49 protein-coding genes, 1 tRNA gene and 1 pseudogene (2 of these 51 running past the window's edge) are annotated in these 57671 nt (G+C 60.3%); 37 read left to right on the top strand and 14 right to left on the bottom strand.

The window, feature by feature from the left end; all coding sequences use genetic code 11:
- The 4 genes and pseudogenes from EPO61_05645 to EPO61_05630 form a co-directional block, all read right to left on the bottom strand.
- Positions 1-23: the 5' end (the start) of an FAD-dependent oxidoreductase gene (locus EPO61_05645; protein ID TAJ09540.1), read on the bottom strand. It extends 1195 nt beyond the left edge of the window; only the first 23 of its 1218 coding nucleotides appear in the window; its start codon is at positions 21-23; the stop codon falls past the left edge of the window.
- Positions 24-507: 484 nt separating this feature from the next.
- A pseudogene (locus EPO61_05640) lies at positions 508-594 on the bottom strand (hypothetical protein).
- A gap of 43 nt (positions 595-637) precedes the next feature.
- Positions 638-1000 carry a cytochrome c gene (locus EPO61_05635; GenBank protein TAJ09539.1) on the bottom strand — a complete coding sequence of 121 codons (363 nt, stop codon included), beginning with the start codon at positions 998-1000 and terminating at the stop codon, positions 638-640.
- A 202-nt stretch (positions 1001-1202) separates the two neighbouring features.
- Positions 1203-1754, bottom strand: a complete 552-nt coding sequence (locus tag EPO61_05630; protein TAJ09538.1) for a hypothetical protein — start codon at positions 1752-1754, stop codon at positions 1203-1205.
- A 332-nt stretch (positions 1755-2086) separates the two neighbouring features.
- Between EPO61_05630 and EPO61_05625 the strand changes: the two genes are divergently transcribed.
- The gene (locus EPO61_05625) at positions 2087-3292 is read left to right on the top strand and encodes a cation:proton antiporter (protein ID TAJ09537.1); all 1206 of its coding nucleotides are present in this window, start codon (positions 2087-2089) and stop codon (positions 3290-3292) included.
- A 112-nt stretch (positions 3293-3404) separates the two neighbouring features.
- Here the strand turns inward: EPO61_05625 and EPO61_05620 are convergent, their stop codons facing one another.
- Both EPO61_05620 and EPO61_05615 read right to left on the bottom strand, forming a co-directional pair.
- A complete protein-coding gene (locus EPO61_05620) occupies positions 3405-5069 on the bottom strand; it encodes a patatin-like phospholipase family protein (protein ID TAJ09536.1) in 1665 nt (554 codons plus the stop codon).
- Positions 5070-5130: 61 nt separating this feature from the next.
- Positions 5131-5301, bottom strand: a complete 171-nt coding sequence (locus EPO61_05615; protein TAJ09535.1) for a type II toxin-antitoxin system HicB family antitoxin — start codon at positions 5299-5301, stop codon at positions 5131-5133.
- A 588-nt stretch (positions 5302-5889) separates the two neighbouring features.
- Here EPO61_05615 and EPO61_05610 point away from each other — a divergent pair.
- Positions 5890-6822 carry a hypothetical protein gene (locus tag EPO61_05610; GenBank protein TAJ09534.1) on the top strand — a complete coding sequence of 311 codons (933 nt, stop codon included), beginning with the start codon at positions 5890-5892 and terminating at the stop codon, positions 6820-6822.
- A gap of 216 nt (positions 6823-7038) precedes the next feature.
- Here the strand turns inward: EPO61_05610 and EPO61_05605 are convergent, their stop codons facing one another.
- On the bottom strand, positions 7039-7674 hold the full coding sequence (locus EPO61_05605; protein ID TAJ09687.1) for a methyltransferase domain-containing protein: 636 nt from the start codon (positions 7672-7674) through the stop codon (positions 7039-7041).
- 395 nt (positions 7675-8069) lie between these two features.
- Here EPO61_05605 and EPO61_05600 point away from each other — a divergent pair, with 395 nt between their 5' ends.
- The 3 genes from EPO61_05600 to EPO61_05590 all read left to right on the top strand — a co-directional run bounded on the left by EPO61_05600 (position 8070) and on the right by EPO61_05590 (position 12547).
- On the top strand, positions 8070-8813 hold the full coding sequence (locus tag EPO61_05600; protein TAJ09533.1) for a carbonic anhydrase: 744 nt from the start codon (positions 8070-8072) through the stop codon (positions 8811-8813).
- A gap of 798 nt (positions 8814-9611) precedes the next feature.
- Positions 9612-10739: a hypothetical protein gene (locus EPO61_05595; GenBank protein ID TAJ09532.1), complete on the top strand. Its 1128-nt coding sequence runs from the start codon at positions 9612-9614 to the stop codon at positions 10737-10739.
- Positions 10736-12547, top strand: coding sequence for a DUF4135 domain-containing protein (locus EPO61_05590; protein ID TAJ09531.1), 1812 nt, complete (start codon positions 10736-10738; stop codon positions 12545-12547). Before EPO61_05595 ends, EPO61_05590 begins: the two co-directional genes overlap by 4 nt.
- A 318-nt stretch (positions 12548-12865) precedes the next feature.
- Here the strand turns inward: EPO61_05590 and EPO61_05585 are convergent, their stop codons facing one another.
- The 4 genes from EPO61_05585 to EPO61_05570 form a co-directional block, all read right to left on the bottom strand.
- A complete protein-coding gene (locus EPO61_05585) occupies positions 12866-14368 on the bottom strand; it encodes an HD domain-containing protein (GenBank protein TAJ09530.1) in 1503 nt (500 codons plus the stop codon).
- A 219-nt stretch (positions 14369-14587) separates the two neighbouring features.
- On the bottom strand, positions 14588-15949 hold the full coding sequence (locus EPO61_05580; protein TAJ09529.1) for an NUDIX domain-containing protein: 1362 nt from the start codon (positions 15947-15949) through the stop codon (positions 14588-14590).
- A 590-nt stretch (positions 15950-16539) separates the two neighbouring features.
- On the bottom strand, positions 16540-17796 hold the full coding sequence (locus tag EPO61_05575) for an adenosylhomocysteinase (GenBank protein ID TAJ09528.1): 1257 nt from the start codon (positions 17794-17796) through the stop codon (positions 16540-16542).
- Between the two features lie 150 nt (positions 17797-17946).
- A complete protein-coding gene (locus EPO61_05570) occupies positions 17947-19098 on the bottom strand; it encodes a methionine adenosyltransferase (GenBank protein TAJ09527.1) in 1152 nt (383 codons plus the stop codon).
- Between the two features lie 434 nt (positions 19099-19532).
- On the opposite strand from EPO61_05570, the gene EPO61_05565 reads away from it, so the two are divergent.
- The 6 genes from EPO61_05565 to EPO61_05540 all read left to right on the top strand — a co-directional run bounded on the left by EPO61_05565 (position 19533) and on the right by EPO61_05540 (position 25419).
- Entirely contained in the window at positions 19533-20978 is a 1446-nt protein-coding gene (locus EPO61_05565; GenBank protein ID TAJ09526.1) for a cytochrome c biogenesis protein ResB, read from the top strand.
- A gap of 38 nt (positions 20979-21016) precedes the next feature.
- On the top strand, positions 21017-21925 hold the full coding sequence (gene ccsB, locus EPO61_05560; GenBank protein TAJ09525.1) for a c-type cytochrome biogenesis protein CcsB: 909 nt from the start codon (positions 21017-21019) through the stop codon (positions 21923-21925).
- A 236-nt stretch (positions 21926-22161) separates the two neighbouring features.
- Entirely contained in the window at positions 22162-22656 is a 495-nt protein-coding gene (locus tag EPO61_05555; GenBank protein TAJ09686.1) for a TlpA family protein disulfide reductase, read from the top strand.
- Between the two features lie 28 nt (positions 22657-22684).
- Complete coding sequence (locus EPO61_05550; GenBank protein ID TAJ09524.1) at positions 22685-23227, top strand: TlpA family protein disulfide reductase; 543 nt, start codon at positions 22685-22687, stop codon at positions 23225-23227.
- Positions 23228-23245: 18 nt separating this feature from the next.
- Positions 23246-23992, top strand: coding sequence for a cytochrome c biogenesis protein CcdA (locus EPO61_05545; protein TAJ09523.1), 747 nt, complete (start codon positions 23246-23248; stop codon positions 23990-23992).
- Positions 23993-24156: 164 nt separating this feature from the next.
- Positions 24157-25419: a geranylgeranyl reductase family protein gene (locus EPO61_05540; GenBank protein TAJ09522.1), complete on the top strand. Its 1263-nt coding sequence runs from the start codon at positions 24157-24159 to the stop codon at positions 25417-25419.
- A 122-nt stretch (positions 25420-25541) separates the two neighbouring features.
- Here EPO61_05540 and bamD read toward each other — a convergent pair whose 3' ends face one another.
- Positions 25542-26489 (bottom strand): outer membrane protein assembly factor BamD, encoded by a 948-nt coding sequence (gene bamD / locus EPO61_05535; protein ID TAJ09521.1) that lies wholly within the window; start codon positions 26487-26489, stop codon positions 25542-25544.
- A gap of 211 nt (positions 26490-26700) precedes the next feature.
- Here bamD and fabH point away from each other — a divergent pair, with 211 nt between their 5' ends.
- The 4 genes from fabH (at position 26701) to EPO61_05515 (ending at position 29821) form a co-directional block, all read left to right on the top strand.
- Positions 26701-27693 (top strand): beta-ketoacyl-ACP synthase III, encoded by a 993-nt coding sequence (gene fabH, locus EPO61_05530; GenBank protein ID TAJ09520.1) that lies wholly within the window; start codon positions 26701-26703, stop codon positions 27691-27693.
- 53 nt (positions 27694-27746) lie between these two features.
- Entirely contained in the window at positions 27747-28082 is a 336-nt protein-coding gene (locus EPO61_05525) for a hypothetical protein (GenBank protein ID TAJ09519.1), read from the top strand.
- A gap of 10 nt (positions 28083-28092) precedes the next feature.
- Positions 28093-28710 (top strand): DUF47 domain-containing protein, encoded by a 618-nt coding sequence (locus EPO61_05520; GenBank protein TAJ09518.1) that lies wholly within the window; start codon positions 28093-28095, stop codon positions 28708-28710.
- 118 nt (positions 28711-28828) lie between these two features.
- Positions 28829-29821, top strand: a complete 993-nt coding sequence (locus tag EPO61_05515; protein ID TAJ09517.1) for an inorganic phosphate transporter — start codon at positions 28829-28831, stop codon at positions 29819-29821.
- Here the strand turns inward: EPO61_05515 and EPO61_05510 are convergent.
- Complete coding sequence (locus EPO61_05510; GenBank protein TAJ09516.1) at positions 29794-31287, bottom strand: HAMP domain-containing histidine kinase; 1494 nt, start codon at positions 31285-31287, stop codon at positions 29794-29796. The genes EPO61_05515 and EPO61_05510 overlap by 28 nt on opposite strands.
- A 103-nt stretch (positions 31288-31390) precedes the next feature.
- Positions 31391-32086, bottom strand: a complete 696-nt coding sequence (locus EPO61_05505; GenBank protein ID TAJ09515.1) for a response regulator transcription factor — start codon at positions 32084-32086, stop codon at positions 31391-31393.
- 379 nt (positions 32087-32465) lie between these two features.
- Between EPO61_05505 and EPO61_05500 the strand changes: the two genes are divergently transcribed.
- The 22 genes from EPO61_05500 to EPO61_05395 form a co-directional block, all read left to right on the top strand.
- The gene (locus EPO61_05500) at positions 32466-33416 is read left to right on the top strand and encodes a 4-hydroxy-3-methylbut-2-enyl diphosphate reductase (GenBank protein TAJ09514.1); all 951 of its coding nucleotides are present in this window, start codon (positions 32466-32468) and stop codon (positions 33414-33416) included.
- A 191-nt stretch (positions 33417-33607) separates the two neighbouring features.
- Entirely contained in the window at positions 33608-37291 is a 3684-nt protein-coding gene (gene smc, locus EPO61_05495) for a chromosome segregation protein SMC (protein TAJ09513.1), read from the top strand.
- 179 nt (positions 37292-37470) lie between these two features.
- On the top strand, positions 37471-39645 hold the full coding sequence (gene shc, locus EPO61_05490; protein TAJ09512.1) for a squalene--hopene cyclase: 2175 nt from the start codon (positions 37471-37473) through the stop codon (positions 39643-39645).
- Between the two features lie 21 nt (positions 39646-39666).
- The gene (locus EPO61_05485) at positions 39667-40449 is read left to right on the top strand and encodes a hypothetical protein (GenBank protein ID TAJ09511.1); all 783 of its coding nucleotides are present in this window, start codon (positions 39667-39669) and stop codon (positions 40447-40449) included.
- A 42-nt stretch (positions 40450-40491) separates the two neighbouring features.
- Positions 40492-41265: an ABC transporter permease gene (locus EPO61_05480; GenBank protein ID TAJ09510.1), complete on the top strand. Its 774-nt coding sequence runs from the start codon at positions 40492-40494 to the stop codon at positions 41263-41265.
- A 76-nt stretch (positions 41266-41341) separates the two neighbouring features.
- Positions 41342-42100 (top strand): ABC transporter ATP-binding protein, encoded by a 759-nt coding sequence (locus EPO61_05475; GenBank protein TAJ09509.1) that lies wholly within the window; start codon positions 41342-41344, stop codon positions 42098-42100.
- Between the two features lie 2 nt (positions 42101-42102).
- On the top strand, positions 42103-42546 hold the full coding sequence (mlaD, locus tag EPO61_05470; protein TAJ09508.1) for an outer membrane lipid asymmetry maintenance protein MlaD: 444 nt from the start codon (positions 42103-42105) through the stop codon (positions 42544-42546).
- A gap of 119 nt (positions 42547-42665) precedes the next feature.
- Positions 42666-43262 carry an ABC transporter substrate-binding protein gene (locus EPO61_05465; GenBank protein ID TAJ09685.1) on the top strand — a complete coding sequence of 199 codons (597 nt, stop codon included), beginning with the start codon at positions 42666-42668 and terminating at the stop codon, positions 43260-43262.
- Positions 43263-43448: 186 nt separating this feature from the next.
- Positions 43449-44513 carry a DUF3187 family protein gene (locus tag EPO61_05460; protein TAJ09507.1) on the top strand — a complete coding sequence of 355 codons (1065 nt, stop codon included), beginning with the start codon at positions 43449-43451 and terminating at the stop codon, positions 44511-44513.
- Between the two features lie 181 nt (positions 44514-44694).
- Complete coding sequence (gene dxs / locus EPO61_05455) at positions 44695-46587, top strand: 1-deoxy-D-xylulose-5-phosphate synthase (protein ID TAJ09506.1); 1893 nt, start codon at positions 44695-44697, stop codon at positions 46585-46587.
- Between the two features lie 16 nt (positions 46588-46603).
- A complete protein-coding gene (locus tag EPO61_05450; GenBank protein TAJ09505.1) occupies positions 46604-47821 on the top strand; it encodes a flavodoxin-dependent (E)-4-hydroxy-3-methylbut-2-enyl-diphosphate synthase in 1218 nt (405 codons plus the stop codon).
- A gap of 98 nt (positions 47822-47919) precedes the next feature.
- Positions 47920-47995 (top strand) — tRNA-Cys (locus EPO61_05445).
- A 177-nt stretch (positions 47996-48172) separates the two neighbouring features.
- Positions 48173-49189, top strand: a complete 1017-nt coding sequence (gene hpnH, locus EPO61_05440; protein ID TAJ09504.1) for an adenosyl-hopene transferase HpnH — start codon at positions 48173-48175, stop codon at positions 49187-49189.
- Between the two features lie 44 nt (positions 49190-49233).
- Complete coding sequence (locus EPO61_05435; GenBank protein TAJ09503.1) at positions 49234-49623, top strand: hypothetical protein; 390 nt, start codon at positions 49234-49236, stop codon at positions 49621-49623.
- Between the two features lie 246 nt (positions 49624-49869).
- Positions 49870-50442, top strand: coding sequence for a hypothetical protein (locus tag EPO61_05430; GenBank protein ID TAJ09502.1), 573 nt, complete (start codon positions 49870-49872; stop codon positions 50440-50442).
- Positions 50443-50651: 209 nt separating this feature from the next.
- The gene (locus tag EPO61_05425; GenBank protein TAJ09501.1) at positions 50652-51260 is read left to right on the top strand and encodes a cytochrome c; all 609 of its coding nucleotides are present in this window, start codon (positions 50652-50654) and stop codon (positions 51258-51260) included.
- A 33-nt stretch (positions 51261-51293) separates the two neighbouring features.
- Complete coding sequence (locus EPO61_05420) at positions 51294-53015, top strand: hypothetical protein (protein TAJ09500.1); 1722 nt, start codon at positions 51294-51296, stop codon at positions 53013-53015.
- Between the two features lie 40 nt (positions 53016-53055).
- Positions 53056-53880 carry a c-type cytochrome gene (locus EPO61_05415; protein TAJ09499.1) on the top strand — a complete coding sequence of 275 codons (825 nt, stop codon included), beginning with the start codon at positions 53056-53058 and terminating at the stop codon, positions 53878-53880.
- A gap of 1 nt (position 53881) precedes the next feature.
- Positions 53882-54820, top strand: a complete 939-nt coding sequence (locus EPO61_05410) for a ubiquinol-cytochrome c reductase iron-sulfur subunit (protein TAJ09498.1) — start codon at positions 53882-53884, stop codon at positions 54818-54820.
- On the top strand, positions 54820-55914 hold the full coding sequence (locus tag EPO61_05405) for a cytochrome bc complex cytochrome b subunit (protein TAJ09497.1): 1095 nt from the start codon (positions 54820-54822) through the stop codon (positions 55912-55914). The genes EPO61_05410 and EPO61_05405 overlap by 1 nt, the downstream gene beginning before the upstream one ends.
- Before the next feature lie 29 nt (positions 55915-55943).
- Positions 55944-56864, top strand: coding sequence for a hypothetical protein (locus EPO61_05400; protein ID TAJ09496.1), 921 nt, complete (start codon positions 55944-55946; stop codon positions 56862-56864).
- A gap of 26 nt (positions 56865-56890) precedes the next feature.
- On the top strand, positions 56891-57671 hold the beginning of the coding sequence (locus EPO61_05395; GenBank protein TAJ09495.1) for a hypothetical protein. It continues 1070 nt past the right edge of the window; 781 of the gene's 1851 nt are visible here — the first part of the coding sequence; its start codon is at positions 56891-56893; its stop codon lies off the right edge, out of view.

Here is a 57671-nt window from a genome sequence, read left to right as displayed (position 1 = left end):
CAGCGTGTGGTGAGCATCTCCATAGCCTGCCTCCCGGCGTACAGGTGCGATGCGGTCTTGGGCTTTCGGCGCTCCTTATGCCTGCACGAACGTGGTTACTTTGCGCCTGGTCCGTTCCCTGAGGGAGCAGTCCCGAAGGGTGTCGGCAAGGTGCTCCAGATCCGGAATGCCGTAGAGCGTCACGGTAGGAAAGTTGGGATCGGACGACCGCAGGTGCAGCAAGCAATGGCCGACCAGCCTCATGCTCAGCGGCTTCTGAAGATCGAAGTGGTCGATGCGGAACAGTTCGATCGTGTCCTTGGTCTTGGACAGCAGGCCCTTTTCCACGCGGATGCGCTGGGTCGTGATTTGATAGGTGGTGGCGCGGCTGTTCGGCCAGCACCAGAGGTAAGCCAGGCCGAGCGTGAGGAAGACCAGGACCCATTGCCCGACCCTGTAGATCACCCTGGGATGGCCGGTAAAGAGCTGCCGTTCCTGCTCCGCCTCGCGCGCCGCCGCGAACGCGGCCAGGTCTGTGCCGCAGAACCGGCACTTGATGGCGGCGGCCTTGATCGTTTCCGCGCAGACCGGACAGACCTTCGTGTCGTCGCTCATGCCATCGCCTCGCCGTCACATCGAGGGGCGCCCGGGACGTGCGTCAGTCGATAATGTGGGGGGCGGTGGCGCGGATGTACGCGACCACGTCCCGAATCAGGGCATCGCTCAACGTGTCGTCCCAACGGTGCATGTCCGTATACAGTTGTCCCTGCTTGATCGCGATGGTCAGCTCGAAGTCGGTTTTTTCACGGGAGCGCTTGTCGAGGAAGTTTGCGGGGGGGCGCACGAGATTGGCTGCATCCGGGCCGTGCCCGTCCAGCGCCGCTCCGTGGCAGCGCACGCAATTGCGCGCATAGATGGCCTGGCCGTTTCTGGCATCTCCCTTGGGTGCCTGTTCACCGGCCCAGGTATTGGCCGCGAGCAGAGCCGCCATGATGCAACCGAACGGCAGGAGCCATTTCATCGCCAACCTCCTGTGCAGGTGCGCCGGCGCGCTCTCGCGCCGGACAGGCTGAAACTCCGGCGGATTATAGCAGAATCGGAGAAAGGTCACGCTATGCAAGGGGGGCGCGCGTCGTCTTTTCCGGCCCGTTCCATGAAACCCTCACGGTCTCTTCGCCCTTCACGGGACGGTGCGGGCAGCAACGCCTGCCCCCATCGTTGGGCTAAAAAAATGGGTGAGGGGCTGCTCCAAAAGCCTGGGTCTTGGGAGCTCGCCCGCGATGCCCGCGCACGCGCCAGGTTCCGCCTTCATTGACCATGTAGTGCGTTTCTCCATACCAGCTGTCGATATTCACCTGTTCCCCGGTCTCTTTCGAGAGGGCCCACAGGCTCCCCGTACAGGTGACCTCGACACTCTGCGGCTCACCCGGGACGGTGATAAAGCGGGAGAGAATGTGGTTGCTTCGGAATTCCCGATGCTGCTGCAGGAGTTCGTCCCAGACCTTTCGTAGCTCTTGTTTCGTCAATCCGTGATAGCTGTAGCCGTCAGAATAAAGATCCATTAACTGGTCCAGTTGGCCTGCCTGAAGGGCCGTCTCCGCACGGTTGAACGCAGCCAGGATGCCGGCGGCAGTGGCGTTGTCGACCTTCACCTCGGCCCAGCTATCCACCATGATTCCGCCTCGATGCATGAGCGGGGGGATCGTACAGCCATACAGTCCTAACAGCAGTCCCATGGCGACAACGCGAGCAGTGATCGAGGACAGCAAGCGCATGACTCTCTCCTTGTTGGTGTGGTTCCCGCGTAGGACGTGACAAGTTTCGGAAATGATGGGCTCGCCAGGAGCAACAATCAAGGAAATAGTAAGGAAGGAATCAGCGGGCGCGCGAGGGGGGAAAGGAGGGCAACTGTCACCGTGGTTGAATCGGGCGAACCGGTTCCCGTATAGTGGGTGCACACAGGGGATGGAGTCCCCCGGATAACCGCCTTGGCCAGGCTGATGACTCCTACGCTGCCGACGATCGGAGCGGGGGAGTTGTCACCTATGACGTGACAACCGCTGCCAGGCGGTTTTTTTGTGCCCTCAACGGAACGGAGGACTCCTGTATGGAACACATCTTTTTTGCCGCGTCCCTGTGGCTTGCCATTGCCATTCTTTCCGCCCTCCTCGCCAATCGGCTCCGCCTCTCGATCGCATTGGTGGAAATCTGCGCCGGCGTGGCGTTTGCCTACATTGCCGGGTGGCTTGAGCTCGGGGACGTGCTGGGCGCCCAGTCCGACTGGGTGCGATTTCTCGCCTCTGCCGGCGCCGTCGTGCTGACTTTCCTGGCCGGCGCCGAACTGGACCCCAACGTCCTGCGATCCAAATTGGCCGAGGTCAATACCGTGGGGCTCGTCGGGTTTCTTGCGCCGTTTTTCGGGTGCGCCGCGCTCGCGTTCTATGGGCTGGGATGGAGCGCCGATGCGAGTTGGTTGTGCGGGGTGGCGCTCTCGACCACCTCGATGGCGGTGGTCTACGCGGTCATGCTCGAAACCGGCTTCAACAAGACGGAGTTCGGGAAGGGCGTTCTCGGGGCCTGCTTCGTCAACGACCTGGCCACGGTGATCGTGCTCGGCCTGCTGTTCGCGCCCTTCACCTATAAAACCCTCGTGTTCGTCGCGGTCAGCGCCGTGGTCCTGATGTCGCTGCCGGCCGTGACCGGATGGCTCACGCAGCAGTACGCTCATCGTACGGCCGCCATCAGGACGAAGTGGGTGGTGCTGGTGCTTTTCGGATTGGGCACGCTGGCCCTGTGGTCGGGCAGCGAAGCCGTGCTGCCGGCCTATTTGGTCGGCATGGCGCTGGCCGGCAACGCCGCGCGAGATGTCCAGTGGATTTACCGGCTCCGGACCCTCACCATCGGATTCCTCACCCCGTTCTATTTCATTCGGGCGGGGACGCTCGTTTCCTTGCCGGCCTTGCTGACGGCCCCGGCGGTCTTTCTCGCGCTCCTGGGGGGCAAGGTGGCGACGAAAATCTTCGGGCTCTATCCCGTGATCGGCCTGTTCAGGCAGGAGCGCAAGGAACGCTGGTACTACACGCTGCTGATGTCGACCGGATTGACCTTCGGCACCATCTCGGCGCTCTATGGGTTTTCCCACGGCATCGTCACGCAGGAACAGTACTCTTTCCTGGTCGCGGCCGTGATCGCCAGCGCCGTGGTACCCACCGCCATCGCAGGCCTGGCATTCGTCCCGTCGCACCTTTTGCCGGAGGCAACTCGGGCGGGTCAACCGGTCCGGCCGCTGAACAGTTTCGGCGACGAAGGCTAGGCGAATGCGTGCAGGGCGGGGGAAGGGGTGCCAGTCGCCATCGGCGGGCCGTCAGAGGTAGGAGTCTCAAGAAAAAACTTCCGACCGCTTTTAATTTTCAGGGTCTTGTCTCTCACCGCGCTGCCGCGCTTGAGGCAGCCGCCTGCCATTCTGCGAGGGCCGGGACGAGCTTGCCGTGAACCAAGAGGTACGCAACCAGATCCAGGGTATGTTGTGCGTCTTCGTCGAGTGCAAAGTCGGTCTTGATCTCGCTGATACGCCGCTGCAACTGCCGGTATGTCTCCGCGGGCCACGTTTCCTGTCCTTCCTCGAGTCCGCTTGGAATGCCGCTCTGCCTAAACAGCTCCAACAGACGGGCCTTGCCCGGATCGGAGCGGTCCTTGTAGCGAGCCCAGATCGTGTAATAGGCATCATGGACGTGGCGTAGCCGCAATCCGATGATGAGGGGGCGTACGCGCAGCTGGCCGGACAGCATCAGGTCCTGCCAGGACGTGCGCGGGTCGGGCGCGCCGGACGGTGGCACCGTCAGGCGCAGTCTATAGTTCGGAATGAGATCGTCGAAGATGACGCCGCTGGATTCTAGAAACTGAAAGACCGCGTCTTCATGATGGTCAATGGCGGCATCCACGGAGTTTCGGCCTTGCCCCAGATAAGTATCGCGTGAGGCATAGGTCTCTTCGATGCCTTGCAGCTGAAATTTCGTGCCTGTACCCATGGCGTCGATCGACGCGTCGATATAGATGGCGAGGGCAAGATTGGTCGACGGCGTCTGCTCGATCTCGATTTTCATTTGGGTGAGCAGCGTGAGCAGCCCGGAATTGTCCGATAATCCGCCGTCCGCAAGGAACAAGCGCTGTCCCTGGAAGGCGATCTTGTTGCCGAAGTGGTGCACGGCGAGGTTCGGATAAATGAAGGGGAACGCGGACGACGCATAGACCGCATCGGCGATCTTCACGCCTCCCGGGTCGACACGGGCGAACACAAGATCGTTCTCGCTGGTAATGGCCTGCGGAGCGTTCAATTGGTTCGTCCACATTTTCGGCTGATAGTAGCCCGTGTCGATGAAATGTCTGGAGAAGACGAATCGGACCCGATTGCCGACGTCGAACGCATTGAGGTAGAGAACTGGCCGTTGCGGGAGCTCGCCGAGAGTCCGGCCATCGTACAGATGGTCGTCATAGTCTTCCCTTGCGAGGTTCCCGCGATTGAAGTCGGTGAAGAGTGTTCTCCCCCACGAGAGGGGATTGAGCAAACCCTGGAAGTACCATTGGCGCCGGCGATAGTTCAGCCTCATGCGGTCGAGGTACTCGTCCCAGGGCTGTGCCTGGGGCCGGGCGAGCAGCTCATCGCGATGCGCGACGAAATAGGCAGCCGAGAGCGCCCCCCCGGACACGGCCGATACGAAGTCAATCTGACTCAGGAGGTCCGAGGGATGGTCGCCCTTGCCTGCCGGAGGCAGCGTCAATTCCGCCCGCTGTATCTCGCGCAGTATGGCGGCTGTGAGATAAGCCGCGCGGCTGCCTCCTCCGGAACAGGCAAGGCCGATGGAGAGCGGTCGTGGCGTTGCAACGACAAAGGGGAACGGGTCTTGCCGCGTGAGCGGGAAGGTGCCGGCTGATTCGCCGATGGGGCCGTATGGCCCGCCCGACCCGAGCCAACTGCAGCCGGCCAGCGCTATCGCAACCGCCAGGGCCGCACTCACACAGCCCCGCACGAGCAAAGGACCGCGTGAAGTCGGATCGCCTGGGACATCCGTCGCCATCGGTGGGCGTCTCACAAAACTCTGAATGTCCCCATTGTTTTCTGAACTTTCTAAAGGTCTTCTGGCGTGAGTCCGCTCAGTTTTTATGAGAGTCGGCCAAGACAAGAAGAGCTAGATCTTGAGCGGCTGCCGATGCCTCTTGCCGCGTCGTGCCGTAGGCCATGACACCAGGCAGATCGGTCACCTCGGCGATCCAGCGTCCGTCTTCTTCCTGCTCCAGCTCGATTTGAAAGTGCGTCTGACCCATGGGGAGGGCTCCTTCTCAACCACCGTCCGTCCACGCACAACAGGGTAGTCCCGGCAAGCCCAAAAAACAAGCAACGAGCGGGTCGCGATGGTCGTCGTTCGTCTCTCGTGACGCATGGTTCGTCGGCGGGCCGTCGGGCTTCATCGGAAACCGCGCCTGCCGCCTGTTCTCTCTCCGACACCGATTGTTCCTCCAAACGGGTGACGCACTGCCACTTGGTACATGAGAGCCTCCTGCCCTGTGTAGTGAAGCCCACAACGTTGTAGGCGATTGCCTTCAACGTTGTCCTGAGTCATCGCTCTGAAGTCGAAAACCTGTCACGCTTTCAATCAGTTCAGTGAGGCAGGTTGCCTGTGTGATTGGCACAAGCATTGCTAAGTTTCTAGGATGAACAGGTGCGTCTTCTCACAGCACGCTCCGCAGAGCCTCGGAGTCGGAACAGTGCGAAGACCATAAATCTGACGATGGGGCATCCTCGCGCGCCGGTTTCTCGCCACGATCGCGCGTGCGTGGCCGGCCTCGGCGTCCGGTCTTACCGGCAGGGAAGAGACGATCGCGTCACGGCAAGCCATTCATCGAGGTGCGGGTATGGACAAATTCTGGAAAAACTTAAGCGCGATGTTCAAGGAAACCGCAACCATCGTCTACCATATCGCCGTCCTGGCGTTGAGCGCCGGCGTGGCTCTGTCGCTCCCGGATGTGGCCGGATTCTTCTCCACGGATTTTCCCCAGTACTGGTCCATTGTCGAGCATGATCAGATCGCCCTCATCGTGCTGGAAGTGGCCGTGGCGATCATGTTCATTTCATGCCTGAACTATCTGTGCCGCAGCATTGAGGACCGGAAGCTTGCCGACATGGCCGCGGACGCGGGCTTCGCCTATTTTTTCCCGAGGCACCGGACCTTCGCGCAGCGGCGAATCAGGAGGTTGAAGAAACGGCACGGCCTGGCGAGAAACGTCATGGTCATCGGGTCGACGGGAGACCGGACGTTCGTGAACCCCAAGGGGGATCTGCATGAGGTGCTCAAACATTGCCTGGAGGCCAAAATCATGCTGCTCAACCCCTACAGCGAGGCCGCGCGGGTGCGCGCCCGGGCGATTCTCGAGCCGGACATTACCGCCGAGAGTTTCCACGAGCAGGTCGGCAGGACAATCGGGTTCCTGAAGCAGTTGAAAGCGGCGCAAAAGTCGGTCCGGCTCAAGCTCTATACGGACCCGCCCCATGTCAAACTGGCCATCCTGGGCGATCACATCTGGCTCCAGCATTACCACGTGAGTTGCGACGTGCACGTGATGCCGGAATACGTCTTCCGGCACGATCACAACGACCATGGGTTGTACACGATGTTTTATCAGTACTTCATCAAACGGTGGGAAAGCCCCGAAATCCCCGAATACGATCTGGGGACGGACGAGTTGGTCTACACAGAAAGCAACGGCATCGTCATTCGTCGGGAGCCGTTCGGAGCGGAAGCCGGAGCCGCGGCCGGCCGGGACCCCCTGGAAGCCATGCAAGCCTGAACCGCCGGCCAGGGGATTCCGCGGGACGATCGGCCCCCTGTCCAAGCGGTGGAGGCGTAGCGTATCGCCGGTCGCCTAGGTCCCAGAGGTTCGGACCGAACCGAAGCCGGGCACAGGGACTAAGGCAATCCGATCCGATCACCCGCCGCCCTCGGCGTGCGGCTCACATTATTCTGAATGTCCGTTGTTTCTCGCAGAAGCAGAGAGCGCCTCTCGTCATGTCCCTTTCGTGGCCATGGCCGTCATCAAGCCCCACAGCCAGTTGATTTTGTAGCGGTCGATATCCACCCGGGCGTAACCGGCCTCTCTCAGCAGGCGCGCGCACTCCCGCTCGCGGTACACCTTGACGTGCGCGCGGCTGAACAGCCGCAGATACAGGTCGCACGCACGGCATGTCAGGTAATCGTCGCACCAGTCGGTGATGACAAGGCGGCCTCCCGGACGCAAGACCCGGTTCATTTCGCGCAGCGCCGTGAGGGGCTGCCGAATGTAGTGGAACATGTTGCAGGAGACGACGACGTCGAACTGCCCCTCCTCGAAAGGCAGACGCTCGGCCAACCCCTCCCGAAGATCGACAGCCGCCGGAAGTCTGCGGCGGGCAACCGCCAGCATCTCCGGCGCAGGATCGACGCCGGACAACTGTGCCGAAGGATGCGAGCGCGAGAGACGGGAGAGCAACGCTCCGGTGCCGCAGCCGACATCGAGCACCCGGTCGGCGGGCCGCAAGCCGAGCCGCGCTATCGTCTCACGAGTCGTCGCCTCCACATAGAATGACCATTTCGTGTCGTAGTCGGGCGCGAGGCGGGCATACTTCTCGGCGGCGGGAAGCTGTGATGATTGGCGATGGGGCATGGTCATGGCCGCTGCGCGCGAGAAGAAGCGGCGAGGATGCGTTGTCAGTGGCGGGATTAGAGCAGAAACAGCGAGACCCTGCAAGGGCAAGGGGTGGAGTTCAGCGGCCGCGCGAGGGTGGGGGCAGGGCGTCGGCTATCTCTCGTGAAGCGTCGTTCGTTGGCGGGAGTCAGGGGCGGAGGCGATCCGATCATCCGCCATCGGCGGGCCGTCAGTCTTCGGCAGAAATGGTTCCTGACACCGGCTACTTCCCACTATCGCCAGCCGATAGATATTCCTCCTCTCAATCGGTATATTAGTCACGGTATTTCCGGCTCTAGACATGTTGTCGCCAGACGTGGGGGCGCTTCCTGCCCTGGCAGTAGGCGGCCGGTCCTGACAGCAAGGAGGTTCCTATGAGTGATCGCCATGAGTCGTCCCGCCGTGAGTTTCTCTATCGAGCCTCTCTCACGGCCTTGGGGGTCGCCCTGAGCTCGAGTCTGACGTCCTGTAGTTCGGGCCCGCCCTTCAGGACCGAGGAATCCACCGATCCCGCCAAGGCGCTCCAAGCCTTGATGGATGGAAACAGGCGTTTCATGGAAGCCAAGCTGATGCCGCATGACTGGAACCTGGAACGCCGCAATGCGGTGGTGACCGGCGAACAGCCGTTTGCCTCGGTGCTCTGCTGTTCCGATCCACGGGTCCCGCCCGAAGTCGTATTCGATCAGGGCTTAAACGATTTGTTCATTGTCCGAGGCGCCGGCCATACGGTGACCGACCAGGTTCTCGGGAGCCTGGAGTACAGCATCACCGGCCTCAAGCCTCCCGTTCGGCTGATCGTCGTGCTGGGGCATCAGGATTGCGGGGCCATCAAGGCCGCGATCAAAGAAGTGTTCAACAATGTCACGCCGCCGGGCAACCTCGCGAGCCTGACCAAGGCCATTAGACCGGCGGTTGAATTGGTGCGGGAGCTGCCGGAAGATCGGCGGCTGCCCGAGGCCGCCAAGCACAACGTGCTCCTCGTGGTGCGCCAGTTGAGAGAGGACAAGTACCTCGGGCCGCTCTTGAAAGACAAGAAGGTCCATGTCGTCGGCGGGATCTATCAGATGGAAACGCCCATCGAATCGGGCCGAGTGGAGTTCTTCACGGCCACGCCCTAATTGTGTGTTGGCGCGGGCGCGGACGGAGGCGTCTCAGCAACGGAGAACGTCCCCCTGTTCTTTCACACGTCGGCCTCGACGGGGTTGTTGAACGAGGCCTCCCCGACCTGTCGGTCAGCTGAGGAAGAAGTAGTAGGCGCCACCGGCGATCAGGAGCAGGGCCACGGCCGCCATCATCTTCTCGTGCCCGCACGGGCCCTCTTGCGCCTTGCAGGCTTGCATCGAACACATGACCGACATGACGTCCCTCCTTGCTCAGGGTGGGCCGAACGAAAGGCCTGTGCAGTCCCAATGATACGCCCCCTGCCGGACTTGTCAACGCCCATGCGCGCGGGATCGTGCGAGGGTGGGGCAGGGCGTCGTTTGTCGGCGGGAATCAGTGGTGGGGGCGATCCGATCATCCGTCGCCTTCGTCGGGCCGTCAGAGTTCAGCGGAAATGTACTCCGACCTCAATTTCCTTCACGAGACTGCGATCTCTTCAAAAGAGATCATTCCATTGGGGGCGATCTATTCAGCCCCACGACACCTCTCTTAACAACTCGAGGCCATCAGCGCGATGACGCCGAAAAAATGGATTGACTGAGTGGGGATCATTCGCTGTACACTTGTACCGGCACTCGTCGCTAATCCCTAAACCAATGGGAGGTGAGAGTATGGCAATGAAGAAGGAAGTCAAAGTCAAGGTGCGCACCAAGAAGAGCTCCATGAAGAAAAGCCTGCCTGCGATGGGCACCGACTGCTTCGATAGTTGCAAGGGACAGTGCACAAGGGGCACTCCCTGCAGTAGCGGCTAAATCATGGCATCCCTGCCGCCGGCGCGCTCAGGCGGTCCATTGTGTTGGGCCGTCCGGGTCGGAGAGAGCCTCCTGCGCCGGGCGGTTCGGGAAGGCGCCGGGCTGTGTTGGCCCATTCGCGACCGCAGGGATCAAATCCGGCTCCGACGCCCGTGGGACGTTTACTCAGGTTCCGCGGGCGTCGGTCTTTTTCTGGGGTTGTTGGGCAGGGCGACCGGCGAGCGCAGGTTCCAGGAAGCGGGGGAGCGCGCGCTGAAGCGCTCATTGTCTCGTGGGCTCAAGGCCGGGGAACCGCAGGGGCTGGCGGGGCTGTCCGGCATCGGGCAGGCGCTTCTCATCCTGGGTCTGGCGGACCAAGCCCGCGCCATCGGGGACCGAGTGGCTCCGCTTCGGGACGGGGAGGTCTGCGACCTGCTGTATGGAAGCGCCGGAATCGGGACCTTCCTGTTGTCCCTGCACCGACGGACCGGGAAGCGCCGGTACCTTCGCGCCGCGCTCCTTCGCGGGGATGCCCTGTTGCAAGCCGGGCCGCCCTGGCCGCTCAACGGTTCCCACTACACGGGCTATAGCCACGGCGCGGCCGGCATCGGGGAATTCTTTCTACGCCTTTACGCGGAAAGCGGCGATGAACGCTTCCTGAACGGGGCTCGGGTGTGTCTTCGGCTGGTAACCCGCCATTCGGTCCGCCGCGGCGCAAGACTCGACACCATCTATAAACCGGATGACCCGCGTGTGATCCGCCACTGGTGCCATGGCTCCCCCGGGATACTCCTCTTCGAGATGGCCGGGGCCGAGATCCTCAAGAGTCACTCCTGGCTCAAACGGGCCCGCCAGCGCGCCTTCGCCACGCTGGATTCCGTCCGCAACAGCCGGCTCGCGCCCTTATGCTACTGCCATGGCTTGGCCGGAAACCTGGACATGCTTCTGGAATTCGGATGGCGGGACAAGGCGCTGAGCCTGGCCCAAGATAAGATCCTGCCCAGAGCCTTGCCGGACAGGGCCGGGCTCTCGTTTCCCTGGCAGGCAGGGTCCTGGCCGGCACCAGGGTTTTTCCTCGGCGATGCCGGCATCGGTTTTTTCTTCCTTCGACTGGCTCGCCCCGAGACACCGTTGTTCTACAGGCTTGTGTGAACAGACGCACTGCGGCCATGGTCCTATCTTCGGTGCGCAGGGCCCTGGAGCGGGGGGACCTGGCCGCGGGCCGTCTGTTGCCGCCGATCGTCGAGCGCCGGCGCGGCAGCAGCGCCATCCTCGGCTATCCGGGCGGTCGCCTCGGTCGGCCGGTGGTGGAGAACGCCTTCCTGCTTCCCGCGGCAGCCCCTTGGCGCGAGGCGTTTTCCCGTCTGGAGGAGTTCGCATCCCGGCATGGGGAATGGTATAGGCTGCTCCGGCCTGAAAATGGCCGTGTGCATGGAGTCTGCCTGCGCGCCGTGTATGGAGTATCGGTCCTGGGCCATGAGGCGCGGTCAGGCCCTGTGGCCCGGTTGCTTGTGCGCAAACACCTGCGGGCGCTGGACCTCCTGCTGAGGCGGCTTAAGACGGACCTCGGGGGCCCGGCCCGGGTCCGTGATATCGAGGTCCTGCCCGGAGACCCTCACCGTGAGGGCCAGCACACGGTGCGCGTTGTCCTGCGGGACGGTCCGGCATTCGTGTACAAGGCTCGGTCTGTGGAGGCCGAGGGGCTCCTCTTTGGCAAGGGTGGCGATTCCCTGGCCGAACTGGCCAATCAATTCCTGGCCCGAGAGGGGCGGCCGGAACGTCTGCCCCTGCTCGATGTCCGCCGCGGCTCGGGGCGATTTGGGCGGCACTACGGATACATCGGCTGGGTGGACGCCGCTCCCCACCTTCGACCCATGCGGCGCGGGCCGTTTCAGGTCCGGGCGATCCGCGTCACAGGGCCCGCGGCGCGCAGACTCTGGCGGGACGCCGGTCTTCTGGCCGCGTTCGCTCACTGGGCCGGGATTGCAGACCTGCACCAGGATAACCTGGTGGTCGGCCTCGGCCATGACGGGGTCTTACGCTACCATCCGGTGGATGCGGAATTCTTCGGGGTCGAGCTCGATGATCTGGAGTCCACCTTGTTGCTCCGCGCTTCAATCAGACAGGGCGCGCAGAGTCACCTCCACGCGGGCTTCGAATACGAGTGCCAGCCCTGCGGCCGCGAAGCCGATCAGTGGGGTTTCTATCTCGTCCGTGGGTCCTGGCGCCTGCAGAGGATTCAGCGCGGCGTCCCGGAGGTCTATGCCTCCCTGGTCTTCGACGGCCGGAACCGGATCGGATATCGCCCGTATCTCGCGGACTTCTTGTCCGGCCTGCTGTCCGGCTGCGACCTCATCTCGCGGCACCATGATGCCTTCCGGGCATTGCTTCGCCGCGGCTCGCGGAACTGCTACCTACGCCATATCGTCCGTGCCACGCGCGTCTATTGGGACGAGCTGCGGCCGAGGCTCGCGGGCCCGGCACGCCCCGGGGGCAGGCCCAGGCTGCGGCCTTCCGAGGTGAGGCAGTTGGAACATCTGGATATACCCTATTTCGTCCGCCGGGGCCTCAGCCGGGCCGTGTACTACTACGACCCTTACCCCCGCCGCCTGCGCAGGGCCGGCCCCCTGCCAGTCATCGCGCGTGCGACAGCCGGACTCAGGCCGCTGCGGCCCGAGCATTTCCCGCTCCTGCTCCAAGACGCGCTGGACCATGTGCTGCCGGCCAGGGCTCCGGTCCAGGTCGAGGCAGACGGGCTCAGCCTGCGGCGAAGGCGGGGTTCGCACAAGACCCATTTCGAAGGGAAGGTTCGCGACGGCGTGTGGAGCGTCCGTCTGGACAGCCGGCGAGGAGTGGCCGGAGTGACAGTCTATCCCCTGGGCGAAGCCGAGCGGCGCGAACACCAGGCGGTAGGCTGCAAGCCGGGCCGCGCCATTGCGCGCGAACAGAAGAACCGGTGAGGGTGCGTTGTCAGTGGCGGGAATAGAGCGGAACCAGCGAGGCCCTGCAAGCGGTGGGGTTCAGCAGTTGCGCAGGGGTGGACGGGGCGTCGGCCCTGCGAAGAGCGTATGGCCGATGGCCGAAAGATAAGAGCCTATGGCTGATGGCATATGGCAAATGGCTGAAAGAGAAGAGCTTATAGCTGATAGCGTATGGCCAGAGGTTCGGAACAGAACGAATCGGGGAGCGGGGGCGGTCCGATCCTCCGCCCTCGTCGGGCCGTCAGGACTTAACGAACGTAATTCCTGCCCCGGTGCTTCTCTAGCAATATTCTTTGTTTATAAAAGCAAGGCCTTGGCCTCTTTCACGTAAGGCTCTTTGCAGTAAACCCGATAGGTGATTTCTAGCTCGGGCAGGTAGTGAGCTACGGAAGAAACGTCCTTAAGCTCGTGGACCATATAATGCCCGAGAGAGGGATGTTTCTTTAGTACCTTCAAATAGTAGTTTGGCTTGTGTAGTTTAGGCCCTTTGTTTGGGAATACATCTTCGGTGAAACGAATTCCTTTTGCTTGGAGACGTCCCTGAAAATCCCTCCACCGCGTTTCTGCTTCTTTTGCCGTTGATGGGGATGGAGCATTAGTACTGCCACGGTCCTCATAGGCGCGTTTAAAGAGCTTACGCTCCGTAAACAGTTTGTGTGCGATTTCTTTCACCTTTCCTGCGCCGTGATCAGCTGTTTCCTGCTGCAGCAGATCTACAAATTTATGGTCATTGAACCCAGCGAAAGTCGCCAGTAGTGCATCTAGAGAATGGCATCCATCATACCAAGACCACTTTGCACTAACGAGGCGGCCGCGAATCTTTTCAAGCATGGCGTTACATGCTCTGTTTGTCTTGTGGCAATAGATTTGACCATGCATTTGATAACGTGAAAGTAGCAGATCTTCCAATGCGCCCAAGCCGCTATTTCGTACGGCTAGGTGAAGTTCCCCGGTGTCTGAAAGGGCGTAGGTGCACATGGACTTTAGAATTCTATCAGGATCATACAAGCCGTAGTTGACGCCGCACATACGTGAGTCTCTTAAGAGGTAATCCATCCTGTCTGCGTCAAGATCACTCGATATAATCTCGTGCAGCAAGGAGTGCGTTTTATAGGTAGTGGCTTGAAAGTAGTCAGAGGGCGGTATTCGATCATCTATAATTGCGCAAATGTCCAGGATCATCCGTTCTGTGGAAATGCCATGGTGCCTAAGGGTTGGATCAATATCAGAGAGAACTTTGGCGGCAACTATGCATGACATTATTTCGTGAGAGATTGATGTGGTCGATTTTGTTTCAAGGCTGAGCCGTGCGTGGATATGTTTGTATCCAGGTATGTCTGTCCAGCGAAGTACCTCTTCGACAGAAGGGAAGAATCTGTCAAAGAGGTGGCTAAGTGGGCCATGCCCAATATCATGAAATAGTGCTGACGCCAGAAGTGCGACCTTAAAATAGTGGTCGCTTCTTAACTGCTGTATCGATTGCTTGATTAGGGGATCATCTAAACGAAAAGGATCTTGATAAGTTTTGCGAGAGTTGCCAGCTTCGAGGATTTTATCTTGGTTCCTAATAATGTGCTCAAATAGTTTTCCCGACAGGCTCATTACTCCTAGGCTATGGTCAAACCTTGTGTGGTTTGCTGATGGAAAAACTAGGTATAGGAGGGAGTTTTGCCTAAGGCCGTGAAGGCGCTGAAACAGCGGGTGGTCAATTATTGCTTTTTCAATAGGACCAAAAGTTATTCCACCATGTATGGGGTCTTGTATCGTCCAGCCAAAGAATTCGTAATTTGGAAGAATCATCTAAAGCTCCACTCTTGCAATGGTGGGAATAGGGGTATGTCTCTCAGCGGTTGACCGCTAGGGTAGGCCTTTCTATTAAATCAAGCAAGGTAGGTCCTAAGCGATTTCTCTTGGCAGTGGTTGTGCTTCTGGCCAAAGCAAAGCCTGAAGAAGGGGCGGGGTTGTCAGAGGTGTGTGTCTCAAGAAAAGACTCCCGTCCCCTTGCCTCTCTCATTTTTGTCATTCAAACAATCGGAGAGGAAATGCGCTAGGATCTGAAACGATGAATTCGCGGACAATTTCCTGTGACCACACCTCCTCAACCTTGCCCCCTGAGATATCCCGAACAAGGTTATTAACGCTAACAAAACGACCACTGAGTGAGTTGCCTCGGCGTTCGAAAAACTCTGCGTTACTTAATGCAACAGCCACATCGTCAGTATCGGCTCTCCACTCATAGACAATGGCCGCGTGCTTGGACGTGCGCTCGCCTTTTCTCACATATACGCTCCCCAGGAGCTTCAGTTTGTCTGGTTCAATGCTCAAGCACAATTCTTCCTGAATTTCTCGCACGGCGCATCTGAGAATCGCTTCTTTGCTAGTACCATCCTCGCTGCGAACATGGCCTCCAGCCCATATTACTAATTTCTCGTGGAGCGGATTGGTGTAGCTTGCTTCTCGCCTTCGAAGTTGCAGTATGTCGCCTGTCCGATTTCGTACGATCACCACGGGAATGGCCTGCACTAAATTGGCATCCTTCTCGACCTCTTCGCGCGGTTGGAAGCGCCCAAACTCCTGAAAGCATTTGAGCACTTTGGATGTCTCTAGAGTTTTGAGGCACACTTTACGGCTAAAGGCTGACGCAATCTTTACTTTAGGGATGCAAAGAATATCTTCACGCAATTGTTCTTCAATAACGTCAAGTGCGATATCGGCGACGTGTTCTGCAGTCGCTTGTGCGTTATCACGCAACTTCTTTGAAGATGTGTCGATGATATTAATGCGAAACTCGCTCTGCAGGCGCTTGGCCATATCTCGGGTAGTTTTTAGCACCTGGTCTAGCACTTCCGGGTTCATGATAGACCCCGCAGCACCTGTGACAGGCAGATACCCTCTCTCGCGCATGAGCGAATCTTTTGGAGAAGCTACCATCACGAAGACTGCGGAGATCTTTTTTTTCCATTCATCAAGACGCAAGAAACTATTTATTGCACGCAGGTCCTCACGACGGAGTCGAGAGAGCCTCACCATCATAGTGAGCCAACAGAGAGAGTCGAAAAGACCTCGATCAAGAATAAGAACATCAGGATCATCGGGACGTGGTGGGCTCTGTGTATTTTCAAGAAGTTTGGAGAGGGTAGTGCACGTAGTCCAGATATTGAAGTTCGCGTGCTTTTTATCGCGGATCGGGCAAACAGAGGCCCTCTCGACAACAACAGACACTCGGAAGCCACATCTTTTTAGGAACGCTTGAATTTGGCCTAGGGTTGTCGTCTTGCCGGCCTTAGGTACGCCTGCAAATTCGAGCACTACGGGTTTACGCCCAGTTTCCTTGAATCTTTTTGCAAGGCTTTGTGCGCGAAGTTGGCGGTCAGATTTCATGGAGGATACCTAAATTAGAAATCGAGAGCAGGCTACTTCTTATTAGGAACTGTGTCAACGCGAAATGGCTGCAACCAGCACAATCACCTCAAGCGGCGGCCTTTTTCTACTAAAAGTGGATAAGTAGAAGATAATCGGTTGTATACGATTATCCGCGTGGAGCGAAGCGGCTCGGGCGTTCCGTTCGTGCGAGGCGCCGGAGGGAACGCCCGCCCTTTCTTTCTTTTTCTGGCGCTGGGGGTGGAAGGGATGAGCCGCGAGGGCTTGCCGATAGCGGGAACGAGACATTGGAAGCGGTAGAGGTGCCCTGCGCCGTTCTTATAATCCGATAAGGCGCAGGGCCAACGGTAGGGCTTCAGTAGCAAGAGGGCATCAACGCATTATCGGATCGCCCGAGGGGCTCGCCCTTCGTCACCCGCTTCTCTCTTAGCTCATTATCCGGCAGCGGCGTTCTAGCCACCGACGTTCGCTAATCCTTATGGAGTGCATGTGAAGTTCCTGCCGGGAAAAGGTTGCGACCCGCAAATTAAAAGGGCCGCTGAGCTTGTGACTCAGCGGCCCTTCAAGTTTCGACAGGCTCGATTAGCTGTTTACGTGCCCATCTCCCAACTGGCCAGGTACTTCTCTTGCTCTTTGGTCAGCTTATCCACGTTGATGCCCATGCCCACCAGCTTCAGCCTTGCGATTTCTTTATCGATGACCGCCGGCACCGGATACACCTGCTTCTCCAGCATCTTGTGGTTCTTCACGATGTACTCCGCGCCCAGCGCCTGGTTCGCGAAGCTCATGTCCATCACGCTCGACGGGTGGCCTTCCGCCAGCGCCAGATTCACCAGCCGTCCTTCGCCCAGCAGGCTCACGCGCCGGCCGTTCCTGAGCGTGAACTGCTCGACCCCCGGCCGGACCATCAGCCGCTTCTTGCTCATCCGTTCCAGCGCCGGGATGTCCAGCTCCACGTTGAAGTGGCCCGAGTTGCTCACGATGGCCCCGTCCTTCATGGCCGCGAAATGCTCCCCGCGGATGACCTTCAGGTTGCCGGTGACGGTGACGAAGAAGTCGCCGATCTTGGCCGCGTCGCTCATCGGCATGACCCGGAACCCATCCATGACCGCTTCCAGGGCCTTGACCGAATCCACTTCGGTCACGACCACGTCCGCGCCCAGGCCCTTGGCCCGCATCGCCACGCCGCGCCCGCACCAGCCGTAGCCGGCCACGACGAAGACCGAGCCACAGACCAGACGGTTCGTCCCGCGGATGATGCCGTCGATGGTGGACTGGCCCGTGCCGTAGCGGTTGTCGAAGAGGTGCTTGGTCTCGGCGTCGTTCACCGAGATGACCGGGAACTTGAGGACTTTGCGGTTGGCCATGGAGCGGAGGCGGATGACGCCGGTGGTGGTCTCCTCCGTGCCGCCGATGACGTACTTGAGCAGGTCCTTGCGCTTGCTGTGGATGAGCGAGACCACGTCGGCCCCGTCGTCCATCGTGACCTGCGGCCGGTGCTCGACGGCGGACTCGATGTGCTTGTAGTAGGTCTTGTTGTCCTCGCCCTTGATCGCGAAGGTCGGGACGCCCTCGTGCTTGACCAGCGCCGCCGCCACGTCGTCCTGCGTGCTGAGCGGATTGGAGGCGCAGAGGCGCACGTCCGCGCCGCCGGCCTTGAGCGTGATGGCCAGGTTGGCCGTCTCCGTCGTCACGTGCAGGCAGGCGGTGACCCGCATGCCCTTGAGCGGCTTTTCCTTCTGGAACCGCTTCTTGATCAGCCGGAGCACGGGCATGGTGGCCTCGGCCCATTCGATCTTGAGTTTACCCTGGTCCGCCAGGTTGATGTCTTTCACGTCGTAATCCACGTTTCCTCCTGTTGCGAAGAGCTGATGGCTAATGGCTTATAGCAAGAGCTGAAGCCGGTGACGTCGAGTTGGTCTCAGCAAAAGGGGGACGGATTGGAGAACCCGTCCCCCTCAGGCGATTGCGCGGTATGCGCGCGGTCGGTAGTCGGCTTAGAGGCCCGCTTCCTTCCGCAGGATCCTGGCCTTGTCGGTCTTCTCCCAGGTGAAGCCCGGTTCGTTCCGGCCGAAGTGGCCGTAGGCCGCCGTCTGTCTGTAGATGGGCCGCCGCAGCTTCAGGTGCTCGATGATACCGCGCGGCGTCATCGGGAAGTGCCGGCGCACCAGCTTGTCGATGAGGTCCAGGGACACTTTCTCCGTGTCCTTGCCGTGGATCAGGATGGACACGGGATCGGCCACGCCGATCGCATAGGCCAGCTGCACTTCGCACTTGTCGGCCAGCCCCGCCGCCACGATGTTCTTGGCGATGTACCGGGCCATGTAGGAGGCCGACCGGTCCACCTTGCTCGGGTCCTTGCCGGAAAACGCCCCGCCTCCGTGGCTGCCCACGCCGCCGTAGGTGTCCACGATGATCTTGCGGCCGGTGAGCCCCGTGTCGCCCATGGGGCCGCCGGTCACGAAACGGCCGGTCGGGTTGATGTAGAACTTCACGCTGACCGGATCGAAGATCCGCTTGGGCATGACCGGCTTGATGACTTTTTCGATGACGTCCCGCTCGATCTGCTTGCTGGTGACGTCCGGGCTGTGCTGGGTGGAGACGACGATCGTGTCGATCCGAACCGGCTTGCCGTCCCGGTACTCGATGGTGACCTGCGATTTGCCGTCCGGCCGGACCCAGGGAAGGATGTTCTTCTTCCGCACTTCCGCCAGGCGGCGGGTGAGCTTGTGGGCCAGGACGATGGGCATGGGCATCAGCTCGGTCGTCTCGTTGGAGGCGTAGCCGAACATGAGGCCCTGGTCGCCGGCGCCGCCCGTGTCCACGCCCATGGCGATGTCGCCGGACTGCTGGTGGATCGAGGTCAGCACCGAGCAGGTGTGGTAGTCGAATCCCCACGTGGCGTCCGTGTAGCCGACGTCCTTGATGACGTCCCGGATGATGTCCGGGATCTCGACGTAGGCCTTGGTGGAGATTTCGCCGGCCACGAAGGCGATGCCGGTGGTCAGGATCGTCTCGCAGGCGACCCGGCAATGCTTGTCCTTCGCAATGATGGCATCCAGGATGCCGTCGGAAATCTGATCGGCGATCTTGTCCGGATGGCCTTCCGTGACCGATTCGGACGTGAACAAATAGTTGTGTCGGCTCATTCGCTCCCTCGTGCTGTGGTGATATGGATGTGCTCGCGAACTACTGTGACGGGCTCGGGGCCACGCGCAGCAGGCTGCGGGCAGGGGCAATGGTCACGAATCCCTCGGCTCGAAGCCATGATTTGTAACTCAGAAGCTCAACAATGTCAATGAGAAAGGCGTGCGGGCCGGCAGCGGCGGCCGGTCGGGACGCGCCGGTCGCTTGCTTGACAGGCTTCGAAAGCGGCTTGTAAGATAGCCTGCCTTTCGCGGGCTTGGCGCAAAGTTCGGGAGTTTTCCTGAGTCTTCGGGAGGCAGAGGCCGTCCCGCCAGCGTCCCTCCGGTGCCTGGAAATCCGTGCGGTTTCGTGCCGATTGAGCATGCGCCCACAGCCCGAGTGATGGTACAATCATCTTCACGCCCGTGACGCAGCCGCGATAGCCATCGAGGGATTCATGAACGGGGATCAACCCGTCGTCGTTGAGGGGCCCGCCCGCAAGTCCAGCCCTGGTCTGGGGTGGAACGAGTTGTCGGCAGAGCTGGTCGAGCTGTTCGCCTCGATCAAGCTGGCGATGTTCCTGTTCCTGGTGCTGGCCATGATGGCCACCATCGGTACGGTCATCCAGCAGAACGAGCGGCCCGAGGTCTATATCAAGGAATACGGGGAGGAAGCCTACCGCTGGTTTCTGCGCCTGGGCTTTACGGACGTCTATCATACCTGGTGGTTCACCGGCCTCCTCGGTCTGCTCTGCATCAATTCCCTGACCTGTTTCCACAAGCGCTTTCCCGCCGTCTGGCGGTCCATGCAGCAGGACAAGGTGAACGTGGCCCTGCCCTTCATCAAGGGGATGAAGCACCAGGCCGAGATTCCCGTCGCCGGCTCCAAGGAAGGGGTCGCCGAAGGGATCGTGCAGATGTTGGCGGAGAAGGGCTACCGCGTCCTGGCAAAGAACGACGCGAACGAGGCGACGCTCTACGGCACGAAGGGGGTCATGGGGCGCGTGGGCGCGCACATGGCGCACCTGAGCGCGACTGTGATCGTGCTGGGCGGCCTGATCGGCAGCTATTGGGGGTTCCAGGAGTTCGGCGTCTGTCTGGAAGGGCAGACCTATCACATCCCCAAAGGGAACTTCGACCTGAAGGTGGACAAGTTTTGGATCGACTACCATCCGAACGGTTCGGTCAAGTCCTACAACAGCACGCTGACGGTGCTGGAGGGGGGCAAGGAGCAACTTACCAAGACCATCTCGGTCAACGATCCCCTGGTCTACAAGGGCATCTGGTTCTACCAGTCCAGCTACGGCGACGCCTGGGACCGGGTGGAGGTGGCGCGCCTGAACATCAAGGACAAGGACACGGACAAGGTCGTCGGCACCGTGGACTTGGAATGGAACAAAGAAAAGCGCGTGGACAATCTGGGGCTGAAGCTGGCGGTGACGGATTTCGTGGCGGACTTCGGGTTTAATTCGTCCGAGAAGAAGGTCTTCTCCAAAACCGTCGAACATGCGAATCCGGCGATCAAGTTGGCCATCACCGAACAGCCCACTCCGAAGGCCGTCACCGTCCAGGCCACGCCCTGGATCTTCTACAACTACCCGGACCTGTTCGACATCAAGGACAGCAAGTACCGGTTCGAGCTGGTGGGATATCAACCGAAGAAGTTCACGGGCCTGCAGATCACCAAGGACCCGGGCGTGAACATCGTCTGGATCGGCTCGACGATGATCGTCGTCGGCATCACCCTCTCCTCTTTCATCTACCACCGGCGGCTCTGGGCGAAGGTGATTCCCCGCGAGGGAGGGGTGACGGTCCACATCGGCGGCAGCACCCACAAGAGCCAGATCGATTTTCAGAAGGAGTTCAAGAAGCTGACGGAGAAGATCAAGACGATACAGAGCTGATAGCTCATGGCTGATAGCCGATAGCCTGAGGAGGATATATGTTGCGGTCGCTCTTTTTATTCGACATGACGTTCTGGCTCTACCTGGCGGCCCTGGGGCTCTACGTGGGCTATGTGCTCGCCAAGCGTCCCGCGATGCAACTGGCGCCGGCCGGCCATCCCGGCTTCGGGTCGGAAGAGAACCCCTGGGCCACGCAGATCGGCCAGGTCGCCACGATCGTGACGATCTTCGGTTGGGTGGTGAACACGCTGGCGCTCGGCACCCGCGCCTACGAGCGGATGCAGCTGTCCGGCACCTTCGCCCCCTGGTCCAACCAGTTCGAGGCCATGGCCTATGTGTCCTGGGCGATCATCCTGGGCTACGTGCTGCTGGAGTTTCGGTACCGGATCAAGGCGATCGGCGCCTTCGTGGTCGGGATCGGGTTTATCGCGATGGGCGCCGCCTCGCTGCTGCCCTACCGCTACCAGACGGCCGAGCCGCTGGTGCCGGCGCTGAACAGCTACTGGATCTACATCCACGTGTCGGTCACGCTCACCAGCTACGCCGCCTTCGCCATGGCGGGCGGCTTGGGGCTCATGTATCTGGTAAAGGAGCGGGCCGAGCGGCGCGGCAGCCGGTCGAACTTCGTGGCGGCGCTGCCGGACTTGGAGACCATCGACGAGTTGGGCTACAAGGCCATCATGGTCGGGTTCCCGCTGCTGGCCTTCGGCATCATTTTGGGCGCCATGTGGGCGAACTACGCCTGGGGCGGGTACTGGAGCTGGGACCCGAAGGAGACCTGGTCGCTGATCGTCTGGCTGATCTACGGCGCCTACATCCATGCGCGGATGACGCACGGCTGGGAGGGGCATCGCGCCGCCGTCTATGCCGTGTTCGGCTTCCTGATGGTGATCTTTTGTTTCTGGGGCGTGAATTTTCTCTTGTCGGGATTGCACGCCTACGCGTAACGGAAGCAGAGCTGATAGCGTATCGCTGATAGCTTATGGCCAGATCAGAAAATCGGCGGACAGAGTGGATGGCTGGTTCCTGCCATCAGCCATCGGCTATATGCTCTTGAGTACAATCCATGGCTGAAGAATCACTGACTAATCAGGCAACACAGGCGCAACCGAGGACGGCGTCGCGCCTGCTCATCGGCGTGGCGGCCATCGCCATCCTGGTGCTGGCCTTCGGTGTCGTCTGGATGCAGAGCGCCAAGTACGAGCCGCTGACGGTGGGGAAGGTGGCGCCGGACTTCGAGCTGCCCGGGCTGGACGAGAAGCCGGTCCGTTTGTCGGACTATCGCGGGAAGGTGGTCTTTTTGAATTTCTGGGCCACCTGGTGCAAGCCCTGCCGAGAAGAAATGCCCTCCATGGAAGTCCTCTATAAGAACTTCGAGAAGGACGGCCTGGTCATCCTGGCGGTGAGCATCGACCGGGTCACGACGAAGAAAGACATCCCGCCGTTCGTGAAGGGTATGAACCTGACGTTCCCGGTGCTGGTGGATTCCTGGGGGCAGACCGACAAGCGCTACAAGCTCATGGGGGTGCCGGAAACCTATATCATCGACCAAGAGGGGGTGCTCAGGGAAAAAGTCATCGGCCCCAGGGACTGGACGGTGCTGGACAACCTCAAGGTGCTCACCGGCCTGCTGAAGGCCGGGGCAAAGACCGCAGCGGCCGGTGTTCCGGCGACCTGACGTCATGCGGAGCTCCAGGATCAACTCGATGGCAGGGGCGCTCCTCGGGCTCGCCGTGGCGATGGCCGCAGCCGGCCAATGCGAGGCAACGCCGGGCCCGGCGACTGGCGCGGAGCCGGTTCAGGAGCGGAGCGGCGTGCGTGTCGGGGCGCCGGCGCCCAATTTCCAGCTCTACGACCTGCGCGGCCGTCTCGTGACCCTGTCGGACTATCGCGGGCGCGTGGTGTTGCTCAATTTCTGGGCGACCTGGTGCGGTCCCTGTCGGGTGGAGATGCCGGCGATGGAGGATCTCTACCGGGAATTCAAACGGCGGGATTTCGAGATCCTGGCCGTGTCCACCGATCAGCAGGGCGCGGCGGTGACCAGGCCGTTCAGCGAGGAGATGGGCCTGACGTTCCCGATCCTGCACGATTCGGATTTTCGCGTCGGGGTCGCGTACGGGGCGCGGACCCTGCCGATGACGTTTCTCGTGGACCGCCGGGGCGTCATCACGCATCGGATTTTCGGGGCGCGGGACTGGCAAAGCCCCGAAGGGCGGCAGCTGATCCAGAAGTTGGTGGCGGCACCCTGAACCTTGCGGATGTGACACATGGGCGAGTCCATTCAACACATCTCTCTCCTCGCGGCCTTTTCGGCTGGGCTCCTGTCGTTTGTCTCTCCTTGCGTGTTGCCGCTCGTCCCCTCATACATCTCCTACATCACCGGCCTGTCTCTCGACCAGCTTTCGGATGCGGCCGAACGGCAGCGGTTCCGGAAGGCGATCGTGGTCAACTCGCTCCTCTTCATCGCCGGCTTCTCCGGTGTGTTCATTGCGTTCGGGGCCTCGGCGACGCTGATCGGCCAGGCGCTGATCACGTACCAGGAGCACATCCGGAAACTCGGCGGGATCCTGATCGTGATCTTCGGCCTCTACCTGCTGGGCGTGCTGAATCTGAGCTTCCTGCAGGTCGAGAAACGGATCCATTTCAAGAGCCGCCCGGCCGGGTACCTGGGCTCGTTTCTGATCGGAGTGGCCTTTGCCGCCGGCTGGACGCCTTGCGTGGGGCCGGTGCTGGGAACGATCCTGCTCTACGCCAGCACGACCGATGCCTTGACCGACGGCGTGACGTTGCTCACGGCCTATTCGCTCGGCCTGGGGCTGCCGCTGTTTGCGACGGCCCTGGGGGTGGACCGGTTCCTGGGCTACTTCAAACAAGTCCGGGCCTATCTTTGGGGCGTGTCCCTCGTCAGCGGGGCGTTTCTGGTGGTGGTGGGCGTGATGATCTATGCGAACTCGCTGACGTTGATCACGAGTTTTTTGGAACGGTATGGAATCGGCTGGTATCTGGGACAATAGCAGGGCGCTGAAAATGGAAAGATGGGGCGGTCAGGCTAATCCCCCGTGCTCGCGCATCGCGCACTTCAGAAAGTGCTCGCTGGACGCGCGCAGTGTAGGGGATCAGCCTGGCCGCCTTGTGGGGAAAGAGTGGCCTGCGGCCTCGCAACGGGAGGGAGCGCGTCTTGGCGCGCGTGGGGCGGGCGGGTGCAAAGAAGGCCATTTTGATCGCCCTGTTGGAGCTGAAGATTATGCCCACCTTGCCTGACAGCAAACCCTACGACGTGCTGATCGTCGGCATGGGACCGGCCGGCGCCACGGCCGCCTATGAGCTCAGCCGTGCGGGCATGGCCGTGCTCGGACTGGACAAGCAGTCGCACCCGCGGTACAAAGTCTGCGGCGGCGGGCTTTCCTCCCGGATCGACAAGATTCTGGACGAGGAGTACAAGTCGGTCGTCGAGCACACGGTCTACGGAGTCCAGTTCACCTACCGGGGCGAAGAACCCTTCCTGATCCAGTCTCCCACGCCCATCGCCTTCATGGTCATGCGCGACCGGTTCGATCACTTGCTGCTCGAGAAGGCGCGCCGCGCCGGGACCGAAATTCACGAAGGGGAGCAGGCGCTGCAATTCCTCCAGCTGCCGGACGGGGTGGAAGTCATCACGGATCGGGGGCGGTACAAGACCAAGGTGTTGATCGGCGCGGACGGCGCGAACAGCGTCGTGGCGCAGCGGTTGTTTCCGGACCGCCGTTTGAGCCGGATGCCGACGCTCGAGAGCGAGATGGGCATCGGGCGGCAGCCAGTCTACCCGGGGGAAGGCAAGGTGCTCATCGACCTCGGCGCGACGGCGCAAGGCTATGCCTGGATTTTTCCGAAGAAGGAGCGGCTGTCCATCGGCGTGGCCGAATTCAAGGGCCGGCCCGCGAGCCCCAGGGGCGTGTTCGACCGGTTCATCCGCGACGAAAAGGCCTTATCCCATATGGCCGTACCCAAGCCTCACGGGCATCCCCTGCCCCTGTTCAGCGTCAGCGGTGCGTCGGTGCCGGACGGGCTCGTCCGGCATCGGGCCTTGTTGGTGGGAGATGCGGGGCACCTGGTGGATCCCCTGTTCGGGGAGGGCATCTACTACGCGGTCCGCTCAGGCCAGCTTGCGGCGGCCAGCGTGCTGGGCACGTTCCATGATTCCCGGCGGAGTTTGCTGGACTACGAAACGGACGTGATACGGGAAATCTACGCCGAGCTTCGCGTGGCCTCGCGGGTGGCGCGGATCGTCTACACCTTTCCGCGCCTGTGCCACCAGCTCATGCATCGCTATCAGGAAGTGATCAATCTGTACTACGAAGTCCTGCAGGGGCGAGAAAGCTACCAGACCTTCTTCAAAAAGGCCAAGGGCGTGGTCAAGGCCTCCTTCCGGGAACTCCTCCGCGAAACGCTCTCGCTGCACTAAGCATCTGTCGGCTGTCAGCCTTCGGCGATCAGCTTGAAGACGCAGGAAAGAGGAAACGGCCATCGGCTGTCGTGACCGGCGCTTGTCTTTTGCTGAGAGCTGATGGCTGACTGCGATCTAGATCAGCACCAGGAGCCGATGCGGCAGAGCGTGACTTGCGGTGTGAGCGTCGATGCTTTGGTGCTTACGGCGGTCAAGGACTGGGCGATGGGAGGTGCGGATGGGGCTGCCCCCGCGGACGGGAGAATTGGAGCCGGGGCCTGGGCCACGACCGTCGCAGGCTTCAGGTCTGCGGCGCTTGGCGCATTGGGGGCGGCGGGAGCGGACTGGGCCTTGGCCAGCGCCGTGCCGGGCGGCAGTTTCGCATTCACCTTGGCCAGCAGGGTCTGGCTTTCCTTTTGGTGCTTGTTGGCCGGGTACTGTTGCGCCAGCTGGACCAGCTTGTCATGCGCCCAGTCGTTCGCGCCGAGTTCGCTGTAGGAGAGCGCCAGATAATAGAGCGCGTCGGGGGCCACCTCCATCTCCGGGAATTTCTTCACGATGGATTCGAACCGATAGGCGGCCGCCAGATACGACTCGCGCCGATAGTAGAACTGACCGACGAAATAATAGGTCTGGGCCAGCAGATCGTTGCAGGCTTTGATTTTCTCGATCGCCTCGGCCTGGTACTTGCTGCCCGGGTACTCTTTCATCAGCTTCTCGAAGGCGTCCTGGGCCTTGGTAAGCGGGGCCGGATCGCGATCGATGGACTTGGACATCTTGAAGAAGCTCATGCCGATCTTAAATTGGGCGTAGGACGAGAGGGTGTGGGCCCGGTGCAGGTCGAGGAAGTGCTGGTATTCGACCAGGGCTTCCGCGTACTCCTCTTTGTCGAAGAAGGCCTCGGCCCGTTTCATGATGACGTTGGGGTCGTAGTTTTTCTCGACCGTATCTCCGATGAAGATCTGTTCGTCGGTGCCGCTGGCGGATTTCCCTCCGGTTGCGGTCTGCTTGGGGGTACTGGAGCAGCCGAACGACAAGCCGATGGCGAGGGCAAAGACAAGAAGGGGTATTTTTACGCGCACACCCATCGTTCGGTGCTTTCAGAAACCTGTGGAAATAGGCTGAAGTCCGGTCACCGTAACAAATTGCGTTTGAAAATGCAACCGATTCGGCGAAGTTCAATTGACGGGTTCTCTCCGGCACCCTATAATCGCGCCGGCTTGGGTTGGTGGCATCTCGAGACCTGGGCGAGAACCGGGATCGTGTTTGGCCGAAGGTGTTCTGCGGGGGAGTCGAGCCGTGTTGCGCAGCCGTATTGTTGGAACGGGCTCCTATGTCCCCGCCAGGGCCGTGACGAACGCAGAGGTGGGCCTGGCCTTGGGGCTGGACGCCGAGGCGGTCTACCGGCGAACCGGCATCCGCCTCCGCCACTGGGCCGACGCAGGGCAGGCCACGTCGGATCTGGCGGAGCAGGCGGCGCGGGCGGCCTGCGAGGCGGCGGGCATGCCGCCGTCGTCGGTGGATGCGATCGTGCTCTCCACGACGTCGCCGGACATGGTGTTTCCCTCGAGCGCCTGCCTGTTGCAACGGCGGCTCGGGGCGGCCCGTGCCGCGGCCTTCGATGTGGCGGCGTCTTGCTCCGGATTTCTCTATGCCTTGTCCATGGCCGACCGGTTGGTCCGCAGCGGGCAGGCGCAACGCTGTCTCGTCGTGGCGGCGGAGGTCAAGTCCCGCTTCCTTGACAGGCAGGACGTGGCGACCGCGATGCTGTTCGGGGACGGGGCCGGCGCGGCGCTGGTGATTGGGGATTCGACCGGCGGCCCTCATGGGCCTGGGCTGCTGGGCGTGCGGCTCTATGCGGATGGCGCCCGCCATGGGCTGATCCGCATGGCCGCCGGAGGGTCCCGACAGCCGACGACGGCGCAGACGGTTCGGGACCGTCAGCACGTGCTCACGATGCAGGGGGGGCCGCTCTTTCGGCTGGCCGTCAAACGGCTGGCGGAAGCGGTGGCCGAGATTCTCAAGGAATTCGGGGTGACGATGGAGGAACTCGGACCGGTCATCTTCCATCAAGCGAACGGCCGGCTGCTGGCCATGTTGCGGAAACGGCTGGGCATTCCGCCGGAGAAAATGTACTCGGTCATCGAACATATCGGCAACACGTCGTCCGCGTCGTTGCCCATCGCCCTGGACCGGGCGGTGCGGGAGGGACGGCTGGCCGAACATGAGCCGGTGCTGTTGGGCGCGGTCGGGGGCGGTCTCACCTGGGCGACCGCGTTGCTCCGCTGGTAGGCGTTCGAAGCGATAGGGTTGCGTCCGGTGGGAAGAACCATAAGGAGGTGACCGTGAACGAGAAATCTCTCGGGCAATTGTTCAAAGAGGGTGTCGTTCAGGCGGCGGCCCGCGCGCTGGTGTATGGAGCCGCGTTGCTCCTCGTCACGGTCCTCTGCTCGGGCATCATCAAACAGGAAATCAAGGAAGGCATTGAGTACGGCGTCCAGTCGGCGTTGCTGCACACGTCTGCGGTGCTCTTGGATGACGAAATCTTCAACAACGTCATCCTGCCGAAGGTCAAACAGAACATGAAAGAGGCGATCGAGTACACGATTATGCGGGCGAAGCGGGAACTGATCGCCGCGCCGCCCGTCAAAGATGGGTCGAAACCGTCAAAGCATTCATGAGGGTGACGCGATGTTCAGCTTAATTCCGCGCGAGGTGGCGTTCTTTGACCTGTTCCGCAAGGCGGCGCACAACATGATCGAGGGCAGTCGCCTGCTCAAGGACATGATGGAGCATTTTGAAAATCCGGTGGAACAGGCCCGCCGCATCAAGGACATCGAGCACATCGGCGACGGGATTACCCACGACATTGTGCGGAAGCTGAACCAGACGTTTATCACGCCGATCGACCGGGAAGACATCCACGGGCTGGCCAGCGCGATGGACGACATCCTGGACCTGGTCGAGGCGGTCGCGGACCGCTTCGTGGTGTTCAAGGTGGCCAAACCCACCGACACCGCGGTCAAGCTGGCCGGCATCCTTCACCAGGCGGCGGTGGCGGTGGGGGCGGGTATCGATCGTCTGGGGCAATCCCATGCGGATCTGAACGAGTGTTGCGTGGAGGTGAACAGCCTGGAAAACGAAGCGGACCGGATCACCCGCGACGCGATTTCCTCGCTGTTCGATCAGGAGCGGGATCCGATTGCGGTGATCAAGTGGAAAGAGATCTACGAAAATTTCGAGGAAGGGACGGATCGCTGCGAAGATGTGGCCAACATCCTCGAACGCATCGCGCTCAAGCACGTCTGACGAACAATGGCTGTCAGCGATCAGCTTTCAGCCGTCGGATATACCATCACTCTCCATTCTCTTTTCCTCGGCGGTCTTCGGAAGCTGAGGGCTGCCGGCTTCTTCCAGGGGCATGCGCATGTTTGATCTGAACGGTATGTTGTTGCTGGTGGTGGTGCTGGCGCTGTTGTTCGACTTCTCGAACGGCTGGCACGACAGCGCCAACGCGATCGCGACCGTGGTATCCACCAGGGTGTTGAGCCCGCTCACCGCGGTGTTGATGGCGGGCGTGCTGAATGTGGCCGGCGCCTTCATGTCCACGGCCGTGGCCAAGATGGTCGGGTCCGGGATCGTGGATCCTGCCGCCGTCACGCAAGCGATGGTGGCCTCCGCGCTGGGGGGCGCGATCGTGTGGAATCTCTTTACGCTGCTGCTGGGATTGCCGACCAGTTCCTCCCATGCCTTGATCGGCGGGCTGGTCGGAGCCGCCCTGGTGCACGGCGGCTGGTCGGTGGTCAAGCTGGCCGGCTTGCGGTCGGTCATGGAGGCGATGGTCCTGTCCCCGTTCTTCGGGTTCCTGACCGGACTGGTCATCATGGTCGTGATCAGCCGACTGTTCTTCCGGACCCCGCGCAATTTCGCCACCCGGCTGTTCAGCCGTCTGCAAATGGTGTCGGCCGGCTTCATGGCGTTCAGCCACGGCGCCAACGATGCGCAGAAGGCCATGGGCATCATCACGCTCGCGCTCCTGTCGGCCGGGCAAATTCCGACCGCCGAGGTGCCGACCTGGGTGATCGTGGCCTGTGCGTTGGCGATGGGGTTGGGCACCGCCGTCGGGGGATGGAAAATCGTCCGGACGCTCGGCATGCGTATTCTGACGCTGGAGCCGGTCCACGGGTTCGCCGCGGAAACGTCGGCGGCTACGGTCCTGCTGGTGACCGCGCACATCGGCCTGCCGGTCAGCACGACGCACACGATCACGTCTTCCGTGATGGGGGTCGGGGTGGTCAAGCGGTTGTCCGCCGTCCGGTGGGGGGTGACCGCGCGCATTCTCTACGCCTGGGTCTTTACGCTCCCGGGGGCCGCGCTGATGGCGGCGACGATCTACGCCGTCGTGTCGCGACTGGGCTGAGCGGTTTCCCTCAGATCTTTCAACGCCGGCAGGCGGATGATGAACCGGCTGCCGCTCGGGTCGTTCCTTTCCACCCACACCTGGCCGCCGTGCCCTTCGACGATGTGCTTGACGATCGCCAAGCCTAAGCCGGTCCCCCCCATTTCGCGGGACCGGGCCTTGTCCACCCGATAGAACCGCTCGAACACGCGCGGGCGATCGGTGTCCGGAATCCCGATCCCGGTATCCGCCACGGTCAGTTCGACCGTCTCGTCCTCGCGGACGGGGCGTGCCGTCACATGAATCGCGCCGCCCTCCGGCGTGTACTTCACGGCGTTGTCGAGCAGGTTGGTGAGGACTTGGACCAGCCGGTCTTCGTCGCCTGATACCGGCGGCAGGTCCGGCGGAATGGCCACGGATAACGTGTGCTTTTTTTTCTCGGCCAGCGGCTTGATGGAAGCCAAGGTCCGCTCGACCACGCTGCGCAACCCGACGGGCTCTTGCCTGAATTGGACACGGCCGGACTCGATCTGGGAGAGTTGCAGCAGGTCTTCCAGGATCAGGTTCAGCCGGTCGCTTTGCTTGAGGATGATCTGCAGAAATCGCGTCGCTTCTTCCGGATGGTCTTTCGCGCCGTCCAACAGGGCTTCGACGTAGCCTTTGATGGAGGTGAGTGGCGTGCGCAGTTCATGCGAGACGTTCGCGACGAAGTCTTTGCGAACCGTTTCCAGCCGCCGCAGGGCGGTGATGTCGTGGTCGAGTTGGTCCGCCATCTGATTGAGGGTCGTCGCGAGGACGCCCACCTCGTCGTTCGACGCGGCCGGGATGCGTCGCTCGAAGGAGCCGCCGGCCAACTGTCGGGCGACCACCGCGATCTCCGACAGGGGTCTCGTCAATCCCCTGGCGATGAAGAAGCTCAGGAGTACGGAGACGGCGAACGCCACACCGAATGCAATACCCAGGGCTTGTTGTAAATCGCGAATCCGGCTTTCCAGGGTCGTCAGGGGCATGGCGAGCCGCACGATGCTGATGGCGTGGGTGCCCGGGGGGATGACCCGCATGGCCAGGTAAAACAATCGCTGACCGGTGGTGTCGCTTTGCCGGATGTCCGTGCCGCGTCCGGTGGCGAGTGCGCTGGCGATTTCGGGGCGCATCCGGTGGTTGGCGAGCGCCGGGATCGCATCATCCGACAAGGCGCTGTCCGCGAGGACCAGGCCGTCCTGGTCGATCACCGTCACTCTGGCATTGGCCTGGAGCCCGAGTTCACGCGCCTGGGTTTGCAGGCGATCCAACGGAGGAGGCGAACGGTCCAGGAGGGGCTGCAGGGCGAGCGCGGCGAGCCCTGTGCGAGCGGCCAGCGCCTCTTCCGCGCGGGCCAGCTCCAGTTGTTCGATGGAGCGAAATGCCAAGCCTCCCGCTACCACCAGTCCCAACATGATGGCAAGCAGTGTGCCGAGGGTGACTTTCCACCGGATCGAGAACGACATACGTTTAGTGATGCGCGATCAGCGATGCGCAATCGGTGCGGGCACGAGGCGGTTGATCCCGGCCTCTAGCGATCGGCACATACCACCCGGCCCATCTGGTCCATCACGGTTCTTTGAGTTTGTACCCCAGCGACTTGACCGACACGATCGCTTCGTCGAGCAGCGGGATCTTCTGCTTGAGCCGCCGGACATGCACGTCCACCGTGCGCGTTGTGCCATAATAGTTGTAGCCCCAGACGGCGTTCAGCAGCACGTCGCGGGTCAAGACTCGCCCCGGGTGTCGGAGCAGGTGTTCGAGCAATCCGAACTCCTTTGCCGTGAGCGGAATGTCCCGGTCGGCGACCGTCACTTCATGACGTGCGAGATCCATGGCCAGGGCTCCGTATTGGAGGCGTGGCGAGTCGTCCGGCTTGCGCTCCAGCCTGCGGAACAGGGCCTTGACGTGGGCGACCAGCGCTTTGGGGCTGAACGGTTTGGTGATGTAATCGTCCGCGCCGAGTTCGAGCCCGATGACCACGTCCGATTCTTCGGTTTTGGCGGTGAGCATGATAACCGGTAGGAGGGCCGTGTCCGGGTCGGCCCGGATCCGTTTGCAGACCTCCAGCCCCTCCATCCCGGCCAGCATCAAGTCCAGGATGACCAAGTCGGGACGCTCGGTCTTGACGAGCTTGAGCCCGTCTGGCCCCGTCATGGCCGTGCAGGTCCGGTAGCCCTCTTTCTCCAGGTAGAGGCGGACGAGAGACTGGATGTCTTGTTCGTCCTCGACAATCAGTATTTTTTTGCCGACTGGGGCCGCCATCGAGAAAACAGCCTAAAGGGACGGGGGAAAAGAGTCAAGGAGAGGGAAGGAAACCAGGCCTCGGCTTGGGAGAGGACGGTCCCTCCGAGGTCCTTGACACAGAGGAAGAGGAAAGCAGTAGAGATGGGGGCTGTTGACGACGTCGCTTCGCGCGCATCCGCTCCAGCCGAGGCCCATGATACAAAGAAAGAGGAGGCAGCGCACGGTCGTTGCCATCGCCGACCCTGCGCTGCGTCTGTGTTGACAAGCCAATGAAACGGCGTGAGCGCGGGCGGAGGGGCCAAATCAGTTGACGCCAAGGCCTCTTCTGCCGTAAGGTGTCATCTGTTTTAGAAATGAGCAGATGGCTGATAGCTGATGGCTTGGAGTGTATAAGAATATGAAGATATATTTGGCGAATCCCCGAGGCTTCTGTGCCGGGGTGGACCGGGCGATCGATATCGTGGAGTTGTCGCTCAAGACCTACGGCGCGCCGATCTACGTCCGGCACGAAATCGTCCATAGCCGCCACGTGGTCAATTCCCTGCGCGAGAAGGGGGCGGTGTTTGTGGAGGAGCTCAACGAGGTGCCGGACGGAGCCATCGTGATTTTCAGCGCCCACGGGGTGGCGAAGGATGTCTGGTCCGAAGCTACGCGTCGCAATCTGAAGGTGATCGATGCAACGTGTCCGCTGGTCATCAAGGTCCACAACGAAGTGAACCGGGATTACACGCAGGGGTATGAATTGATCCTGATCGGCCATGCAGGGCATCCGGAAGTCATCGGGACCTTGGGACAAATTCCTGACAAGTTTCATCTGGTGTCCTCCGTCAAGGACGTCGAAGCGTTGCAGGTGGAGAATCACCACCATCTCTCCTACGTAACGCAGACGACGCTCAGCGTCGATGAATGCCGCGACATTGTCGAGGCCTTGAATCGGCGCTTCCCCGGGATCAAGGGGCCTCATCAGGAAGACATTTGCTATGCCACCCAGAACCGACAGAATGCGGTGAAAGAGTTGTCCGGTTTGGTGGATGTGATCTTGGTGATCGGCTCGCCGAACAGCTCCAACTCGAATCGGCTCCGTGAGCTGGCCGAGCGGTGCGGCATCCCGTCCTATCTGATCGACTCCTCTGCGGATATTAATCCCGACTGGGTCAAGAGCGCCCGTGCCGTGGGCATTTCCGCCGGGGCCTCGGCTCCGGAGGTCTTGGTAGCCGATGTGGTGGAGTACCTCAAACGCTTCGGGGCTTCGGAAGTCGAGGAATTGACGGTGATCGAGGAAGACGTGGAGTTTTCCTTGCCAAAGGAACTGGTCACGATTAAATCCGTTTCGCAGGCTTCTGTCTAATTCTTCCTCTCATCTTCCTCTCGCGCTGATCCCACGGGTCCCTGTCCTCCCCCACCGCTTGGGGGGTATCGCTTATCTACCCCTGCATCCTGTGTTTTTCTTTGCTTTTCCAAGCTCTCTGTGCTACAAGGTCGACCACTGTCTGTAGTGTTGGTGGTAATTTCGTACCGGACCTATTGGTGAGGAGGAGCATGCATCTTAAATCCTTGGAGCTCACAGGGTTTAAGTCGTTCGCCGAAGCCAAGATCGAGTTTCCCCCCGGCATGACTGCGGTGGTCGGCCCCAATGGGTCGGGGAAAAGCAATGTCGTGGATGCGATCCTCTGGGTTCTGGGAGAGCAGAGCACCAAGACGCTCCGAAGCGAGCGGATGGAAGACGTCATCTTCAACGGAACCGAGGCGCGCAAGCCGCTGGGGATGGTCGAGGTCTCGTTGGTGATGAGCGGCCTGTCGGAGCAGCAACTGCAAGGGATCCCGGGCTTGCCGGCTCAGATGGGAGAGTTGCATGAAGTCATGGTCACGCGTCGGCTCTATCGCAACGGAGATAGCGAGTACTTGATCAATAAAATCCTCTGCCGGCTCAAAGATGTCCGCAGTTTGTTCCTGGACACCAGGGCGGGAAGCAAGGGCCACACGGTCATCGAACAGGGGCGCATCGAACAAATCCTGAACGCCTCTCCGCAAGATCGTCGCGAGCTGATCGAAGAAACCGCCGGGATCGTCCGGTATAAGAAACAGAAGGCCGAGGCGCTCCGCAAACTGGACTCGACCCATCAGAGTCTGCTGCGGGTGCGCGATATCATCGCCGAAGTGCATCGGCAACTGGGCTCCCTGGAGCGTCAAGCGCGCCAGGCCCGTGCCTTTCAGAATTTGCAGCAGGAGGCGAAAGTCCTGGAAGTGCGGCTGCTGGTCTGGGATTACCGGGCCCGCCTGGCCGGGCAGGCCGTCTGCGACGGAGAGCTGGCGGCGATGGAAGCCACGGAATCCGGTCACGCGGCCGAGCAAGCCAGGCTTCACGCGGAACTGGAATCGCTCAGATTGAGGATCACGGAATCGGACCAGTCCATTGCGCGCACCCGTGAGGAACTGGAGCGGCTGGAGCGGCTCAAGTCCCAAGCCCTGACTACGGCCGAAGTGGAGCGGGCCAAGCTCGGACAATTCGAGCAGCAGCGGATGCAGGCGGAAGCCGACTTGACCCGCTTGAGCCGTGACCGGGAACAGGCCGCTCTGACGATGGGTGGGCTGCAAGCCAAGCTGGCGGAACTCGACCGGGAGGTCGCGGTCGGAACCCAGGCCCTCGCGCAACTTGAGGCGGCCGGTGCCGAACTGTCGATGCGCCGGGCGGCGGCGGTGGACGAAGAAGAGCAGGCCAGGCGGGCGAGCCTCGATCTGATGGTGCAGGTCACCCGTGAGGAGAATGGGCTGGCGGATATGCAGCGCCGCCTTGAGGAGGCCCTGCGTCGCGCGGATCGCCTGGCCCAGGAACAGACCGACGTCGAAGAGCAGTGGCGGAGCGCGAAGGGACAGTGCGAGGCCGTCGCCTGCCGCCGCGAGCAGAGCGCAGGGGACTTGCAGGCTCGGCAGGGTGAGCGACAGACGTCAGTGCAGGCGGCGGCGCAGATTGAACAGGCCCTCCGTGAAACGGAGCAGCGCATCGGTCAGCATCAAGAAGAATTGGCCTCGGTCCGCTCACGGCTTCGCGCGCTGCAAGCTGTGGTGCGCGAGGGAATGGGCTATGGGCGCGACGGGGAAGAGGCGACGTCGCTCCGGGTGGCCTGTCAAGGCTTGCGCGAGGCGGTGGCCGAATGGTTGGTCGTGCCGTCCGGGCTTGAGCGTGCGGTTGAAGCGGTGCTGGGTGAGCGGGTGCGGGGCTGGTTGGTTGAGGGGCCCGCCTCGGCGCGCGAGGCGGTGGCGCTGTTGAAACAGAAGGGGATGGGGCGCGGAGCCTTTGTGCCCATGGTGCCCCGGTGGCATGCCCAGACGGACGCTGCGGCCTCCGCCTGGTGGGCGAACCTGCAGGCCAAGCCCGGGATCAGGGGCTTGGCGAAAGATCTCCTGCGCACGACAGGAGAATCCGGACATGCCTTGGCCTGCCTGTTCGATTCCGTCGTGATCGTCGAGTCCCTTGACGTGGCGGTGGGTCTCTGGGAGCAGGGGCTCTGGTCTGCGCCCGATGGCCCGACCCTGGTGACGTTGCAGGGAGATGTCCTCGATCCGGCCGGGATACTCACCGGCGGCTTGGCCGAGGAGGCGGGAGGGCTGCTTCAGTGGCGGCGGGAAATCGAAGAGCTGGAAGCGAAGGGCCGCGACCTGTCCGGCAAGCTGGACGAATCACGCGCCGAACGGGCGCGGCTCGATGCCGACCGGCTGGCTTGCCAGGAAACGGGGGAGCGGTTACAGGCCGCGATCCGCGAGGCGGAGATGGTGGTGCTCGCGGCACAGAAGGATGAAGCGATTTTTTCGCGCACCATGGCGGAGCTGGCCCGGCGCCTGGATACCCTGTCCTCCGAGCGCCTGACGGAAGAGCAGGAGCGGAGCACCGTTGAGACGGAGCTTCAGGCGATCCGGACGCGACTGACGCAATTGAGCGAGCGGAAAGCCGCGCAGGAGGCTGGTCTCGAGGAACGGAGTCACGCCCGCCGACGCCTGGATGAAGAAAGCCAGGCCTTTCAGCAGCGGATGTTGGAAGCTCGTCTGGCGGTCGCGGCGAGCCGTTCGCTGCATGGCCATTGCGAGACAGACTTGGCCAGGCTTGCCGGGGAGGACCAGGAGCGGACGGCCCGGATTACGAGCCTGGAGCAGCAGGTCGCGGCCTTGTCGGAGTCCTGGCAGCGGAGCCAGGAGGTGCGCCGGCAGCAAGAGGCCCTGTGCCAGGAGCATGAGGAGCAGGCGGCTTGCGTTCGTCAGGACCTGATGCGCGCGCAAGAAATCCAGGTCCAGGAGGCAGAACGGGCTCGGAGCCTGGAGGCAGCGCTCGACGTGGTGCGCGCCGCCTTGGCGGCAAGTCGCGAGGCCCGAACGGTTCTCGAGGTCCGGCGGGCCGAGCTCAAAACTCAGTTGGCGGCTTTGGAGGGAACCTTGACTGGGACCTACCAGCTCTCGGTCGAAACGGCTTTGGCGCAGGAGCCGCCTCCGGAACCGGTGCTGGCGTTGGAAGGGCAAGAGCCGATTCGGGATGCCGATGCGGTCGCCGCCCAGGAGTTGCACGACAAGCTGCAGAAGATTCGCGACCGGCTCGACCGGATGGGTCCGATCAACTTGGCGGCCATTGAAGAGCATCGCGAATTGGAGGAGCGGCACAAATTCCTCACCGCGCAGGAGGAAGACTTGGCCCAGTCGATCGGGGCGCTGAAAGAAATCATCAACCGGATCAATCGTACGACGAAACAGATGTTTTTGGAAACGTTCGCCGAGCTTCAGCAGAAGTTCGGCGAAGTGTTTACGCGTTTTTTTCCGGGCGGGCGCGCCGAATTGGTGCTGGTGGAGCCGGAGGCTGGCGAAGAGGGCGAAACGGGTACACGCTCGGAGCCGGGAGTGGACATTGCGGCGCAGCCGCCCGGCAAACGGCTCAAGAGTATCACCATGCTCTCCGGCGGGGAGAAGACGTTGACTGCTATGGCGCTGATTTTCGCCAGCTTCCTGATCCGGCCGACGCCTTTCTGCATCCTGGACGAGATCGACGCCCCGCTGGACGAAGAAAATATCGGGCGCTTCACGGGCGTGCTCCGCGAGCTGTCCGAGGCGGCCCAGTTCCTGGTGATCACCCATAATAAACGCACCATGGCCGTGGCCGATTCTCTCTTCGGGGTCACCATGGAGGAGGCGGGTGTGTCTAAGCTGGTTTCGGTGCGATTGGCGGATCTCCAGCCGGCCTAGCTGAAAGGCTTCGGTTCAAGTCCTTGAAAAGCCTCAGGTTGCTTGACAGTCTCCCTTGGGTTTGCTATAAATCACCCCTATGAGAAATAGTTTTACAAACCGATATCGCTGGGTCTCTGCCGAGCAGGAGCCTCTTTCCTCGCTTCCTTTCTCCATCATTTGGTGAACGGCGTACAGGTATGAAACTCATTCGGAGTTTGATTACACGTCTGTCCGATAGTCTGTTTGCCTCCGTCCCTGACCGCCTCAAAGCCGGAGCGCGGACCAGATTGGGACCGGTCCTTCGCCTGGTGTCCCATAATCTATACCCCTCTGCTGCGCCTGAGCAGCCCCGCCGGGCCGCCGGGCCTGCCCATGGTCAGTCCGAAGCCATTGATGAAGCCATGCGACGGAGCCAAGCCTGGCTTCTTGGGCGGCAGCATCCCCGGGAAGGGTATTGGGTGGCGGAACTTGAGGCGGATACGACACTGACGTCCGAGTACCTGATGCTCCGCCGTTTCCTGAATTTGGTCGACCCCGATCGCGAACGGAAAGCCGTGCTCTATTTGCGCACGATGCAACTGCCGGAAGGAGGCTGGCCGATATACTACGGAGGGCCGCCCGAGATCAGCGCGTCCGTCAAGGCTTACTTCGCGCTGAAGCTCTCCGGCGTGTCGGCCGATGAACCGTGCATGGTCCGCGGCCGCGAGGCCATCCTTGGGATGGGCGGAGTCGTCGCGGCCAATGTCTTTACCAAGATTACACTGGCGCTGTTCGATCAGTATGACTGGCGCGGCATTCCCAGTATGCCTCCCGAGATCATGCTGCTGCCGAAACGCTTCTATTTCAGCCTCTATGCCGTTTCATACTGGTCCCGAGCGGTTCTGATTCCGCTCTTGATCATCTTTTCGCACCGGCCGGTCTGCCGGATCCCGAAAGAGCAGGGCATTGATGAGCTGTTTCTGCAGCCGCGTGAACAGGTGCGCTTTCGTCATGAGCCGCCGCTCAAGAGAGACGCGGCTTGGTTTACCTGGCGCAACTTTTTCGTGACCGTCGATCGAGCGCTGAAGGTCTATGATCGGATGCCTATCAGGTCGTTGCGCGATAAGGCGGTGGCAAAGGCGGCCGAATGGATGCTCGATCACATGAAAGGCGCCGGAGGGCTGGGGGCCATTTATCCGGCCATGGCCAACTCGGTGGTGGCGTTGCGGTGCCTGGGGTATGGAGTGGATCATCCCTTGGTCGTCAAGGCGTTCGGCGAAATCGAGGCGCTCGAAATTTACGATGTCGTGCCCGAGGGGAAGGGCGGGGCGGAGACGCTACATCTGCAGCCCTGTCATTCTCCGATTTGGGACACGGCGCTTCTGCTCAATGTCTTGGCCGAGGCGGGATTGCCCCAGGATCACCAGGCGCTGACCAAGGCGGCGACGTGGCTCTTGTCCCGCCAGACGACGACCGTCGGGGATTGGAAAGTCTCGGCGCCGGACGCGGAGCCGGGCGGATGGTACTTCCAATTTGAGAATGAGCTGTACCCCGATGTGGATGACTCGGCCGTGGTGTTGATGGGGTTGGCCAAGGTGCGTATGGCCGACCGGGAGGCCCAGCGGCAGGCTATGGCCCGTGGGTACCGCTGGGTCATGGCGATGCAAGGGTCGGATGGCGGGTGGGGCGCATACGACAAGGATAACAATCGGATGGTGTTTAATTTGATTCCGTTTGCGGACCACCGGGCCTTGTTGGATCCCAGTACGGCGGACTTGGCCGGGCGCTGCTTGGAGATGCTGGGCGCGTTGGGCTATGACCGCACCCATCCGGCGGCTGTTCGTGCGCTGAATTATCTGCGGCATGAACAAGAACCGGACGGAAGCTGGTTTGGGCGGTGGGGCGTCAACTACATTTACGGGACCTGGTCGGTCTTGGCGGGGTTACGCACGATTGGCGAGGATATGTCGGCACCTTATGTCGAGCGCGCCGTGGCATGGCTGGAGTCCAAGCAGAATCCGGACGGCGGGTGGGGCGAGTCCTGCTTGTCTTATGCGGATCGTGACATGGCTGGCCGCGGTGTCAGCACCCCCTCGCAGACGGCGTGGGCGCTGCTCGCCCTGCTCTCCGCCGGTGTGACGAATTCCATCACGGTCGTGCGGGGCGTGCACTACCTGCTGCGCCACCAGCGTGAAGATGGGTCGTGGGAGGAGGTTCGCCACACCGGAACGGGATTTCCGCGCGTCTTCTACCTCCGCTACCATTGGTACTGTCAGTATTTCCCGCTCTGGGCTCTGGCCATGTATCGGAACCTGCGGGCCCATGGCCAGACGAGGGCGGACGAGTTGCGTCGGATCGCTCGCGAGACGGGACGCTTCCGTGCAGAGGGCTGAGCATCGGGATGCACCGCGCCGCTGGTTGTTGCTCGTGAGGCAGCGGGGCTCTTGAAGCGGGTCGGCATTTTTACGGCCACGCGATGGGAGCAAGAGGCAGTCAGCCGGGCGATTCTGATTGAGGAGAGGGCACGCGTCGGCGGCGTTCCTTGTGTGATTGGGCGTTGCGGGGCTTTCCGTGTCTCAGTGTTCCGAACAGGCATGGGGCCCGTGAAAGCCAGTGCAGTCTCCCGTGAAGCGCTTGCCAGTTGCTCCCTGGACCTTGCGGTTTCTTCCGGCTTCGCCTGCGCTCTGACTTCCTCCCAGATCGGCGATCTCCTCATCGGCACGGACGTGAGTCCTTGGCCGGCAGGAATCTGTTCTGTCGGGCTGGGCGTGCGCGTTCCGTGCTCGGTCGAATTGCAGGCTGCGGCGCTGGAGTCTGCGCGTCGGGTTGGCGTGGTGGTTCAGGCTGGGCGGTTTGCGTCCGTATCGCATGTTCTCTGGGCGGCTGAAGAGAAACAGCAGGTGGCGGCCGGCACTGGAGCGGTGGGTCTTGATATGGAGAGCGCGGCGCTTGGCGCAATGGCGAAGGAACAGGGGATTCCCTTCCTCGTGGCGCGTACGGTGTCGGATTTGCTGGACGAGGATCTCCCGCTTGACTTCAATCTCTTTCTGACGCAGAAGACCTGGCCTCAGGGCCTGTGGCAGGTGGCACGCCGACCAGCATGCCTCTCGGGTATGCTGCGTCTTCGTCGGCAGAGCCATGTGGCTGCGGTTCAACTGACCCGGTTCATGGAAGCTTTTCTGAATGACATACGGTAGCAAGGCCGAGGAGGAGAGGATGAAATCCCCTCAGGAGCAGTCATGGTGATCGCGATGGTTACCCGTCTTGGCCACACGACCCTCTTTCTGCTCGGGGAAATGGGGCGGATGCTCCTGTTTCTTGTCGCGACTATTGCATGGTTCACAAGGCCGCCCCTGCGACCCTTCCAAATCCTCAAACAACTGCATTTCATCGGTTTCAAGTCGTCATTCGTGGTTGTCTTGACGGCTGCCTTCACGGGCATGGTGTTGGGTTTGCAGGGCTATTACTCGCTGCGGAAGTTCGGAGCAGAAGCGGCGCTCGGCTCCGCCGTGGCCTTGAGTATGATCCGGGAACTGGGGCCGGTGTTGGCCGCGCTGATGGTGACCGCTCGTGCCGGGTCGGCCATGACCGCCGAGATCGGCATCATGCGGATCACGGAGCAGATCGACGCACTGGACACGATGGCCATCAATCCCTTGCAGTATCTGGTCTCGCCTAAATTGGTAGCCGGTCTGATCGGGGTGCCCCTGCTCGTCGCGATCTTCGATGTGGTCGGGATTTATGGGGGCTATCTGGTCGGGGTTGAACTGCTGGGGGTCAATGCCGGGTCCTACTGGAGCTCCATCGAGTCGGCCGTAGAGTGGAAGGACGTGTACGGGGGGATTCTGAAATCCATCAGTTTCGGGTTGATCGTGAGCTGGGTCTGTTGTTACAAAGGCTACTACACGAGGATGAGCGCGGAGGGTTTGGGCACGGCGACCACGGAGGCGGTGGTCTTGACCTCGGTTCTGATTCTCGTCTGGGATTATTTTCTGACCTCCGTTTTGCTGTAACGATGTCAACGGGGGCGTCAGTGTGCAGAACCCTCCGCGCTGACCGCTGATAATCGACAGCCGAGAGTAATTCGCTATGATTAAACTTGTTGGGGTTGAGAAGACGTTGGGCGGGCAGCCGGTCCTTCGGGGCGTGGATCTGGAAATCCCTCCGGGCAAGCTCACCACCATCATTGGACGAAGCGGGGAAGGGAAAAGCGTTCTGCTCAAGCACATGATCGGGTTGTTCAAGCCTGATCGAGGGGAAGTCTGGGTGGACGACGTTGAAATTTCCAAACTAAAGGGGACGGCGCTCAACGACGCGCGCAAACGATTCGCCATGTTGTTTCAGGGGGCGGCGTTGTTCGACTCGTTAACCGTCTTTGATAACGTCGCGTTTCCCTTGCGCGAGAAACTCGGGTTGTCGGAGTCGGACGTGAAGCGTCGCGTTGGAGAAAAGCTCGATCAGGTCGGCTTGACCGGTATGGGGCATAAGTTTCCTGCGGAGTTGAGCGGGGGCATGAAAAAGCGTGCGGGGTTGGCTCGGGCTTTGGTGATGGAACCGGAAATTCTCCTGATTGACGAACCGACGACGGGGCTGGATCCGCTCATGGCCAAAACGATCCACGATCTCATCGTGGCGATGCACAAGACGTTTGGGTTCACCGCGGTGATGGTCAGTCACGAGATCCCTGAGATCTTTGCCATTTCCGATTGGGTGGCCATGCTGAAGGAAGGCAAGATCGCGGCGATGGCTCCCTCGCAAGAGTTCCAGCAGACTACGGATCCGGGCATTCTCGAGTTTATTTCCGTAGGCGGGACCGTGGCATTGGTCCACGCCGTTCGTGAGGGGTAAGAATGGAGAACACCAAGCTGGAACTCGTCGTCGGGGTTTTCGTGCTGGCGGGCATTGCCTGCTTGGGCTATCTTTCGATCAAGCTCGGCAAGCTGGAGGTGATCGGCGGCCACCTCTACGAAGTGGAGGCGGGGTTCACGTCCACGACGGGCTTGAAGCCGGGCGCGACGGTGGAGATTGCCGGCGTGGAAGTCGGGCGGATCAAGGCGATCGCCCTGAAGGACGACCAAGCGGTGGTGACCATGGCAATCCAGGACGATGTGAGACTCTACAGTGACACCTTCGCTTCGATCAAGACCCGCGGGATCATTGGAGAGAAATTCGTCACGCTGTCGCCGGGTGGCGGGGGAGATCCGCTTCGGGCAGGCGGGAGAATCAGGGATACGGAAGCAGGGCTGGATCTGGAGGAGTTGGTCAGCCAATACATCCATGGCAAGGTGAAGTAACGGCAATGACGAGCAGGCAAAACGAAGAGGGTGTGGATATGACGCATTGGAATGGAGGCCGGTCCGGGATGTGCAGCCTGAACGTGCGATGGGCGCGAGCGATTCTACTGCGGGGCGGAATGGGCCTGATGGTCATCGCGCTCAGCCTCTTTGCCGGAAGTGCGTCGGCATGGGCTGGAGGGGCAGCCACCGAAGCGATCAAGGGGACTATCAACGAAGTCATCCGTCTGCTGGAAGACAAGGATCTGAAGAAGCCGGATCGGCGCGAGGAACGTCGGAAGCTGCTCGAAAAAGTCATTGGTGAGCGCTTCAGTTACGAAGAAATGGCCAAGCGGTCATTGGCGGCCCAGTGGCCTAAGTTGAATGACGGCCAGAAGCAGGAGTTCGTGGGCCTGTTCCAATCGCTCCTCTCCCGCACTTATTCAGATAAGATTGAGAGTTACTCCGGAGAACCGGTGCAGTACGTCAATGAGCGGAATCAAGAGGGCTATGCAGAGGTCCGGACCAAAGTCATTTCAGGCAAGGCCGAGATCCCATTGGACTACCGGCTTATGACCAAAGCCGGAGATTGGCGGGTCTATGACGTGGTCGTGGATGGAATCAGCCTGGTGAACAATTACCGGGGCCAGTTCACGAAAATCATCAGTTCGCCTGGTGGCTACCCCGAGCTGGTTGAAACCTTGCGAAAGAAGTCTGAGAAGCTTCCCGCGCCTTAGGGATAATACCCCCTCGAGGGCCGCCCTGGTGTCCTTGCACCCGACTCCGGGCCTGTTCTCTTTGAAGTTTCTATATTGTTTGCTCCTCTGCTCTGCTGATCCCGACCAAGTTCGGACCATCCCGGCGGGAGTAGCGCGAGAGAACGACGGCACGAGAGGGTGTCGTGGGGCCGCAACGAGAGTTAGGTGGAATGTGCTGCGGTGGACTATTTGCGACGGCGGCCGGCCGTGATACGATGGGGGCTCAAGGGCGTTGCATGGCTGGTCCTAGTCTCGTTCATGGCTGGTCCGACTACGGCCTGGGGCGTAGAAAGGGAATGGGAGGGAGCTGGCCCCTTTCCGGTGCGCAACTTCCAGCCGATTCAGTTGCTGTTTCTGGGCATGCCTGGCGATCGTGCCGCTGTCATCAAAAAAGGTGCGCTGGATCTTCGTATCGAATTGGCCGATACGGCCACCGTGTTTGACGATCACACTCCGCGGACCAATGTGCAGATGAAGTTGGAAACCGTCCGTTCCGGACTCTTTCTCCGCTATGGGCTCACTGATCGGTTGGAAGTTGCGGTGGAGGTGCCCTCCTATTATCGGTATCGGGGCATTCTCGAAGGCGCGATCACTTCCGTCGAACGGATGACCAGCGGTCTGTCACCGGCTCGGAAATCTCTGCAGGCCACCAGTTTCGCTTTTAATGTTAGACGGGATGGGCGGACCCTCTTCAATAGCGGAGATGGGGAGATGGGCTTCGGCGATACGACTTTTTTCGGGAAGTATCAGTTTCTGCAGGAAAGCGAGAGCAAGCCTGCGGTTTCTTTGCGAGTAGCCTTGAAGGTACCTACAGGGGATGCATCCCGGGTATTCGGGAGCGGCCACCCGGATGTGGGGGTCGGGGTGGCTCTTGAGAAAAGAGTGGCGGCCCACTGGATTCTGTACGGCAATCTAAACGGGCTTTTCCCGACCGGGTCCGTCGCAGGGCTGACAGTGCAACCATCTATGTCCGCCATTGTCGCGGCTGAATATCTCTGGTCTCAAAATCTCTCGTTCGTGGGGCACTTTGACTATTATTCCAGCCCGTTTCATAGTACGGGCACTCCGGTACTCGATGACGGAGTGACCGAGCTGACCGTTGGATTTAATTATCGTCTGCGCGAGAATTTGCTCTGGCAGGTCTATGGAATCGAGAACCTCGATTTTATCCGCGGCTCCGCCGCTGATTTTACCTTGTCCACGGTTATGACGTATAAGTTTGGCTCTTGAATGATTCCATCCCATCCTTGCCAGACTCTCTTAAATGCTTGACTTTATGGGGAAGTCCATGAAACACTACACGATAAAACCTGAGCGGCCTAAGGCCAAGCAAGAGGGCCTCTCCATTCTTGGGCCATGGTACCCAATTACGGATACTTGTAGCCTAACCCTAAGGAGGGCGTAATCTCATATGTCTCTGTTACAGCAGATCAACAGTCCATCGGATTTAAAGCAGGTGCCCTCGGAGCAGCTTCCGATGCTATGCGAGGAAATCCGAGAGGAGATCATCTCAGCCGTAGCAAATGTGGGAGGCCACCTGGCTTCCAATCTTGGGGTAGTCGAGCTCACGGTCGCGCTCCACTACTTGCTGGATACGCCTACGGACAGGATCGTTTGGGATACCAGCAATCAGGCCTATACCCATAAACTGCTGACAGGCCGCAGAGATCGATTCCACACGCTGCGGCAGTATGGGGGGTTGAGCGGGTTCTGCAAACGGGAAGAAAGCGAATACGACACGTTCAATGCCGGCCATGCAGGAACCGGAGTTTCGGCTGCGCTCGGGATGGTTGCGGCCCGCGAACAACTGGGGCAGTCGAATAAAGTGGTTTGCGTGGTGGGCGATGGCGCGATGACTGCCGGTATGACCTTGGAGGGGCTCCACCATGCCGGCGGGTTGGGGAAGGATTTCCTCGTCATTCTGAACGACAACCAGATGTCCATCTCCAAGAATGTCGGCGCCATCTCAGCGTACCTCAATCGAACCTTTACCGGTGAGTTCTATACAAAGATCAAGGAAGAAACCAAGCATTTGCTTCAGGCGATTCCGCAAATTGGGCAGCCTATGCAGAGGATGGTTCATCGAGCAGAGGAGTTGGCAAAAGGGATTATTTTGCCGGGGCTGCTATTCGAAGAGTTAGGCTTCCGCTACGTGGGCCCAATCGACGGGCACAATTTTGAGCATCTATTTGCGACGCTGGAAAATGTCGGGAGACTGAAGGGGCCCACATTGCTGCACGTGATCACGAAAAAGGGGCTTGGGTACGAGCCGGCCATGAAGAACCCCGTGTGGTTCCACGCCTGCCCGTCCTTTGTGCGTGAGACTGGCAAGCCGGCGGTGAAAGCGCCTCGGCCATCCTATACGTCGTTCGCGATGCAAGCCCTCACCGGATTGGCAAGACAAGATTCCCGTATCGTGGCGATTACGGCGGCCATGTGCGAGGGAACCGGGCTGACGGCGTTCGAAAAAGAGTTTCCGGATCGGATCTACGATGTCGGCATTGCAGAGCAGCATGCGGTAACCTTTGCCGGCGGATTGGCGGCGGAAGGGTTGCGGCCCGTCGTGGTCATGTATTCGACTTTCTTGCAGCGGGCTTATGATCAGGTTGTCCACGATGTGGCCACCCAGAATCTGCCGGTCACCTTCTGTCTCGACCGTGGCGGGCTTGTCGCGGAGGACGGTACGACCCACCATGGCGCCTTCGACTATGCTTACTTGCGCCATATGCCGAATATGGTGGTTATGGCGCCGAAGGACGAGAACGAACTGCAACACATGGTCAAAACATGTATTCAGTACGATGGTCCTGCTGCAGTCCGGTATCCGCGCGGAGCCAGTTTGGGGGTCAAGAAGGATCCGGAGCCGGTCGAACTGCCTATCGGAAGAGGCGAATTGCTGCGGGATGGAACCGATGTGGCCATCGTAGCCATTGGGGTCACCGTCTGGCAAGCGATGGAAGCAGCCCGGATGTTGGAACGGGAAGGTGTTTCGGCCGTTGTCGTCAATGGCCGTTTTGTCAAGCCTTTGGATGATACTCTTCTTGGGGACGTGGCGCGGCGCGTTCGCTGCTTGGTCACGGTCGAGGAAGGGTGCCGCATGGGCGGATTCGGGTCGGCAGTGCTGGAGTCCCTGTCAGATCAAGGCATCCTGGTGCCAACCAAGGTGCTTGGTTTGCCTGATTGGTACATCGAGCAAGGGCCCCAAGATCTCTTGCGAGACAAGTATGGGTTGACCGCCGAGGGGATTTATCAAAGCACCATGGCTTTGCTGGCCAGGGCGTCTGAGCGGATGATCTCTCGTTAACGTCCGGTCTTCACTCATGCATATCACCAGGCGCAAGACCAGGCAGATCAGAGTCGGCAACGTCAAGATTGGTGGAGATGCGCCGATCTCCGTCCAATCGATGACGATTCCCAGTACCAGGGACGTGAAGGCCACGGTCGAGCAGATTCACCAACTGGAACAAGCTGGCTGTGAACTGGTTCGCGTCGCAGTACCCGACATGGATGCCGCCGAGGCCTTGCCCAAGATCAAGGCCCAGATCACGATCCCGCTCATCGCCGACATTCACTTCGATCACCGCTTAGCGTTGAAAGCCGCGGAGGTGGTGGATTGTGTGCGCATCAATCCGGGGAACATCGGCGCCTGGTGGAAGACGGCCGAAGTGATCAAGGCTGTCAATGACCGGGGTATTCCTATCCGGGTAGGAGTCAATGGCGGGTCTCTGGAGCGGTATCTTCTTGAAAAGTATGGCTACCCGACAGCCGAGGCGTTGGCTGAATCGGCATTGAATGCCGTGCACGCGCTCGAAGATGTCGGCTTCACCAACATGAAGGTGTCGCTCAAAGCCTCGGATGTCCATATGGCTATCGATGCCTACTGGCTGTTTGCCCAGCAGTCCAACCATCCGCTGCACATCGGCATCACGGAGGCGGGGACCGCGCAAACCGGAGCCGTAAAGTCCGCGATCGGATTGGGGTGGTTGTTGTCGCAAGGGATCGGGGACACCTTGCGGGTATCGCTGGCTGCCGATCCCGTTGAAGAGGTGCGGGTCGGGTTCGAGATTTTGAAATCACTGGAGCTGCGTCATCGTGGGATTAACGTGATTGCCTGCCCGACCTGCGGCCGGGTGGAAATCGACGTCGTGCGGATGGCTAACGAACTGGAAAAGCGGCTTGGGCATATTACGGTGCCGTTGAACGTGTCGGTGCTGGGTTGCGTGGTGAACGGAATTGGGGAAGGAAAGGAAGCCGACATCGGCATTGCGGGTGGCGAGGGCGTAGGTATTCTGTTCAAACAAGGCAAGCTGGTACGCAAGGTGCCCATGGAAGAACTCATGGATACGTTGATCCAGGAAGTAGAAGTTATGGCGAAGGAGAGGGCGGCTGAATCGGGGAGTGGCGCCTCGGCGCCGATGTCTGCTCATCAGGCAGATGGTGGGCCGAAATGGAACCTCCTGAGTCACCCGTCCACTCCCGTACCAGCGCTGGCTTCGGGCCGGGGGCGTGAGATTCCCGTGTTGCCAAGCAAACGATAGGTTGTTTATCTGTACTGTAGGCGCCAAGAGCCCAGCGTCTGCAACACAATCCAGTTCCCTCGTTGCGGCGCAGAGAACGGATCGGTATGATGAGCCGGGGCGCCGTACCCAAGTGGCTAAGGGAGCAGTCTGCAAAACTGCGATGCGGCGGTTCGAACCCGCCCGGCGCCTCCATCAGTCCGTAGCCGGTTCTGTTCTGCGTATCTCATGAATGGACAGGCCGATGCAGACTGGTGGTGGTTTGACGATCTTGCCTGGGCAATGCTAGGGTAAGCGCACTTCGAGACCAAGTACGATTCGGCTGGGTTTGTGCCGCATCGGATGGATAGATAGAGGACGAAGGGAGAACGTATGGCTGTTCCTGTGTCCCAGATGTATACAGTCGCCACATACGTGCTGGCGCAGAAACTCAAGGGCGTCAAGCGATATCCTCTCGTGCTCATGCTCGAGCCGCTCTTTCGCTGCAATTTAGCTTGTGCCGGCTGCGGGAAAATCCAGTATCCCGATCATGTATTGGACAAGCGATTGACGCCGGAGCAGTGTTGGGCGGCGGTCGAGGAGTGCGCTGCGCCGATGGTGAGCATTCCAGGTGGGGAGCCCCTGATCCATCCCGAGATGGCCGAGATTGTGCGTGGCCTTGTCGAGCGTAAGAAATACGTCTACCTCTGCACGAATGCCATCCTGTTGGAGCGTAAGTTGGACGAATATCAGCCGTCTAAGTACTTGACGTTCAGCGTTCACATGGATGGGCTGCAGGAGGAGCATGATCTGGCAGTCTGTCGTGATGGCGTGTACGACGTGGCCGTCAAGGCGATCCGCGAGGCCTTGAGGCGGGGGTTCCGGGTGACGACCAATACGACCTTGTTCGATGACGCCAACGTTGAGCGCGTGCGCCGATTCTTCGATGAGATGATGGCGGTGGGGGTCGAGGGGATGATGATTTCCCCCGGGTATAGTTACCAGAAGGCGCCTGATCAGAAAAACTTCCTCAAACGAAACCGGACGCGTGACTTGTTTGTCCGGCTCCTCACCGAGCGGAAGCGCGGGTGGCGCTTCAATCAGTCTCCATTGTTCCTGGAGTTCTTGATGGGCAAGCGCGACTATCAGTGTACGCCCTGGGGGAATCCGACCTATAACATCTTCGGGTGGCAAAAGCCCTGCTATTTGCTTCAGGATGGGTATGTCACCACGTTTCAGGAACTGCTGGAGCATACGGAGTGGGACCAGTATGGCACAGGCCGGAACGATAAATGTGCCGACTGTATGGTTCACTGCGGATATGAGCCGTCGGCTGTCGAAGACACGTTCGGCTCTTGGTCCGGATTCGGCCGGACCGTCAAGGCCACCTTGCTTCCGAATGCCCGATAGTTCAAGGAACCCGCTCGAATATTCCTGCGCGATCTTCGTCGAGTATGACTGACTCCAAGCCGCATGGGTCCGAGGCGCAAAGTCTCGAGGGAAGGATCTTCCGTCCGGCCAACCCCAAAGAGCTGGCCGAGGCGGTAGAGCAGGCGTTTGATTATCGAGGCGATATAACGCTGGTGTTAGCCTCCGGCGCCACGATCGAGGGTTATCTCTTCAACCGCACCCCGACCGGCTCCCGTCCGTTTTTGCAGATGTTCCCCAAAGGCCAGTCGGATGAACGTATGATCGAATATGCCGACATTGTTTCGATCTCCTTCAGCGGCAAGGACACGGCCTCGGGGAAGTCCTGGGAATCCTGGGTTGAGAAAAAAGAGTCGCAACGGCGCACGGAGGCTGAGCAGGCCGCAGCCGAAGCCAAGGCTCGTGGACATCTTTAGCAGGTTTCCGATATGTGAAAGCAGTTCCTTCACGGACAGCGGATTCAGCGTAACCCACCCGCGTTCAACACCGGCCCCACTTCTTTTCTCCACCCGTCCAAATATCTTTCGGACCGCTACCAGACGGTGGATTCACATTGTTGACAAAGCCTAGGGCCTGTGCTAGAAATGGCGCGCCTAAAATCAGGCGCGCGCGCGTTTTTGTGTGCATTTTCGAGGCGTGAGACGCCGCCAAGGCTTTTAGACATGGATGCGGCGAAACAGGCTTCGAATGATCGGAAGCTCGAGCTCGTTGCAGTTCGATTCAGGGCATTTGCGCGGATAGCACTGGCTGTTGCGGCGAGCTGGCTCAGTGGCACCACGTATCTCGTTGGGATCGCCGAGGCCATGCATGAGGTGGATCACCGGTTTACGGTTGAGGGACATATCTGTGGGAGTGATGGCCGTCCCGTTCCTGAGGCCAAAGTGATGGTGAAGGACACGAGAGTGTCTATCGGAACGGCGGTCTTCACCGACTCGCGCGGATATTACAAGGCGGTTCTTCACCTCCACAATGATAATCGCGGCGACCCCATCTTGGTGGCCGCCTTGGAGCAGGAGCAAAAAGTCACCGCACAGTTTGATCCGGCAGATGTCAAGAATGAACGGCAGGTCACTGTCAATATCGGATCAGGCTGTGCAGTCCAGCAGGAAGAAACCTCGCGCTGGGTCTACTATGGAGCGGGGATTGGTCTTGCGGCGTTGGCAGTGGCGGCTGGCATAGGATTTGTGAAAAACCGCCAGCGTGCTCAGAAACGGGGGAAGGGGCAGCGCAAATAGCTCACATCGTAATGGTTCGCGAAGAGGTTGGCGCGCCTCGCAGCAGTCATGCGGGGTGTGCGATGCGGTCAGGCGATCTGGGCGGTGGCGCTTTTTCTTCAGGCCGGGCAGCCTGAGGAAAAGCGTCTTTATATGTTGAGTTCTTTTCATGTCAGATCATCGGGCGTTCTTGTGCAGGCGCGAGCAATAGAAAGGAGCGGTGGACGAATATGAATCGGATGGCATGGTTGAAAATGGCAACGATGATCGGGCTGTCGACAGTTAGCTTGGGGCTCGTCGGATGTGGAGGAGGTGAAGGAGGAGGGGAGGGGCCCGTTGTGGCGCCACCACCTCCGCCGGCTGAATATGCCGACAAGCACATGCCTGCGGGCTGGTGGGCTGATGACAAGATCGTGGAAGAGGGGCGTCAGTTGTATATCGGCGCAAAGAATCCTGACGTCAACTGTGCCAGTTGCCACGGAAAGGACGGGAAACCGGTCAAGGCCGGGGCCCGAGACTTCCGCAATACCGAGCGCATGAAGTTGTATTCCGACTCGGTTTGGTTCTGGCGCATTTCCGAAGGCGTACCCAATACCAAGATGAAGGCCTGGAAGAGCAAGCTGCCTGAGGAGGATCGCTGGAAGTTGGTGGCTTTCGAACGGACCTGGGGGTTGAAGGGTCAGGAATGGGATGACGCCAAGAAGGCCTGGGTGCCTGTGGGCAGTGCGGGGGCCACGGCTCCGGCAGCGACTCCTGCGCCTGCGGTTGGTGGTGCGGCAGCTCCGGCTGGTGATGTGAAGGGTGCGGCTCCGGCGGCGCCTGCGGCTGGCGGGAAGTAGGATACGGATTCTGGAGGGGGGCGGCGAGACACCATGAGAATGTGGCAACGGAGCTTGCTCATTGTACTTGGCCTGCTGACGGTATGGGGGGCAACTGCCTATGCCCAGGTGCCCAATGCACCGGTTGGAGAGTTTCCCTATACCGGAAATCGAACGGCGGTCTGGATCGTCGCCCAACTCCACATCCTATTTGCCGGATTCATTCTTGGCGCTCCGATCTTTGTCGTGATCTCGGAATGGTTGGGGTATCGGCGGCAAGATCCGCGGTATGACCGGTTGGCCAAAGAGGTCACCAAGGTCACCGTCATCCTGTACAGCATGACCGCGCTGACCGGGGGGCTGTTTATATTTGTCCTGCTGGCGACCTATCCGCAGTTCACTACGTGGCTCATCAATCACTTCTTCCTGATCTTTGCGGTGATCTACCCCCTGTTGTTCATCGGGGAGACGATCGTGCTGTACCTCTATTTCTACAGCTGGGATTCGTGGAAGGGTGAGAAGAAGGGGCGTCACATTGCGCTTGGTGTGTTGTTGAACTTGATCGGGACGATCACGTTGTTTGTGATCGACGGTCCAACGTCCTTCATGAACACACCGTCCAAGGCGGTGGAGGGCATCTCGTTAGCTGATTTTATCCAGACGGCTTCGCTGTGGGATAAGATTTTTAATTACTCCTGGATGCCGTTGAATCTGCACCGTCTGGTCGGCAACGTCACCTTCGGCGGATTTATCGCCGGTCTGATTGCGGCCTACATGTTCATGGGTGCCAAGAGCGACGAGGAGCGTTCCTACTACGATTGGATGGGCTTCGTCGGTAATCTGATTGGGGTGGGCGCGCTCTTGTTCCTGCCGTTCATGGGGTATCTCCTGGCCTACGAGCTCTGCGACTACGATGCCTCCATCTGTCCGTACATGATGGCGGACCAGCTCTCGATGTTCTTCGAGATGCAGGGGGCCATGATCGGGCTGATCTTCCTGGCGAGTAACTACTATATCTGGCTCAGTATGAAGCGCATCGAAGGGGTTGAGCGCGTACGGATGTCTGTGTTGAGCATGCTGGTAATGATCGCGCTGCCTTTCGTGATGACCTATACCTGGACGATCTTCCCGGCGCCTGACCCCAAGTCGCTGGGCGTCCTGTTGCCGCTGCTGCTTGCGCCGGTGGTGCTGGGTAAAGTCATTCCGCCGCTCGGCCGGATTACCGTATCCTCCAGGGTGTTCATCAAGGTCGGCTTTCTGATGGTGGTGATCGGCAACGCGATATGGATGACCCCGCACGGGTTTGTAGCCACCCAGGCGCTGGCAACCGAGCATCTGGAACTGCCTTCTGACTATGGATTCCTGGCGCTGATGCCGGCGAAGAATAGCGCAGCGTTTACGCTGGTCTTCGTGACGGTCATGAACTACATCCTCTACAACCGGGCCATCAGACAGGGGACGATCGTCTGGGGTAAGATCGACTTTGCCTCGCAATTCGTGTTGATCTTCCTGGCTTTCAGCGCGATCTGGACGATGGGCTTGATGGGGGCGGTGCGGTCGTTGCTCCGGAAGTATTTCCACACGTACAACCTGCTGCCGGACTTCACCGCGGAGTCCTTCACGCCGACCCTGTCCTATGCGGCTTGGTGGATTACTGGGATTACGTTGGTGTTTTATATTGTGGTGAGCTTTGCCATCGTGGTTACCTTGCGGGTGGCGGATCCGAAGAAGGGACATGCAGCCGAATCCAAGCCGGTTCCCGCCGGGGCGGAGTAGTGAGTTCATTGGCAGAAGCACTCATTAGGACGAGGCGCTCATGGCTGAACAGCCGAGTTTGATCAAGAGCATAGTAAAAAAAGGCATTATTGGGATAGTCATCGGAGGCATTCTGGTGGGGGTGGCGATCGCCTTGCACTTCCCGCCCATCTTCCAGGGGATGTTCTTCGGTTACGCCATGCTAGGCGCGGCGGTCTTTATCCTGCTGGACGCGCCCTCGCTGAAGCCGATCGGCGGCGTGAAGGCGGTCATGGCCCTGGTGGTTTTTTATGCCGTCCTTTCGGTCGTCTATATCGGGGGGGCCTCGAATCTGCCCCAGTACGATCCTGAGGATGAAAAGGGAAAGATCGAGAAGCTACTCAAGGCCAAGCGAGCTGCCTCGGAGCAAGGGAAGGCCGAGGAGCTTCTGGCCCGTGCCAAGGCGCTCTCCGAAAAAGCGGATACGATCATGGCGCGACTCCAGGCTGTGGGTGGCGGAGCGGCGGCCGAAGTTCCGGCCGGGGACGGCGGGGCGAAGCCAGCGGGAGCGCCGGCAGCGGCGGGGGATCTCGTGGCGCTGGGCAAAGAGCAATGGAATCTGCAGGAATGCTACAACTGCCACAAGCTGTTCGGCGAGGGCGGAAAAAAACGCGGGCCTGAGCTCGATAACATCGGGAGCTTGCTCAAACCGGAAGAGCTTCGCCAGAAGGTGCTGGATCCGCAAAGCTGGATGGCCGAAGGGTTCGAGAAAGAGTATGAGAAGAAGAAGATGCCGGACAAATACAAGGAACTGATGGAGGAGAAGGAGGTCGATGCGCTGGTCGCATTCCTCTCCACGCTGAAGAACCCGGCGGTCAACACACCAAAACCGATCAAGAAGAAGTGACGTGCAGCAGCCTAAGCTGAAGTCCAAAGTCCAGTGCACCGATCGCGAGGTCGGGGAAGTGACCAAGGTGATCGTAGACCCGATCACCAAGGAGGTCAGCGACATTGTCGTCGGCAACGGTGCCGGTGAGCCCGGGCGCCAAGTACCGATGGCTCAAGTCCAGGCGGTCACCGATGGCACTGTCCAGCTACGGGCCGCTTCGACGGACTTGACGCAGTTTCCACTGTTGAAGCGTGACGAATATGTCACGATCCATGAGGTGGAGATCGCGCATCTCGAAGACCATCTCCATGTCGAGCCGGGCGAGGTCCTGATCCCGCTCCCGGAGCTTGAACGTAACGTCAAACGACGGACTTTCTTCACCAACTTCACCCACGCCATCGGCGCCTTGGTCGGGCTTCCCCTCGCCTTTCCGGTTCTCAAGTATCTGATGAAGCCGATGTATGCTCCCTTCGACAATCAGTGGATTAAGATCGGCAGCGCCAACAAGATCAAGACGGAAGACGTCGGGGTCCAGTTCAAGTTCAAAAAGAAGTTCAAGGAAGCGTTCATGCCCGAGGCTGAGATCGATAAGAACATCTGGGTTCTGAGGGCTTCCCCGGCGGTGCTGGAGCAAGTGTACAAGGGGAAGGATCAGGTCTTTCATGATGCCACGGGCAGGGAGATCTGGACCAACAAGCAATCGGTTCCCTATCTCGCTTATTCGGGGAAATGCCCGCACCTGGGGTGTGGATATAAGTGGCGTGCCCACAAGGTGCTGGGCCAGGTATTTCTCTGCCCTTGTCACCTCAGCATCTACGATGCCAGCGGGAAAGTGTTGGATGGGCCGGCGCCGCGCCCGCTCGATACGCTTCCGATTCGGGTGGCCGGCAACGGGGATATCGAAGTGATTGATATGGAGTTCAAGGCCGGCAAGAAGGAACAGGTCCGGATCGTCTAATGAGCGGGCAACCAACAGCACTCGAAAAAATTCTGGCCTTCGTCGACGAGCGTGTCGGCCTCAAGCACCTGCAGGCCAAGATGCTCAACGAGCCGGTCCCGGGCGGGTCCCGCTGGGCCTACGTGTTCGGCTCGGTCCTGTTGTTTATCTTCATCATGCAAGCCGTGACGGGCATTCTGCTGATGTTCTATTATGTGCCCAGCGCCGACCATGCCTACGCCAGCACCCAATATATTATTCACGAAGTGGACTATGGCTGGTTCTTGTTGAGTTACCATTTCTGGGGCTCTTCCGCGATGGTCGTGATGGTCTTTGCCCACATGTCCCAGGTGTTCTTGTGGGGAGCATACAAGAAGCCCCGTGAAATGATTTGGCTGGTCGGCTTGGCCCTGTTCGGGATCGTGATGGGGTTCGGGTTCACCGGTTACCTGCTCCCATGGGATCAGCGGGCCTACTGGGCCACGACCGTTGGCGTCGAGATCATGGACAAGACCCCAATCGTGGGAGACTTCATGGCCCGATTCCTGAAGGGCGGTCCTACCCCCGGCCAGATGACACTCAGCCGGTTCTTCGTGATCCACGTAATGATCCTGCCGGCGACCCTTATGGGGTTGGCCGGACTCCATATCTTTCTTTTCCGCAAAGCCGGCCCCGCCGGCCCATTCCGGGGCAGTGTGGAAGAGTTGAAAGCCAAGACGGATTATTTCTTCCCGCGGCAAATCTGGAAGGATATGGTAGCCATGGGGGCCGTGTTCTTCGCCATCTGCAGTCTGGCGTTCATTGAGCCGGTGGTATTGTTGGAGGAAGCCACGCCGGATCCAGGCGAGTACCATCCGGAGCCGGAATGGTATTTTCTCTTTTTGTTCCAACTCCTGCGACTGAAGATTTTCTCCGGTGAATTCGGGCAATTCTTGGGAGCGATTGCCATTCCCGGCGCATTCATGGCGTTGTTGGCCGCGCTGCCCTTCATTGACCGCAGTCCGGAACGGAACATTTTCAAGCGGCCGGTCGCCCTGGTTGGCTGGATTCTTGTCATGGCCGGCATTTTGATGTTCACGGTGTCTGCGATCATCAATCGCGAGTTTTTGGACTAATTCCATTTGGTTTGAATGGCTTCTTGGCTATGACGGAACAGCCAGTCAATATGCCGCCTGTCAAACTTGGCTTGGCCGTGGCTTGGTCGGCCCTGTGGACCGGGATTCCCATTAAAATCGTCGTGGTCCTATTGCTGCTGGCGGCGGGGCTCCATCCTTGGGAACCCGTGGGGCTGGCCTTTCTGCTCCTCCTTTCCGTTCCGATCGACATCTGGGCTGTCGGCCTGAGTGCCAGAACGGTCTTCTTGGAGCGACTTCGTATGCAGCCGCCCGAGGGGCTCGGCATGGCCCTGTGGTGGAAGGGGATGTTGCTCAACGTTCTCTACTTCCCCCTGGCTTATTTTATCGAAAGCCAGACTAAGGCGTTGTCCAAGGCCGTTACGGGCCACATCATGGAGACTGAACTCATCAAAGCGTGGCCGGTGGCCGAGCGGATCAGCATCGAGCTGACTCTTTGGAGCTCGGTTGCTACGATGATGCTCATTGCTTTGGTCCTGGGCTGGTTGTTCCTGTTCGGAAAGATCGTTGCCCGGCAAGCGACTGGCGCACAGCCATCGAATGCTTCGTACCAGGCGCTGATCCGCCAATGGGATTTGATGCGAGTGCCCTCCGATCAGCCCCTCCTGCTGACCGCCTTTGCCGCGAGTGGCGTGTTGCTGGTGTTCTTATTCTGGGGGTTTATGCCGGTGACGACACCGCATCCGCATGAGCAGTACAAGAAGGAAGAGGTCAGGGCAGCGCCAACTATCAAGCCGATGGAAGTCTTGCAAAAGAGCGAGAAGCTGTTGGCGCAGGCAGAGGGGGCAGTCCAAGCCTTGGAAGAGCAGAAGGCCAAGGAAGAGGCGGAGCAAAGCAAGAGCAAAGGGAAGGGGAAGGCCCCAGCCAAGGATGCGGCTCAGGTCAAGGTTGAGCCAGGCAAGCCGGCCAAGCCTGGGCCGGCGAAGCCCTGACCCCAGTGTCTGACGAGGAGAATGTCATGATGAACCAGGGCGACGATCCGACTGGCAGCACTGCAGGCGAGCAAGGACGAGGAGCCTGGCTCGCCGGGTTGTTGGTGTTCCTTGCGCTTGGGGCGATGCCGTTGCTGGGTTTTGCGCAGGATGTGCCCGCCGCCTCGGCTACTGCCTACCGTGACATCCCTGGATTGGGCAGCCGGAACATGGTCTGGGTTGTCGCCCAGCTCCATCTGTTGCTGGCCGGTTTCGTGCTCGGTGTGCCGATCTTCGCCTGGTTGTGCGAACTCGTCGGGTGGAAGACCGGCGAGAAGCGCTATGACAAGCTGGCCAAGGAGTTTACCAAGCTGTTGACCTCCTCCTATGCGACCACGGCGCTCTTCGGCGGAATCTTGTTGTTCCTGCTAATCGGCTTTTATCCGAAGCTGATGAACTACCTGGCGGATGTCTTTTTCCCGTCCTTCATCGTCTACTGCCTGCTATTCTTAGTAGAAACGGCAACCCTCTACCTCTACTGGTACGGTTGGGATGCCATGCAGGACAGCAAGAAGGGACTGCACCTGTTTTTGGGATTTTTGCTCAACGTCTTTGCCTTCTTCATCATGATCGTGCCCAATTCCTGGGCGACATTCCAAGCGAGCCCGGTGGTGATTTCTGAAGGCACGGACCTCCAGCGGGCCTGGGCCGCCACTTGGAATCCAACCTGGTGGCCGGTCAACATTCATCGCCTAATCGCGAATGTGGTGCTGGGCGGGTATATCTGCGGCGCCTATGCCGGCATCCGATACCTCTCGGCCAAAAATG

This window comes from Nitrospirota bacterium (assembly GCA_004296885.1).
Classification (GTDB): Bacteria; Nitrospirota; Nitrospiria; order Nitrospirales; family Nitrospiraceae; genus SYGV01.
Note: the sequence above shows the minus strand (reverse complement) of the source record. Positions and strands in the feature narration are given on the sequence as shown.

What these genes read in the sequence shown, in the direction of transcription:
- EPO61_05635 (TAJ09539.1), bottom strand. Translation starts at nt 1,000, where the DNA reads ATGAAATGGCTCCTGCCGTTCGGTTGCATCATGGCGGCTCTGCTCGCG.
- EPO61_05630 (TAJ09538.1), bottom strand. Translation starts at nt 1,754, where the DNA reads ATGCGCTTGCTGTCCTCGATCACTGCTCGCGTTGTCGCCATGGGACTG.
- EPO61_05625 (TAJ09537.1), top strand. Translation starts at nt 2,087, where the DNA reads ATGGAACACATCTTTTTTGCCGCGTCCCTGTGGCTTGCCATTGCCATT.
- EPO61_05615 (TAJ09535.1), bottom strand. Translation starts at nt 5,301, where the DNA reads ATGGGTCAGACGCACTTTCAAATCGAGCTGGAGCAGGAAGAAGACGGA.
- EPO61_05610 (TAJ09534.1), top strand. Translation starts at nt 5,890, where the DNA reads ATGGACAAATTCTGGAAAAACTTAAGCGCGATGTTCAAGGAAACCGCA.
- EPO61_05605 (TAJ09687.1), bottom strand. Translation starts at nt 7,674, where the DNA reads ATGCCCCATCGCCAATCATCACAGCTTCCCGCCGCCGAGAAGTATGCC.
- EPO61_05600 (TAJ09533.1), top strand. Translation starts at nt 8,070, where the DNA reads ATGAGTGATCGCCATGAGTCGTCCCGCCGTGAGTTTCTCTATCGAGCC.
- EPO61_05595 (TAJ09532.1), top strand. Translation starts at nt 9,612, where the DNA reads ATGGCATCCCTGCCGCCGGCGCGCTCAGGCGGTCCATTGTGTTGGGCC.
- EPO61_05585 (TAJ09530.1), bottom strand. Translation starts at nt 14,368, where the DNA reads ATGATTCTTCCAAATTACGAATTCTTTGGCTGGACGATACAAGACCCC.
- EPO61_05580 (TAJ09529.1), bottom strand. Translation starts at nt 15,949, where the DNA reads ATGAAATCTGACCGCCAACTTCGCGCACAAAGCCTTGCAAAAAGATTC.
- EPO61_05570 (TAJ09527.1), bottom strand. Translation starts at nt 19,098, where the DNA reads ATGAGCCGACACAACTATTTGTTCACGTCCGAATCGGTCACGGAAGGC.
- EPO61_05565 (TAJ09526.1), top strand. Translation starts at nt 19,533, where the DNA reads ATGAACGGGGATCAACCCGTCGTCGTTGAGGGGCCCGCCCGCAAGTCC.
- ccsB (TAJ09525.1), top strand. Translation starts at nt 21,017, where the DNA reads ATGTTGCGGTCGCTCTTTTTATTCGACATGACGTTCTGGCTCTACCTG.
- EPO61_05555 (TAJ09686.1), top strand. Translation starts at nt 22,162, where the DNA reads ATGCAGAGCGCCAAGTACGAGCCGCTGACGGTGGGGAAGGTGGCGCCG.
- EPO61_05550 (TAJ09524.1), top strand. Translation starts at nt 22,685, where the DNA reads ATGGCAGGGGCGCTCCTCGGGCTCGCCGTGGCGATGGCCGCAGCCGGC.
- EPO61_05545 (TAJ09523.1), top strand. Translation starts at nt 23,246, where the DNA reads ATGGGCGAGTCCATTCAACACATCTCTCTCCTCGCGGCCTTTTCGGCT.
- bamD (TAJ09521.1), bottom strand. Translation starts at nt 26,489, where the DNA reads ATGGGTGTGCGCGTAAAAATACCCCTTCTTGTCTTTGCCCTCGCCATC.
- EPO61_05520 (TAJ09518.1), top strand. Translation starts at nt 28,093, where the DNA reads ATGTTCAGCTTAATTCCGCGCGAGGTGGCGTTCTTTGACCTGTTCCGC.
- EPO61_05515 (TAJ09517.1), top strand. Translation starts at nt 28,829, where the DNA reads ATGTTTGATCTGAACGGTATGTTGTTGCTGGTGGTGGTGCTGGCGCTG.
- EPO61_05510 (TAJ09516.1), bottom strand. Translation starts at nt 31,287, where the DNA reads ATGTCGTTCTCGATCCGGTGGAAAGTCACCCTCGGCACACTGCTTGCC.
- EPO61_05505 (TAJ09515.1), bottom strand. Translation starts at nt 32,086, where the DNA reads ATGGCGGCCCCAGTCGGCAAAAAAATACTGATTGTCGAGGACGAACAA.
- EPO61_05500 (TAJ09514.1), top strand. Translation starts at nt 32,466, where the DNA reads ATGAAGATATATTTGGCGAATCCCCGAGGCTTCTGTGCCGGGGTGGAC.
- smc (TAJ09513.1), top strand. Translation starts at nt 33,608, where the DNA reads ATGCATCTTAAATCCTTGGAGCTCACAGGGTTTAAGTCGTTCGCCGAA.
- shc (TAJ09512.1), top strand. Translation starts at nt 37,471, where the DNA reads ATGAAACTCATTCGGAGTTTGATTACACGTCTGTCCGATAGTCTGTTT.
- EPO61_05480 (TAJ09510.1), top strand. Translation starts at nt 40,492, where the DNA reads ATGGTGATCGCGATGGTTACCCGTCTTGGCCACACGACCCTCTTTCTG.
- EPO61_05475 (TAJ09509.1), top strand. Translation starts at nt 41,342, where the DNA reads ATGATTAAACTTGTTGGGGTTGAGAAGACGTTGGGCGGGCAGCCGGTC.
- mlaD (TAJ09508.1), top strand. Translation starts at nt 42,103, where the DNA reads ATGGAGAACACCAAGCTGGAACTCGTCGTCGGGGTTTTCGTGCTGGCG.
- EPO61_05465 (TAJ09685.1), top strand. Translation starts at nt 42,666, where the DNA reads ATGGGCCTGATGGTCATCGCGCTCAGCCTCTTTGCCGGAAGTGCGTCG.
- dxs (TAJ09506.1), top strand. Translation starts at nt 44,695, where the DNA reads ATGTCTCTGTTACAGCAGATCAACAGTCCATCGGATTTAAAGCAGGTG.
- EPO61_05450 (TAJ09505.1), top strand. Translation starts at nt 46,604, where the DNA reads ATGCATATCACCAGGCGCAAGACCAGGCAGATCAGAGTCGGCAACGTC.
- hpnH (TAJ09504.1), top strand. Translation starts at nt 48,173, where the DNA reads ATGGCTGTTCCTGTGTCCCAGATGTATACAGTCGCCACATACGTGCTG.
- EPO61_05435 (TAJ09503.1), top strand. Translation starts at nt 49,234, where the DNA reads ATGACTGACTCCAAGCCGCATGGGTCCGAGGCGCAAAGTCTCGAGGGA.
- EPO61_05430 (TAJ09502.1), top strand. Translation starts at nt 49,870, where the DNA reads ATGGATGCGGCGAAACAGGCTTCGAATGATCGGAAGCTCGAGCTCGTT.
- EPO61_05425 (TAJ09501.1), top strand. Translation starts at nt 50,652, where the DNA reads ATGAATCGGATGGCATGGTTGAAAATGGCAACGATGATCGGGCTGTCG.
- EPO61_05420 (TAJ09500.1), top strand. Translation starts at nt 51,294, where the DNA reads ATGAGAATGTGGCAACGGAGCTTGCTCATTGTACTTGGCCTGCTGACG.
- EPO61_05415 (TAJ09499.1), top strand. Translation starts at nt 53,056, where the DNA reads ATGGCTGAACAGCCGAGTTTGATCAAGAGCATAGTAAAAAAAGGCATT.
- EPO61_05405 (TAJ09497.1), top strand. Translation starts at nt 54,820, where the DNA reads ATGAGCGGGCAACCAACAGCACTCGAAAAAATTCTGGCCTTCGTCGAC.
- EPO61_05400 (TAJ09496.1), top strand. Translation starts at nt 55,944, where the DNA reads ATGACGGAACAGCCAGTCAATATGCCGCCTGTCAAACTTGGCTTGGCC.